Source organism: Ruegeria sp. CDSB113, assembly GCF_059611045.1.
This window is the reverse complement of the sequence record NZ_JBXWOU010000007.1, coordinates 107,474-164,857: the sequence shown is the minus strand read 5'-3', so window position 1 is coordinate 164,857 and position 57,384 is coordinate 107,474. Positions and strand designations below refer to the sequence as shown.

General features: G+C 56.4%; 52 protein-coding genes and 1 tRNA gene (2 of these 53 only partly in view). 39 read left to right on the top strand and 14 right to left on the bottom strand.

What is annotated here, in order from left to right; translation table 11 throughout:
• On the bottom strand, nt 1-600 hold the start of the coding sequence (locus AC2FIS_RS14180; RefSeq protein ID WP_496773990.1) for a GMC family oxidoreductase. 996 nt of this gene lie to the left of the window's left edge; only the first 600 of its 1,596 coding nucleotides appear in the window; the start codon lies at nt 598-600; the stop codon falls past the left edge of the window.
• A 109-nt stretch (nt 601-709) separates the two neighbouring features.
• Here AC2FIS_RS14180 and AC2FIS_RS14175 point away from each other — a divergent pair, with 109 nt between their 5' ends.
• The 4 genes from AC2FIS_RS14175 to AC2FIS_RS14160 all read left to right on the top strand — a co-directional run bounded on the left by AC2FIS_RS14175 (nt 710) and on the right by AC2FIS_RS14160 (nt 4,829).
• The gene (locus AC2FIS_RS14175) at nt 710-1,948 is read left to right on the top strand and encodes a TRAP transporter substrate-binding protein (protein ID WP_113791428.1); all 1,239 of its coding nucleotides are present in this window, start codon (nt 710-712) and stop codon (nt 1,946-1,948) included.
• Between the two features lie 66 nt (nt 1,949-2,014).
• Complete coding sequence (locus AC2FIS_RS14170; protein ID WP_108859803.1) at nt 2,015-2,680, top strand: TRAP transporter small permease; 666 nt, start codon at nt 2,015-2,017, stop codon at nt 2,678-2,680.
• A complete protein-coding gene (locus AC2FIS_RS14165; protein ID WP_058276698.1) occupies nt 2,680-4,038 on the top strand; it encodes a TRAP transporter large permease in 1,359 nt (452 codons plus the stop codon). The genes AC2FIS_RS14170 and AC2FIS_RS14165 overlap by 1 nt, the downstream gene beginning before the upstream one ends.
• 11 nt (nt 4,039-4,049) lie before the next feature.
• Entirely contained in the window at nt 4,050-4,829 is a 780-nt protein-coding gene (locus tag AC2FIS_RS14160; RefSeq protein ID WP_496773988.1) for an IclR family transcriptional regulator, read from the top strand.
• A gap of 423 nt (nt 4,830-5,252) precedes the next feature.
• Here the strand turns inward: AC2FIS_RS14160 and AC2FIS_RS14155 are convergent, their stop codons facing one another.
• Nucleotides 5,253-6,230, bottom strand: coding sequence for a LysR family transcriptional regulator (locus tag AC2FIS_RS14155; RefSeq protein ID WP_496773986.1), 978 nt, complete (start codon nt 6,228-6,230; stop codon nt 5,253-5,255).
• 10 nt (nt 6,231-6,240) lie between these two features.
• Here AC2FIS_RS14155 and AC2FIS_RS14150 point away from each other — a divergent pair, with 10 nt between their 5' ends.
• The 4 genes from AC2FIS_RS14150 to AC2FIS_RS14135 all read left to right on the top strand — a co-directional run bounded on the left by AC2FIS_RS14150 (nt 6,241) and on the right by AC2FIS_RS14135 (nt 8,991).
• Nucleotides 6,241-7,227, top strand: coding sequence for an NAD(P)-dependent oxidoreductase (locus tag AC2FIS_RS14150; protein WP_496756276.1), 987 nt, complete (start codon nt 6,241-6,243; stop codon nt 7,225-7,227).
• A 16-nt stretch (nt 7,228-7,243) separates the two neighbouring features.
• A complete protein-coding gene (locus AC2FIS_RS14145; RefSeq protein WP_496773984.1) occupies nt 7,244-7,606 on the top strand; it encodes a hypothetical protein in 363 nt (120 codons plus the stop codon).
• Nucleotides 7,603-7,851: a hypothetical protein gene (locus AC2FIS_RS14140; RefSeq protein ID WP_496773983.1), complete on the top strand. Its 249-nt coding sequence runs from the start codon at nt 7,603-7,605 to the stop codon at nt 7,849-7,851. Before AC2FIS_RS14145 ends, AC2FIS_RS14140 begins: the two co-directional genes overlap by 4 nt.
• Before the next feature lie 102 nt (nt 7,852-7,953).
• Nucleotides 7,954-8,991 (top strand): sterol desaturase family protein, encoded by a 1,038-nt coding sequence (locus AC2FIS_RS14135; RefSeq protein ID WP_496773981.1) that lies wholly within the window; start codon nt 7,954-7,956, stop codon nt 8,989-8,991.
• A gap of 110 nt (nt 8,992-9,101) precedes the next feature.
• Here the strand turns inward: AC2FIS_RS14135 and AC2FIS_RS14130 are convergent, their stop codons facing one another.
• Both AC2FIS_RS14130 and AC2FIS_RS14125 read right to left on the bottom strand, forming a co-directional pair.
• A complete protein-coding gene (locus AC2FIS_RS14130; RefSeq protein WP_496773980.1) occupies nt 9,102-9,974 on the bottom strand; it encodes an amidohydrolase family protein in 873 nt (290 codons plus the stop codon).
• Nucleotides 9,971-10,984 (bottom strand): nuclear transport factor 2 family protein, encoded by a 1,014-nt coding sequence (locus AC2FIS_RS14125; protein ID WP_496773979.1) that lies wholly within the window; start codon nt 10,982-10,984, stop codon nt 9,971-9,973. Before AC2FIS_RS14125 ends, AC2FIS_RS14130 begins: the two co-directional genes overlap by 4 nt.
• 152 nt (nt 10,985-11,136) lie before the next feature.
• On the opposite strand from AC2FIS_RS14125, the gene AC2FIS_RS14120 reads away from it, so the two are divergent.
• The 15 genes from AC2FIS_RS14120 (at nt 11,137) to AC2FIS_RS14050 (ending at nt 25,835) form a co-directional block, all read left to right on the top strand.
• The gene (locus AC2FIS_RS14120) at nt 11,137-12,210 is read left to right on the top strand and encodes an ABC transporter ATP-binding protein (RefSeq protein ID WP_496773978.1); all 1,074 of its coding nucleotides are present in this window, start codon (nt 11,137-11,139) and stop codon (nt 12,208-12,210) included.
• Nucleotides 12,211-12,258: 48 nt separating this feature from the next.
• On the top strand, nt 12,259-13,470 hold the full coding sequence (locus AC2FIS_RS14115) for an ABC transporter substrate-binding protein (protein WP_496723944.1): 1,212 nt from the start codon (nt 12,259-12,261) through the stop codon (nt 13,468-13,470).
• A 66-nt stretch (nt 13,471-13,536) separates the two neighbouring features.
• Entirely contained in the window at nt 13,537-14,559 is a 1,023-nt protein-coding gene (locus AC2FIS_RS14110) for a carbohydrate ABC transporter permease (RefSeq protein WP_496773977.1), read from the top strand.
• 1 nt (nt 14,560) lies between these two features.
• A complete protein-coding gene (locus tag AC2FIS_RS14105; RefSeq protein ID WP_496773976.1) occupies nt 14,561-15,715 on the top strand; it encodes a carbohydrate ABC transporter permease in 1,155 nt (384 codons plus the stop codon).
• Nucleotides 15,716-15,842: 127 nt separating this feature from the next.
• The gene (locus AC2FIS_RS14100; protein WP_496773975.1) at nt 15,843-16,373 is read left to right on the top strand and encodes an ester cyclase; all 531 of its coding nucleotides are present in this window, start codon (nt 15,843-15,845) and stop codon (nt 16,371-16,373) included.
• 11 nt (nt 16,374-16,384) lie between these two features.
• Complete coding sequence (hisD, locus tag AC2FIS_RS14095; RefSeq protein WP_496773974.1) at nt 16,385-17,716, top strand: histidinol dehydrogenase; 1,332 nt, start codon at nt 16,385-16,387, stop codon at nt 17,714-17,716.
• Nucleotides 17,713-18,765: an ester cyclase gene (locus AC2FIS_RS14090; RefSeq protein WP_496773973.1), complete on the top strand. Its 1,053-nt coding sequence runs from the start codon at nt 17,713-17,715 to the stop codon at nt 18,763-18,765. The genes hisD and AC2FIS_RS14090 overlap by 4 nt, the downstream gene beginning before the upstream one ends.
• Nucleotides 18,765-19,529, top strand: coding sequence for an SDR family NAD(P)-dependent oxidoreductase (locus AC2FIS_RS14085; protein ID WP_282153307.1), 765 nt, complete (start codon nt 18,765-18,767; stop codon nt 19,527-19,529). The genes AC2FIS_RS14090 and AC2FIS_RS14085 overlap by 1 nt, the downstream gene beginning before the upstream one ends.
• Nucleotides 19,529-20,572 (top strand): LacI family DNA-binding transcriptional regulator, encoded by a 1,044-nt coding sequence (locus AC2FIS_RS14080; protein WP_282153308.1) that lies wholly within the window; start codon nt 19,529-19,531, stop codon nt 20,570-20,572. Before AC2FIS_RS14085 ends, AC2FIS_RS14080 begins: the two co-directional genes overlap by 1 nt.
• A complete protein-coding gene (locus tag AC2FIS_RS14075) occupies nt 20,569-21,558 on the top strand; it encodes a nuclear transport factor 2 family protein (protein ID WP_282153309.1) in 990 nt (329 codons plus the stop codon). The genes AC2FIS_RS14080 and AC2FIS_RS14075 overlap by 4 nt, the downstream gene beginning before the upstream one ends.
• 193 nt (nt 21,559-21,751) lie before the next feature.
• A complete protein-coding gene (locus AC2FIS_RS14070; RefSeq protein WP_496773972.1) occupies nt 21,752-22,717 on the top strand; it encodes a cupin domain-containing protein in 966 nt (321 codons plus the stop codon).
• On the top strand, nt 22,714-23,316 hold the full coding sequence (locus AC2FIS_RS14065) for a class I SAM-dependent DNA methyltransferase (RefSeq protein ID WP_496773971.1): 603 nt from the start codon (nt 22,714-22,716) through the stop codon (nt 23,314-23,316). Before AC2FIS_RS14070 ends, AC2FIS_RS14065 begins: the two co-directional genes overlap by 4 nt.
• A gap of 10 nt (nt 23,317-23,326) precedes the next feature.
• Nucleotides 23,327-24,451, top strand: coding sequence for a cobalamin-independent methionine synthase II family protein (locus AC2FIS_RS14060; RefSeq protein WP_496773970.1), 1,125 nt, complete (start codon nt 23,327-23,329; stop codon nt 24,449-24,451).
• Nucleotides 24,448-25,143: an alpha/beta fold hydrolase gene (locus tag AC2FIS_RS14055; protein ID WP_496773968.1), complete on the top strand. Its 696-nt coding sequence runs from the start codon at nt 24,448-24,450 to the stop codon at nt 25,141-25,143. Before AC2FIS_RS14060 ends, AC2FIS_RS14055 begins: the two co-directional genes overlap by 4 nt.
• On the top strand, nt 25,140-25,835 hold the full coding sequence (locus tag AC2FIS_RS14050; protein ID WP_496773966.1) for an RraA family protein: 696 nt from the start codon (nt 25,140-25,142) through the stop codon (nt 25,833-25,835). Before AC2FIS_RS14055 ends, AC2FIS_RS14050 begins: the two co-directional genes overlap by 4 nt.
• Nucleotides 25,836-26,015: 180 nt before the next feature.
• On the opposite strand, the gene AC2FIS_RS14045 is transcribed toward AC2FIS_RS14050, so the two are convergent.
• Nucleotides 26,016-26,885: a LysR family transcriptional regulator gene (locus AC2FIS_RS14045; RefSeq protein WP_496773965.1), complete on the bottom strand. Its 870-nt coding sequence runs from the start codon at nt 26,883-26,885 to the stop codon at nt 26,016-26,018.
• A 119-nt stretch (nt 26,886-27,004) separates the two neighbouring features.
• Between AC2FIS_RS14045 and AC2FIS_RS14040 the strand changes: the two genes are divergently transcribed.
• From AC2FIS_RS14040 to AC2FIS_RS14030, 3 genes are read left to right on the top strand one after another with little or no spacing between them, the layout of a single operon-like run.
• Nucleotides 27,005-27,871 (top strand): HalD/BesD family halogenase, encoded by an 867-nt coding sequence (locus AC2FIS_RS14040; RefSeq protein ID WP_496773964.1) that lies wholly within the window; start codon nt 27,005-27,007, stop codon nt 27,869-27,871.
• An 11-nt stretch (nt 27,872-27,882) separates the two neighbouring features.
• On the top strand, nt 27,883-28,431 hold the full coding sequence (locus AC2FIS_RS14035; protein ID WP_282169715.1) for an isochorismatase family protein: 549 nt from the start codon (nt 27,883-27,885) through the stop codon (nt 28,429-28,431).
• Nucleotides 28,432-28,461: 30 nt separating this feature from the next.
• Nucleotides 28,462-29,373 (top strand): NAD(P)-dependent oxidoreductase, encoded by a 912-nt coding sequence (locus tag AC2FIS_RS14030; RefSeq protein ID WP_496773963.1) that lies wholly within the window; start codon nt 28,462-28,464, stop codon nt 29,371-29,373.
• A 117-nt stretch (nt 29,374-29,490) separates the two neighbouring features.
• Here AC2FIS_RS14030 and AC2FIS_RS14025 read toward each other — a convergent pair whose 3' ends face one another.
• Nucleotides 29,491-29,970 carry an Lrp/AsnC family transcriptional regulator gene (locus AC2FIS_RS14025; protein ID WP_496773962.1) on the bottom strand — a complete coding sequence of 160 codons (480 nt, stop codon included), beginning with the start codon at nt 29,968-29,970 and terminating at the stop codon, nt 29,491-29,493.
• Nucleotides 29,971-30,057: 87 nt separating this feature from the next.
• Between AC2FIS_RS14025 and AC2FIS_RS14020 the strand changes: the two genes are divergently transcribed.
• Entirely contained in the window at nt 30,058-31,068 is a 1,011-nt protein-coding gene (locus AC2FIS_RS14020; protein ID WP_496773960.1) for a pyridoxal-phosphate dependent enzyme, read from the top strand.
• Entirely contained in the window at nt 31,061-32,185 is a 1,125-nt protein-coding gene (locus AC2FIS_RS14015) for a M20 aminoacylase family protein (RefSeq protein ID WP_496773959.1), read from the top strand. Before AC2FIS_RS14020 ends, AC2FIS_RS14015 begins: the two co-directional genes overlap by 8 nt.
• Nucleotides 32,186-32,295: 110 nt before the next feature.
• Here the strand turns inward: AC2FIS_RS14015 and AC2FIS_RS14010 are convergent, their stop codons facing one another.
• Complete coding sequence (locus AC2FIS_RS14010; protein WP_496773957.1) at nt 32,296-32,430, bottom strand: hypothetical protein; 135 nt, start codon at nt 32,428-32,430, stop codon at nt 32,296-32,298.
• 227 nt (nt 32,431-32,657) lie between these two features.
• Between AC2FIS_RS14010 and AC2FIS_RS14005 the strand changes: the two genes are divergently transcribed.
• Nucleotides 32,658-33,134, top strand: coding sequence for a hypothetical protein (locus tag AC2FIS_RS14005; protein ID WP_496773956.1), 477 nt, complete (start codon nt 32,658-32,660; stop codon nt 33,132-33,134).
• On the top strand, nt 33,131-34,066 hold the full coding sequence (locus tag AC2FIS_RS14000) for a polyprenyl synthetase family protein (protein ID WP_496773955.1): 936 nt from the start codon (nt 33,131-33,133) through the stop codon (nt 34,064-34,066). The genes AC2FIS_RS14005 and AC2FIS_RS14000 overlap by 4 nt, the downstream gene beginning before the upstream one ends.
• On the opposite strand, the gene AC2FIS_RS13995 is transcribed toward AC2FIS_RS14000, so the two are convergent.
• From AC2FIS_RS13995 to AC2FIS_RS13985, 3 genes are all read right to left on the bottom strand, one after another.
• Nucleotides 34,067-37,348: an adenylate/guanylate cyclase domain-containing protein gene (locus AC2FIS_RS13995; RefSeq protein ID WP_496773954.1), complete on the bottom strand. Its 3,282-nt coding sequence runs from the start codon at nt 37,346-37,348 to the stop codon at nt 34,067-34,069. It abuts the gene before it with no gap.
• 33 nt (nt 37,349-37,381) lie between these two features.
• Nucleotides 37,382-39,169, bottom strand: a complete 1,788-nt coding sequence (locus AC2FIS_RS13990; RefSeq protein ID WP_496773953.1) for an FAD-dependent oxidoreductase — start codon at nt 39,167-39,169, stop codon at nt 37,382-37,384.
• 475 nt (nt 39,170-39,644) lie between these two features.
• The gene (locus AC2FIS_RS13985; RefSeq protein ID WP_496773951.1) at nt 39,645-40,898 is read right to left on the bottom strand and encodes a hypothetical protein; all 1,254 of its coding nucleotides are present in this window, start codon (nt 40,896-40,898) and stop codon (nt 39,645-39,647) included.
• Nucleotides 40,899-41,521: 623 nt separating this feature from the next.
• On the opposite strand from AC2FIS_RS13985, the gene AC2FIS_RS13980 reads away from it, so the two are divergent.
• From AC2FIS_RS13980 to AC2FIS_RS13955, 6 genes are read left to right on the top strand one after another with little or no spacing between them, the layout of a single operon-like run.
• Complete coding sequence (locus tag AC2FIS_RS13980) at nt 41,522-42,334, top strand: tetratricopeptide repeat protein (RefSeq protein ID WP_496773950.1); 813 nt, start codon at nt 41,522-41,524, stop codon at nt 42,332-42,334.
• A gap of 49 nt (nt 42,335-42,383) precedes the next feature.
• Nucleotides 42,384-42,749: a hypothetical protein gene (locus AC2FIS_RS13975; RefSeq protein WP_496773949.1), complete on the top strand. Its 366-nt coding sequence runs from the start codon at nt 42,384-42,386 to the stop codon at nt 42,747-42,749.
• 26 nt (nt 42,750-42,775) lie between these two features.
• Entirely contained in the window at nt 42,776-43,267 is a 492-nt protein-coding gene (locus AC2FIS_RS13970) for an invasion associated locus B family protein (RefSeq protein ID WP_496773948.1), read from the top strand.
• Nucleotides 43,267-44,991, top strand: a complete 1,725-nt coding sequence (locus AC2FIS_RS13965; RefSeq protein WP_496773947.1) for a ShlB/FhaC/HecB family hemolysin secretion/activation protein — start codon at nt 43,267-43,269, stop codon at nt 44,989-44,991. Before AC2FIS_RS13970 ends, AC2FIS_RS13965 begins: the two co-directional genes overlap by 1 nt.
• 40 nt (nt 44,992-45,031) lie before the next feature.
• On the top strand, nt 45,032-52,300 hold the full coding sequence (locus AC2FIS_RS13960) for a two-partner secretion domain-containing protein (protein WP_496773946.1): 7,269 nt from the start codon (nt 45,032-45,034) through the stop codon (nt 52,298-52,300).
• On the top strand, nt 52,297-52,626 hold the full coding sequence (locus AC2FIS_RS13955; RefSeq protein WP_496773945.1) for a DUF7716 domain-containing protein: 330 nt from the start codon (nt 52,297-52,299) through the stop codon (nt 52,624-52,626). Before AC2FIS_RS13960 ends, AC2FIS_RS13955 begins: the two co-directional genes overlap by 4 nt.
• A gap of 210 nt (nt 52,627-52,836) precedes the next feature.
• On the opposite strand, the gene AC2FIS_RS13950 is transcribed toward AC2FIS_RS13955, so the two are convergent.
• A tRNA-Ala gene (locus AC2FIS_RS13950) sits at nt 52,837-52,912 on the bottom strand.
• Nucleotides 52,913-53,054: 142 nt separating this feature from the next.
• Entirely contained in the window at nt 53,055-53,381 is a 327-nt protein-coding gene (locus AC2FIS_RS13945; RefSeq protein WP_496723415.1) for a TIGR02300 family protein, read from the bottom strand.
• 100 nt (nt 53,382-53,481) lie between these two features.
• On the opposite strand from AC2FIS_RS13945, the gene AC2FIS_RS13940 reads away from it, so the two are divergent.
• From AC2FIS_RS13940 to AC2FIS_RS13930, 3 genes are all read left to right on the top strand, one after another.
• Nucleotides 53,482-54,177, top strand: coding sequence for a M48 family metallopeptidase (locus AC2FIS_RS13940; protein WP_496773943.1), 696 nt, complete (start codon nt 53,482-53,484; stop codon nt 54,175-54,177).
• A 30-nt stretch (nt 54,178-54,207) separates the two neighbouring features.
• Nucleotides 54,208-54,855, top strand: coding sequence for a GntR family transcriptional regulator (locus AC2FIS_RS13935; RefSeq protein ID WP_058279022.1), 648 nt, complete (start codon nt 54,208-54,210; stop codon nt 54,853-54,855).
• A gap of 111 nt (nt 54,856-54,966) precedes the next feature.
• Nucleotides 54,967-56,094: a lytic murein transglycosylase gene (locus AC2FIS_RS13930; protein WP_496773941.1), complete on the top strand. Its 1,128-nt coding sequence runs from the start codon at nt 54,967-54,969 to the stop codon at nt 56,092-56,094.
• 4 nt (nt 56,095-56,098) lie between these two features.
• On the opposite strand, the gene AC2FIS_RS13925 is transcribed toward AC2FIS_RS13930, so the two are convergent.
• On the bottom strand, nt 56,099-57,061 hold the full coding sequence (locus tag AC2FIS_RS13925; RefSeq protein ID WP_108861352.1) for an acetyl-CoA carboxylase carboxyltransferase subunit alpha: 963 nt from the start codon (nt 57,059-57,061) through the stop codon (nt 56,099-56,101).
• Nucleotides 57,062-57,162: 101 nt separating this feature from the next.
• Nucleotides 57,163-57,384, bottom strand: partial view of a hypothetical protein gene (locus AC2FIS_RS13920; RefSeq protein ID WP_496773939.1) — the 3' portion only. 462 nt of this gene lie beyond the right edge of the window; 222 of the gene's 684 nt are visible here — the last part of the coding sequence; its start codon lies off the right edge, out of view — the gene reads right to left on this strand; its stop codon occupies nt 57,163-57,165.

Sequence of the window (57,384 nt, the reverse complement as noted above, 5' to 3'; positions counted from 1 at the left end):
GAGGTATGCAACGGCGGCACTGCAACGACGACCATTTCGAGTGGTCAGCTGAAAGTAGCCAACGCCTTCCTGATCGGCCCCGTTGTAGTCAGGATTAAACGGGTAACCCGCCTCTTGGGCGGCGGCGACCCAGGCGTCACAGATCGGTCGCTGAATGCGCATGTTGGACACCGACAGCGGGCCGCCCGTACCATGAAACGCATCTTCGCCGCGCTCTTGATCCTCGCTGCGTTTGAACAGAGGCAAAACGTCATCCCAGCCCCAGCCGACATTGCCCATCTGACGCCAGCGGTCGTAGTCCTCTTTCTGACCGCGAACATAGAGAAGCCCGTTCAACGAAGATGATCCGCCAAGAACCTTTCCGCGCGGCCAATCAATCGAGCGTCCATTCAAACCTGGGTCTGGTTCAGTGCGGTAACACCAATCCAATGAGGGGTTATGCATGGTTTTGAAGTATCCAACCGGTATGTGAATCCACGGGTTGGTGTCAGGTCCGCCAGCTTCCAACAATGCCACTGTTGTGCTGGGGTCAGCGCTTAGCCGATTGGCAATGACGCAGCCCGAAGAGCCTGCTCCGACGACTGCATAATCCACCTCCATGACGGTCTCCTCCCAAGGTAACTGAAAAAAACACTATGCAAATTGCCGGAACTATACTAGCATTTTTTGATACAAAACGTCTCAATAATTGCGATCAGGGAGGTAAGCAATGGAGATCGGTAAGAAACTAAGCGGTGTCTCACGGCGGGATTTTTTTCGTGTGGCCGGGCGTTATGGCATGAGCTCAACGCTGCTGGCAGCGGGTGGCTTTGGCGGCGCGATGAGTTTGGCCAATTTGGCCCAAGCTGCAGAATCAACTTATGAAAAAAGGTTCTCGAAGGAGCCCAAGCACACGCTGAAATTCGGTGCATCAGGTTTCAATACGCGCAACCTGCTGATCGAACGGGCAGGGGCCATCGAATTCGCCCGAGATTTGGAAGAACGCACTGACGGTGAGATTCGGATCGAGTTCATTGGCGACAACCAGATCTGCGGACAACTGAGCTGTGTAGAGAAGACTCAGCAGGGAATCGTCGACATTTATGCGGCGTCGACCCAAAACTCTGCGGGCGGTGCGCCATATCTGAACGTGCTGGACTATGCCTATATGTTCCCCAGCAGGGCGGCCCAGTATCACTTCTTCTACAGCCCCGAAAGCCAGCGCATTCTGCGAGACCCCCTCGAAAAGCGCCACGGCCTTAAATTCCTGTTCACCCACTGTGAATTGCGCGGCCTGCAAATGGGTTCGACGTTCTCTGACAAGCCTACAGTCACCAAACTAGAAGAACTGTTTGGGACCAAGAACCGTGTGACAGGGACACAGCTAGGCCGGATCGCCATGCAGCTTCTGAACCTGAATCCGGTGCCGGTGGCATGGGAAGAAACGCTGGATGCGCTCAAGACGGGCCTGATTGATGGGGCCGAAACTTGGGCCTCGGCTGTGGCTTATGCCAACATGTCACCTGTGGTGTCGCAATCGGTGAATCTCAAGTTCTTCTGTGGCACTGAACATACGTCGATGTCGGCCAAGGTGTTCGACGGACTTGGTGGTGAACTGCAGGACGCTGTTATGGAATCGTCCTACTTCACGCAGGCCTTGATTCAGGGTGCAAATGAGGCAGCGCTGCTGAATACCGTGGGATTCTCGGAGCCGCAATTGCCTAACACGATCTTCGCAGAAAACGGTGTGCGTCCTGCCTTCCTGGCGGATGATCAGATCAAACTGGCCGAGGAAATGTGTGCGCCGAACTTCAATCCTGAACCATGGGCGCAGTGGCGCGAACGGCTGAATAAATGGGCTGGTGGCATCGACACATACCAGGAAATCTACGACATCGCGCGCGAGATTCCGGCAGACACACTGCCCGAAAATGTTGAGCCCCGCCGTTGGTGGAAGGGCGCGGCCTGATCTAACATTTAGAGCCGGCCCTTCACGGGCCGGTTTCACTAAACACCGACTGGGAGGACGGGGTTCATGTCTTTATGGGCAGATATCGGGGCAATTTTTGGCGCCTTGCTCAGCCGTGATTCATTCGAGATTCAATCCGCATTGGAATCTGACGCTGCCTGGGTTGTCGGCACAATTTTCGCCGCTCTTGGCGGCCTTCTGGTGATGCAGATCTATCGCAAAGTGCCCTTTGTTGAACGCCACTTTGAACGGTCGGTCATGGTGTATTCGTACCTCGCCATTGCGCTGATCATCTTCTGGGGTGTGATCGACCGCTTTGTCTTCAACGATCAGGAACCCTGGTCCACCACCATTCCCCCGCTTCTTTTCATGATAATGGCCTGGTTTGGTGCGTCCTATAATGTCCGCTTGCGCACCCATCTGAGTTTCAGCGAGTTTCGCACCGCGATGCCGCGCGGCGGTCAACTGGCGTGTTTGTTTTTGGATGCCATTTTGTGGTTCATCTTTGCAGTAATCGTCATCGTGACTACAACACGCCTCGTTGCGCTGTCAGCCTCGAACTTTCAGATCGTGCTTGGGACAGACAACATCATGCAATGGTGGTTTCTGTTGGCCGCGCCTGTGTCCTTCTTTTTGATGGTCGGTCGCGTGTTTCAGAATCTTGCTGACGACCTGCACAACTGGAAAACCGGAGAGCCGCTGATCAAGCAGGCCGTGATAGGGGCAGACTGATGACAGACGGAACTTTGGTTACACTAATTTCGCTGGGCGTCACGTTTTTGTTCATGTTGGGCGTACCGGTACTGCTGGTTATCGGATACTGGGTGATCGGATGCTCATTCGTTCTGGGTCTGACACTCGACAATATGGGTGCAGAGCTGCTGAACGTGTTTAACAAAGGCTTCGCCCTGTTGGCGATGCCGCTGTTCATCCTGACCGGGGACCTAATCAACAAGTCGGGGATCGCGCGGCGGCTGAGTGATTTTGCCTATTCCTGTTTAGGCTGGATACGCGGCGGGCTGGCTATGGCATCGCTTGGGGCATGTGGATTGTTTGCGGCGATTTCCGGGTCGAACTCTGCAACAACCGCAACCATCGGTTCAATGCTGCACCCTGAGATGGTCAAAGGCGGCTATGACGAACGCTTTAGCGCGGCCACGGCGGCGGCGGGCGGTACGGTTGGGATCATCATTCCTCCATCCATCATCTTCATCGTCTACGGGTTCTTGATGAACCTGCCCATTTCCGAGCTGTTTGTCGCCGGTATCATACCTGGTGCGCTTATGGTCTTTGGAATGCAATTTGCGTGCTGGATCATCTGTCGGATCAACGGGTGGGGGCACCTGATCCCGCTGCAACTGAACCGGATTCTCAAAACGGCATTTGGTGCATGGCTCGGCTTTTTCGCCATCGGCCTCGTGCTATGGGGCATCTATACAGGCAAATTCTCCCCGACCGAGGCGGCGGGTGTTACCGTTGGTTTCTGTGTCATCGCGGGCTTGGTCAGCTATCCGATCAACCGGATCATGGGCGCGCGGGATAATATCTCGCCCACAGACAAAAGCTTTGCCGAAATGCTGGTTGTCGAAGGATTCACGATCCCTGAGATCCCCTCGATCGTGATCCGCTCGGCCCAGATCACGGGAATCCTTGCGCCGCTGATTGCGATCTCGGTGGTCATGCAGCAAATTCTTTCGCTGCTTGGAGCGCAACAAACGATCGGAGATTTCGTGACTTCGATGGGAGGATATTACGCGGTTCTGTTCACATCGATGGTCATTGTCTTCTTCTCGGGCATGGTGCTGGAAAGTCTGCCGGTGACGATTATCCTTGCGCCGATCCTCGCGCCAATTGCTGCGTCGGTAGGGGTCGATCCGATCCACTTCTCGGTGATCTTCCTTGTGGGTGCGTCGATTGGGTTCATCACGCCGCCTTATGGCCTGAACCTCTATGTTGCGTCCGGTGTGACAGGCGTGCCTTACTTCCGGCTGCTGCGCTACACTGTGCCGTACCTTGTGGCTTTGCTGTCCGTGTGGATTTTGGTCTCTCTGGTGCCTGATCTGGCCTTGATCTTGTTGCCAAACAACTAGAGTTTAGCGGGATGGCAAACGCAGACACGCGAGACAGAGAATCCCAAATCCCGACGAATCTGCGGTTGCTGGTTATTCTTGAAGAGGTTGCAAAGCGCGGGGTCGCAGTCAAACCGTCAGACCTAATTGAAGCATTGGGTCTGGCGAAGCCGACAATTCATCGCCTGCTTCAAACGGCTGAGACTGAAGGGTTCCTTCAACGTGATCTGGATGGGCGGTCTTACGGTCCCGGGCCACGTTTGCGGCAGCTTTCAGTGAACACGGTCTCGTCGGAGCACCTTCGGACAGCCCGCCTTGCAATCCTTCGGGGCATCGCCGATGAAATTGGCGAGACCTGCAACCTCGCCATCCCGGATCGGGAAGGAATGATATATCTGGACCGGGTAGAAACGAAATGGCCCCTGAGGATTCAATTGCCGATTGGCACCCAGGTACCGTTTCATTGCACGGCCAGCGGCAAGATGTACCTGTCTACGCTTCGTGAGAACACGTTGGACGGGTTTCTTTCCGCTCGTAAGCTGAACGCGAACACTAAGAAAACAATAACTGACCCAGAAGCCCTGCGCGCCGAAATCATGAACATCGCGCAAAGAGGGTTTTCAACGGACGACGAAGAATTCATGCCCGGGATGACCGCCGTAGCTGTCCCTGTCCTGGACGAGCACGAAAGGCTTGTGGCTACATTGTCTGTTCACGCGCCAACCCAGCGTCACGAATTGGACAGTTTGATGCAGTTCCTTTCGCTGTTGCAGTTTGGAGCCACCAAAATATCGGGATTGCTGGCGTCATAGATATGGGGTGGGACTTAATCTTTCTGTCGGCCCCAAAGTAAACTGATTGTTGTTCTGTTCATCCCACCTTTGGTTCGACCAATCAGACGTCCACGCCCCCCCCTTTGACCGCCTATTCCCGGCTTGGGGCAGTTACATTGAACGTTCTCAGTATCTCATTCGAGGTCGGCACGGGTTCATGTTCCGTCATTGTGCCCGAAATTGTAGAAGCTGGTTTGTGCGGAGTGATCTGGCGCTTATTCCAGATATTAGCTGCGTCCACTTCGAACTGGGGAAATGCACTACAGGGCGAACTTGCGCTGCGCTGACGTTCGAATGCCGTCCATTGCAGAGGCTTTGCCGTTGAAACTCCTACCAGTATTCCAAAATCTCAGAGCTGAATACGCACGAACAAAACCCGCTCGGACAAAGAAGTTTTCTTGTCTACCGAAAGATGTCTTCCAGCCAAGCTCCAAAACGCTGTTTGGCCACTGCATCCGCTTTTGAGTTTTGTCCCGCAATCAAATAGTGGCTCTGTTCTATTGGAACTGCTTCACCAACTATGGCGACCTTTCTTCCCGTCTCAATGGCGGTTTTGGCAAACCTCTCGATAACGATCGCATTGCCACCACCTGCGGCCACGATGTCCACCGCCGCAATGGTCGTGTCGACCACAAAGGTCGATGCGTACTGGGTTTGTTGAACCCCGGTTGCGGTAAAATACCGTTCCCACATTTGTTGGAATCCCAGAATGTGAATGAGCGGCTGTTGTTGCAGATCTTCGGTGGAAGGGGCTTTTCCCCCAGATATCTTGGTGGCAATACGGACGATCCGTTCAGTGGATATTTTCCGAGCTGGGATATCCGCCCACTCACCACTTCCCACACGCAACTCGACATCGACATTTTCGCGGCCCGCGGATTCAGCCCAAATGTTCGAGACCAGCTTTATGGAAATATCGGGGTGGATCCTCAAAAACTCGGGCAATCTATGAGCGAGAAACAAGGTCGCCGTGGATATTGGCGCGCGCACGACCAGCTCGTGCTTCTGGTTTGACCCGAACAGGCTGATCGTTGACAGATCGATGTCTCTTAGTGCTTGCCGCACTGAAAATGCGTATGCCTGACCAACTTCAGTCAGGCTTAGGTTGCGTGCGGCGCGATAGAACAAGGGGCAACCAAGTTGTGCTTCCAGCGAACGGACATGCAGGCTGAGTGCCGATTGCGTGATACCCAACTCGACCGCAGCGGCAGTAAAGCTCAGATGCCGCGCGGCGCATTCAAAGGACCGAAGCCAGATAGGGTTAGGAGATTGCGGCATTCTTAGCACCAAAAATTTTCGCTGATACCTGCCGGTTTTATTCGTTTTACACAATGCCATCAACGTTTGTACTTTTTGCGAAGTAACATCTTTGCCGATCATCCGGCGGGAAATGAAACAGGGAACCACGCGCATGAAAGTTGGATTTATTGGTCTTGGAAATGTCGGCGGGAAACTCAGCGGTAGTTTGCTGCGGAACGGCATTGATCTAACGGTGCATGACCTCAACCCCGAACTTGTGGATGATTTCGTTTCGCGCGGGGCAACCCGGGGGGAGAGCCCGGCCCAACTGATGCGTGATTGCGATGCTGTTATCACTTGTCTGCCATCGCCCGCTGCCTCGGATGCTGTCATGCAACAGATGCTGTCCGAGGTGAAGCCGGGCAAAATCTGGATGGAGATGTCCACCACCGACGAAGCCGAGGTCAAACGCTTGGGCGCAATGGTGATGGACGCAGGAGGCGCAGCCGTGGATTGCCCGGTATCGGGCGGATGCCACCGTGCGGCGACGGGCAATATCTCGATCTTTGCGGGCTGCGACCGTGCCACATTTGATCGCATCGCGCCTTTCCTGAAAACCATGGGTCGACGCATTCTGCACACTGGTGATCTGGGCTCGGCTTCGGTTTTGAAAGTGGTGACGAACTATCTGGCCACGGCCAATCTCGTCACTTGCTGCGAAGCGCTTGTCACCGCCAAGGCGGCCGGTATGGACCTCAACACGACCTATGAGGCGATGAAGATTAGCTCCGGCACGTCATTCGTACATGAAACCGAAAGCCAGGTGATCCTGAACGGCAGCCGTGACATTTCTTTCACCATGGATCTGGTCAAAAAGGATGCCGGCCTTTTCCAGCAGGTGGCTGACCGTCACAATGTGCCGCTGGAAATCTCGCCTATGTTGGTTCAGATCTTTGAGGACGGCATCGAACGCTATGGCGAGCGTTGTTTTTCGCCCAACATCATCAAACGTTTGGAAGAGGCCACCGGTCTGGACATTCTCGCCCCCGGTTTCCCGCCGGAAATGACGGATGATGAGCCGGAAGAACCCGGTTACGAGGTGATCCCGCAAGGCTCTGAACGCAAAGCCGCTGAATAGGAAAGGGACAGCGGTTTTGAAACGGATCTATACTTTTGGAGGGCACCCGGCGACGCGTAACTTGACGGTGGCGGATATCAAGGCAGGCAAGGGCACGCGTAAATTCGTGCAGACGACCGCCGTGAACCGGACCGAGGCTGCCGCGGCTCAGGCCGCGGGCATTGATCATCTATCAATCGTTGATCACGATTTGGCCGAGGTCCGCGCCGGTGCGCCTGACACATTCACCACTGCTGCGTTGATGGCCAGCGATTACGAGACCCATCAGGACATCCTGCGTGCCGGCATACGTGCCGCTACCGCCGGGGCAGACGCGGTTTACACATTGCGCAGTCTCAAAGCCGTGGCACTGCTGGCCGACGAAGGGCTGCCGATGTGATTTTCCTTTTCCAGGAAGACGCTTGCGGCGATACCCCGAACCCTCCGCGTCATGCCAAAGTCTTTGCGGATATGGCGGATGCCCGTACCAAACTGGAGGCCGAAAGGATGAAGGGTCTGACCGCCTATCGTACCGCAGTTCTGGACGGTAGTTATCCCGACATTGCGACGAGCATCGGCATGAAGCCCGGCGAGCATGAAAAACTACGTGAAGCGCTGGACAAGCGCCGCCCGTTTCACGAGTAGGCCCCACGATGAACTGCCGTCCGTCACGGAAATACCCGTATGAGCCGCCTCCGGCCTCATCCTGATCAAAAAAAGGTACATGTGTTCAGGAAAGGAAGCCCCGTGACGACTGCAGATACGAACGCTCGGAAAACAGCTCATACCTCCGAAGACGCCGCCCCCATGAGCCGCGAATGGCACTGGCACCCGGAACTTCCGGTAAAGCACGCCCCTTATTGGCACTGGCCACCCAAATTCGACGTGATGGGGAAATGGGTCTGGCAGAACTGGCTGCAATTTTCGGATCGTTCGATCTATCTTGCGCTGGCTTTTCTGGTGGCGTTCTGGTTGCAGCCCGTAGGATCCGATCAGGCCATTTTTGCCATTGGCTGGATGTCATGGGTGTTCATTCGCAATTGGGTGTTGCTGTTGGTCGTCGCCGGTGGGCTGCATATGTGGTTCTACGGTGTCGACGGGCAAGGCAAGTTGCTGAAATACGACCCCCGACCCTACATGAAGCGCAAAAATGCGTTGTATAAATTCGGCTATCAGACCTGGGACAACATCTACTACTCGATGGTCTTCGGTGCGACCATCCTGTCGATGTTTGAATGCTTTCTGCGCTGGATGTACGCCAATGACTATATTAGCACGCTCAGCTTTGTCGCGCATCCTGTGTGGTTCATTCTGCTGTTCCCGATATTGGCGCTTTGGCAAAGCTTTCACTTCTATGCCGTTCACCTGTTTCTGCATCAGCCGTTCATTTACAAGCACGTGCACGCCGTGCATCACCGCAACGTCAACACCGGCCCCTGGTCCGGTATGTCGATGCACCCGGTCGAGTCCTTCGGGTATCTCAGTGCTATTCTGATCGTGCTGATCTTACCCAGCCATCCTGTCCACATGATTTTTCTCGGATACTGGCTGATGCTGGGCGCAGCGTCGTCCCATTCGGGATACGAAGCGATTTGGGCACGCGATCGTCAGGCTTTGCTGATAGGTGCATTTTTTCACCAACTTCATCATCGCTATTACGAGTGCAATTACGGCAATGCGGAAATGCCTTGGGACAAGTGGTTCGGGACGTATCATGATGGGTCCGAGGACGCCACAAAGCGTACTCGGAACCGTAAGCGTGAAATGCACGCTAGCGGCAGATAACCAAAGCTCCAAATACTGAAGTTCGTTTGCAATGCGTTGGTCGGATTGGGCTCACTTTCGGGAATTTCCGTCGGGAAGACGTCACTAAAATAGGGCTGAAGAACTTGTCCCTATTCAAAGAGGTAGAAGCGTTTTGCCGTGCCGTGGAACACATCGTCCTGGTTTGATGCCGGGATGAGTTCCTGGTGCTTGGAAACTACTTCTTTGTAAGTTGAACTGAGGCTGTCGACCGGAAAATTCGACCCGAACATGCAACGGTCGGCACCAAACTGTGACAGGCAGGTTGCAACGATTGGTGAGACGCTTTCAGCGCTCCAGTTATGATCAAACATTCCGAGGCCGGAGAGTTTGCAACAGACTTGCGGGAGGTTTGACAACGACATTAACCCGTCCGCCCATCTCTGCAAGCCTTGTGCGGTTCGGTCGTGGGGGGACCCTGCATGGCAAAGAGCAATCCGGGTTTCTGAGGCCTGCGACAACACATCTGCGGTCATTTCCATTAACTCAGGCAGCAGTTGAAGATCGAAGGATAGCCCGCGTGAGCCCAGTTGTTTCAGACCAGCCAAGAACTTTGGATCTTCAAGCAGCGTGTTTGTGCCGGTGATTGCATCCTCGCCCGGAGCGCGGCCGATGATCTGACGAACGCCGCGTACAGACGGCAGGATTTGAAGCCGGTCGAGTTGTTTGTCCAGATCATCAGCGGTCAAATCGCAGAAGGCCACTTGCACCAAGGGCCAGTCCGGGAACTGGTCCGCCACGGATTGCACCCATTGCGCTTCGGCCCAGGGATCGGCCGCGCCTACCTGAATATGTACCGAGGCGCCGAAACGCTCGGCTACGGCGTCTGCGCGAAATTCCGGCAGCAAATAGTTTCGTTGGATGGGGGAGGGGTCGCCAAAGAACCGAGCGACGCCCTTTTCCATGAGCCAGGGATAGGTCACAGCAGACAGGTCCCACAGGTGGTGATGCGCATCTATCCTCATGGCGTTTCGACCTCTGTGGTTCGGGCCAGAATGTCGACGCCTTGCCCATTCCAGAAGTGCAGCAAGTCGATGAAGACCCAGTTTTCCGCCAGTTTGTCACCCGCGCGGCGATAAATATCGATCACCCTGAATTCGCCGGGTTTCCCGGTGGCGGGCATTCCCATGAACCCGCCGGACGGAGTGGCCGTGAAATTGGGCCAGCCAAAGAACCCGCCATAATGCCCCTCGGCCATGCGGCAGATATGATTGGTTTTAGATCGGTCCGAGAAGGCGGCCCGGAACGGTCCTGAGTGCTGCTTGGCATAGCGTTCTATCGTGTAGGTTGCGCCGATCCCTTCGGGTCCCCACCAGATCATGTCTTGGTGCCAGGTTTGGGCCAATTCATCCTCAAGCGACAACCCACTGTCCCATTGGCCGAGATCCGAGATCATCGCGTTGATGACCGCCAGCGTCTTTTCGCCTTCTTCAGCGGGTTGTGCGTTCAGCAGAAGGCCGTCATGGGGTCTTGGTCCGGGTTGCACCAAATGCGCCGCTGTTTGTGGGGGGAACGGATTCTGCCCGGCTTGCACCATCAGGTGCGGTATGTCGAAATACATCGCTGTTTCGACAATCCTGTCACCGGCGACCTTGTAGAACGCGCAATAGCGCAGGAATGCCAGCTTGCCAGTTGGGCGAATCCCCAACCACGGACGGTCGAACAGCCCCATCAAATGCCCCATGGACACGACCCAGACGTCGGCCTCGTCCCGCAGCGAGTTTTGCCCCGCAAACAGGATGTCTACACGGTTCTGCTGGCGGGTCAGGCTGCTCTTTATTGGTTGCCAGAACTGCTGGGCAACCTGTTCGGCGCCATTGATTTCGTTGAATGGATGAAAGCCGCGCCACTTCAGTTCCGGGGCGCAGTATTGGCTCATTACCTTCGGGATTTCTTGTTCTGTCGCGGAATCCAACGCGGTGTGAAACGCAGAGACGAGTTTTTTTTCTGTCTGAAAGGTCACGATATTTGCCATTGTGATCAAAGTTTTACGAGAGGCACGAAGCCGGGATGAGTCGGGTATTTGCGTTAGTTTTGCATACGTATGCAAAAAAGTCTTGCCTGAATTGACGTATGCGAATTACAGTTTTGCAAACGTATGCAAAATGATTCCTTGCAGGGGGCACCATGGCGGAAATTCAATTGCGGAACGTCGGCAAGCGATGGGGCTCATTCGTTGGGGTTCACAATTTCGATCTGACCATTGCTGATCGCGAGTTTCTGGTCCTGCTCGGCCCCTCGGGTTGCGGCAAGACAACGACGATGCGGATGATCGCCGGACTTGAAGACGTGACCGAGGGCGAAATCCTGGTCGATGGCAATGTGATCAACGATCTGGAGCCGAAGGACCGCGACGTTGCGATGGTGTTCCAGAGCTACGCGCTTTATCCCAACATGAACGTCTATGAAAACATCCGCTTTCCGCTGAAGGTGCGCGGCATCGACCCGTCGACCCACGACGAGAAGGTACGCCGCGCCAGCGCGATGGTCGAGCTGGACGATTTTCTACATCGCAAACCCGCCGAGCTCTCAGGTGGTCAGCGACAGCGTGTGGCGCTCGCCCGTGCCATCGTACGCGAGCCGAACGTGTTCCTGATGGACGAGCCGCTGTCGAATCTTGACGCCAAGCTGCGGGTCTCGACCCGGGCGCAGATCAAGAACCTCAGTCACGAGCTGGCGGTGACGACGATTTATGTGACCCATGACCAGATCGAAGCGATGACGCTGGCCGACCGCGTTGTGGTGATGAAACAGGGCGTGGTGCAGCAGGTCGGCAGCCCCACGGAAATCTATGACATGCCGGCAAACACGTTTGTGGCCAGCTTCATTGGTTCACCCGCGATGAATTTGATGGATGGCGACGTTTCAGGCGGAATGTTCCGTGCTGAACACGTCGAAATCCCAGTGGATGCCCCAGACGGTCCTATGACGCTGGGCTTCCGCGCCGAGGATGCCAGCCTTGCCGAAGGGCAGGGCCAGATCACCGCACCGATCTACACGCTGGAATTGCTGGGCGACGCGACCATGATCTCGGTCCGGGTCGGCGGTGCACTGGTTTCGGTCAAAGCGGATAAAGCCTACCGCGCCGAGATTGGCGAGCCGGTTTCGTTCTCGGTGCCGAAAGAAATCTGTCACCTCTTTGAAGCTGAAAGCGGTGCGCGGATTGGGGAACACCCCCACAAACAGCCCAAACGGGCTTAACACCGGTCCGGACGTCGACGACGGACCGATCCTGACAGGGAGAAACGCATGAAACTCAAGACGATCCTTATGGCAGGTGCCATGTCCATCGCCGCCACCGGCGCATGGGCTGAGTGCGCCTTTGAAAATGATGTGCCACTGAAATCGCTTTCCGCCGGGTTTGAAGCCTGGAAAGCGGTGACGGATGCGATGGCCGAATGCGGCAATTTCAGCGCCTCGCTGGATCAGGAATTCCGCGAAAAGCAACCCGAAGCCTTTGCGGCTGATCCCGCACTTTATCAGATCGGCGGTGTGTCGAACGCAACACTGGTGCCTTTGCTGAACGCGGGAACGATCCGCCCGCTGGACGATCTGGTTGAAAAATACGGTCAGGACTTGCTGCCTAATCAGTTGATCAAGGTGGACGGCAAGACCATGGCCATTGCGATGATGGTGAACGCTCAGCACCTGATGTATCGCGATGATGTTCTGGCCGAGCTGGGCATCGAAGAACCCAAAACATATGGCGACGTTCTTTCTGCTGCCGCCAAGATCAAAGAAGCCGGCGTCATGGACTATCCCATCGGTGGGACGTTCAAAACCGGTTGGAACCTCGGCCAGGAATTCATCAACATGTACCTGGGCGAGGGCGGTTCGTTCTTTGGCGACGGCAACATGCCTGCAATCAACAACGAGCAGGGCGTGGCCGCGCTGGAAACACTGAAAGCCATGACGGAATATATGGACCCTGAATATCTGGTCTCAGACTCGACCTATGTTCAGCAGCAGTTCCAGCAGGGCAAGATCGCCATGGCCAACTTGTGGGCCAGCCGTGCCGCTGCGATGAACGACGAAGCTGAAAGCCAGGTTGTTGGCAAGGTGACCATGGCGGCGGCGCCGATGGGTTCGGCAGTGCCCGCAACCACAATCTGGTGGGACGGTATTGTTCTGGCTTCGAACATGAGCGACGAAGAAGCGGATGCTGCCTTCCGCGTCGCACTTGAGGGCATGGACACCGATACAGTCAGTGCGAACAACGATGTCGCAGTATGGCTGAGCACGGCCTATTCGGCAGGTCCTTTGGCTGCAGGTGCTGCAGCGTCCGCTGAAGGGGGCGCCAAGGCGTATCCGGCATCCGGTCCTATGGGCATCATGCACACCTCGTTGGGTAACGGACTGGCCGACTATCTGACCGGTGCCAAAGACGCGCAGACGACTCTGGCCGATATCGAGGCGGACTACGTCACTGCCGCGAAAGAAGCAGGCCTGATCAGCAACTGATCCTCTCATGGGAGGGCTACGGCCCTCCCATCCCTTTCCCCCGAGAACCATTAGAAAGGCAGAGCCATGAACTTCCGGACATTTGCTGCTTTTGTCGGTCCCTCTGTCTTTATGATGCTTCTCTTTATCGCGTTCCCTTTGGTCAGCGTGTTCCAGCAGAGTTTCTATGTCACCCAGCCGATCTATGAGACCGTCGAAAAGGAAACCTGCACCCCTGGCTTCCTGACGCAGACCTGCGTGACCGAGCAGGTGTCACAACCGAAGCTCGACGAGCATGGGGAGATAATTACGCAAACCCAATATGTCGGGCTGCAAAGCTATCGCAATGTTCTGGAACCCGAGCGTGCATGGCGGGCCATTAGTGACGGCAGCTGGCATGTGTTGTCCACGATCAATTTCTGGAAGGCCCTGCGGTTCACGCTGACATTTACTCTGATCACTCTGCCACTGGTGGTCGGTTGCGGGTTAGGGATTGCGATCCTGATCAACAATGCCGCGCGATCGATCCGCGGACCGGTGATTTTTGTCTCACTACTGCCATTCATCATCACGCCGGTGATCGGAGTGTTGTCAATCAATTGGCTGTTCCGCGGCGACGGTATCCTGACTGCGATGATGGAATGGTGGCTGAATCGCGATATCGCCCTGTTTGCCCAAGCCTGGACAATAGAAGTTCTAATGATGATCTACCGCGTCTGGCACGTGGCGCCCTTTGCGGCCATCATCTTCTATGCCGGTCTGCAAACGGTCAACCAGGACAGTTTGGAAAGCGCTGTGATCGATGGCGCAACCCGTTGGCAGCGGCTGAAATACATTGTCATCCCGCATCTGATGCCGCTGATTATCTTTGTATCGATGATTCACCTGATGGACAGCTACCGTGTCTTTGAAGAGATCGTCGGTTTCTCGAGCCAAGGCTACGTGATCTCACTGCAGTGGCTGACATTTGACTACCTGACGCCGGATCAAGCGGGTAACCGATCGATTAGCCGGGCCTCGGCCAACTCGATGCTGACCATGATTGGCGTTGTCATCCTGCTTATCCTTCCGCTGCGCCGCACATGGCGCGATCATAAAGGAGGCCACTGATATGTCCTCGCGCGCGCTTCGCCAACCGCTCAGCCTGCGGCTGACCTCGAACATCTTTCTGGCGCTTTGGTGCCTGATCGCGGCCTTCCCGATCTTCTGGATCGTGGTGATGAGCTTCAAATCGCCGGTCGATGCGTTCGACAGTAACGCGCTGAACGTGATTTTTGGCCCGGCCACGCTGGGCGTCGGCAAGGGTCTGTCGCTTCTGGATATCATTCTGGGCGTTGCGGTGATCTGGGCGACGATAGTCATCGCCACCAAAACCCTACCGTCGATGGTAAAATCCTACTCGAAGCCCGGACAGGAATGGTTCGGCTGGGTCATTGGCGTACTGGTCGTTTTGGTGGGCTTTCTCTTGGTGTTCTTTGTTGTCCTGCCTGCCGTTCTAAGCGTGCTCAACCCATGGTTCGGACCTTTGGGCCGGGACGTGCTGGGACTAACCACTGAACACTACAAGACCGTTTGGATCGACCGGGGTTTTTCGAACAACTTCAAGAATTCGCTGATTGTGACGACAGGCGTTGTGACAGTCTCGCTGACCGTAGGCACGCTGGCGGGCTATGGTCTGGCGCGCTCGGGATCGACACTGGCGTTCTGGATCCTGATCGTGGCGCTGGTGTTCCGCGCGTTACCGCATTCGGTACTGGTGGCAGGTTACCTGCCCGTTTTCATCAATTCCGCCGAATGGCTGGCCCCGATCCTGGGTGAAAACGCACCGACGCTGTATGGCAAGCCCTTCGCGGTGATCGCCGTTCTGGTCGCGATCAATCAGCCATTCACCATCTGGATGCTGCGGTCGTTCTTCCAGAATATCCCGGCTGAATTGGATGAGGCCGCTCGTGTCGATGGGTGCAGCCATTTCCAAGCGTTCCGTCGTGTCATCATGCCGGTGATGTGGCCGGGGGTGATCACCACAGGCCTGTTCAGCTTCCTGCTGGCTTATAATGACTTTCTTGTCACCGCGTTGCTGCTGGACGCGCAGAACCAGACCATGGTTCCTGCCATCGTCGGCATGTTCAACCGCGAGACGACCACCACAGACCAAGTGGTTGCCGTGGCCGCCGCCGTTTCGATCACCGCGCCGCTGATCTTCCTTGTTCTGATCTTCCAGCGCCAGATCGTCAGTGGTCTGACAGCCGGGGCGGTCAAAGGCTGATGAGCAACCACGCCCGCCATAACGCCATGTCGCGCCACCCGGCGCTGAACAGGATGCCGAGGGACTTTCTGAGTATCGGGGCTGCGATCCCCAAACTCTCACTCTGGCAACCTGAAAGGACATAGACATGAAAGGTTCCCGTCCCGAACAAGCGGTCCTGACCCGCGACACGGACATGAGCAAAACCGAAGACACGCGCCGCGTGATCGAAACCATGGTGGATGGTCTGAACGATCACCGCATTGATGACATCGGAGAATTCTTCACCCAAGGCTTCCGCTGGATGGGCAATCAAGGCTGCGGCACCAAAACCGGGCTGAAAGAGTTTCAGGAAAACTGGCAGCGCCCGTTTCAAGCGGCGTTTTCGGACAAAACCTGCATCGATGAGGCCCGTCTTTACATGGGCGAATGGGCAGCAGCCTTCGGCCGTCAGGAAGCAACCCATACGGGTGAGTTTCTGGGCATCGCCCCTACCGGCAAGCGGGTCGAGATCCGCTATATGGATTTTTGGAAAGTCGTTGACGGCAAGATCGCCGACAACTGGGTGAATGTCGATTTCGCACATGTCGCGGCGCAACTGGGCGTCGACCTGTTCAACGGCGAAGGCTGGGAAGCATTTGACCGGGGTGAGAAATGTCCACCCCGGCCCGAAAACTGAGGATTGGAAACATGGCAATCGAGTATCTTAAACGCGGCAAATCCGATGCGGACCGGGCGGAAGATGATGCCAAGACCCGCGCCGTGGTTGAGGCGACGCTGAAAGACATCGAAACCCGCGGTGATGCTGCGGTGCGTGAGTTGAGTGAGAAGTTCGACAACTACTCGCCAGCCTCGTTCCGCCTGAGCCAGCAGGAAATCGATGACTTAATCGGTCAACTGACCGATAGGGAACTGGCCGACATCAAATTCGCCCAGGAACAGGTGCGCAACTTTGCGCAGGCTCAGCGGGACTCAATGCTGGACATCGAGGTTGAAACCCTGCCGGGCGTGATCCTTGGCCATAAGAACATCCCCGTACAATCGGTCGGATGTTACGTCCCCGGCGGCAAGTTCCCGATGGTGGCATCGGCCCATATGTCCGTGGCCACGGCCTCGGTTGCCGGTGTCCCTCGTATAATTGCCTGCACGCCTCCGTTTAAAGGCACACCAAACCCGGCGGTGATTGCCGCCATGCATTTGGGCGGTGCGCATGAGATCTACGTTATGGGTGGCATTCAGGCCATTGGTGCGATGGCTTTGGGCACCGAGACGATTGATCCCGTTCACATGCTGGTTGGTCCCGGCAACGCTTTTGTCGCGGAAGCCAAGCGCCAGCTGTTCGGGCGCGTCGGCATTGATCTCTTTGCAGGTCCCACCGAAACCATGGTGATCGCGGACGAGACCGCAGCAGATGCCGAACTGTGCGCAACCGACCTGCTGGGGCAGGCCGAACACGGATACAACAGCCCCTGCGTGTTGCTGACAAACTCTGAAAAGCTTGCCAAAGAGACACTGTCCGAGGTGGACCGCCTGTTGGGCATCCTGCCGACTGCAGACACCGCGAAAGTGTCATGGGATGAATATGGCGAAGTGATCGTCTGCGACACGTATGACGAGATGCTGCAGGTCGCTGATGATATCGCCTCGGAACATGTGCAGGTGATGACGGATCGCGACGATTGGTTTCTGGAGAATATGACCTGCTATGGCGCGTTGTTCCTTGGTCCGCGCACCAACGTGTCAAACGGGGACAAAGTGATTGGTACGAACCACACCCTGCCAACGAAGAAGGCCGGGCGTTATACCGGTGGGCTTTGGGTTGGGAAATACCTGAAAACGCACAGTTATCAGAAAGTTCTGACCAACGAGGCGGCGACACTAATCGGCGAATACGGCTCGCGTTTGTGCATGTTGGAAGGTTTTGTGGGCCACGCAGAACAGTGCAACGTCCGCGTGCGTCGCTATGGCGGCATCAATGTGCCCTATGGCGAACCCGCGCCTTATCGGGATGCCGCTGAATGAGTGATAGGCATACTCAGCATAAGGCCCTGATCGCTCCGCTCAGGGCTGCGATGTATGATTTTTCCGAGGCCGGTGTTCGCGCGGCACTGGCCGAGGTAACGGCCTCGGACGCTGTTTTCCACCTGTGCCATCCCTTTGGCGACAGCATTGGCAGCGACGCTTTCTATGACTGCGCCTATAAAGACCTGTTGACTGCCTGGCCCGATCTGGAACGGCGGGATTACATCGTCATGGGTGGACCGGATGAACATGGTTTTGACTGGATTGGATGCGGCGGCTACTACACCGGTACATTCACCGGCCCGTGGCTGGACATCCCGCCGACAGGTCACCAGGTCACCATGCGGTTTCATGAGTTTTACCGTTTCGAAAACGGCAAAGTTGCTGAAATGCAAGCCCTTTGGGATATCCCCGAGGTGATGATGCAGGCCAATGCCTGGCCCATGGCCCCCAGTCTTGGCCGCGAATGGCATGTGCCCGGACCGGCCGCGCAGGACGGGTTGGTGCCTGGGCCTTGCAATGAGGCCAAAGGCAAAGAGACCTGCAAGCATATCATCGACATGCTGGAGCACCTCAAGAAACACCCGTCGCAAGGCGGCCCTGAGGTGATGGAGATGGAGCGGTTCTGGCATCCCCGTATGAACTGGTACGGCCCCTCAGGCATCGGCACCGGACGGGGCAATGCAGGCTTCCGCAACTGGCACCAGATTCCGTTTCTGAACGGGATGCCGGATCGCGGGCAGTACGTGGACGACATCACCTATCACTTCTTCGGCGATGGCGAATACGCGGCTGTGACCGGCTGGCCCAATATGATCCAGACCGTCACTGATGACGGCTGGATGGGGATCGCGCCCTCGGGCAAGAAAATCACCATGCGCAGCCTCGATTTCTGGCGGCTGGAAAACGGGCGCATTCGTGAAAACTGGGTGCTGGTCGATCTTCTGGATGCGTATCGCCAGCTAGGCGTTGACGTCTTTGCCCGTCTGCGGGAATTCAACAAGGCCCGAAACATGGGGCGCATTGATATACCGGATGGAATGAGCTGATGACTGAACTGCCACGCACCCCTTCTTTTTCCCTGAGCGGAAAAACCGCCCTTGTGACCGGAGCTTCTTCGGGTATCGGGCAGGGCTGTGCAGTTGCTTTGGCCGAGGCGGGCGCGCATGTCGTCTGTGCTGCCAGAGGCGAAGATCGGTTGAATGCAACTGTCACTGCTCTGCAGGCAGAGGGGTGGTCGGCCGAGGCGTTGGTTCTGGATCAGGGCGATCTGGATGCGCTAAAGCAGCTTTTTGAAACGCGAAGCTTTGATATCGTTGTGAATTCGGCCGGGGTTGCACGGCACAGTGCTGCAATTGAGACAACACCAGAGGATTTCGATGTTGTCACGGGCGTCAATCTGCGTTCGGCTTACTTCCTGTCGGCCTATGCCGCTCGTGCCTTGATCGAGGCTGACAGGCCAGGTTCGATCATCCACATCTCCAGCCAAATGGGCCATGTGGGCGGCGTAGACAGGGCGCTCTATTGTGCAACCAAGCATGGGCTCGAAGGTATGGTCAAATCCATGGCCATCGAATGGGGCAAGCAGGGCATTCGGATCAACACGGTCTGCCCGACTTTCATTCGAACGCCTCTGACCCAATCCACCTTTGACAACCCAGAACGCGCCGCGTGGATCATGGAAAAGATAAAACTGGGTCGCGTGGGCGAGGTCGAAGATATCATGGGTGCGGTACGCTACCTCGCCTCGGATGCCTCAGCGCTGGTTACAGGCACCTCGATGTTGATTGACGGAGGTTGGACAGCAGATTGATGGCTGAGAAAGTAACATCACTCCAGGTCGCGCAACTGGCCGGTGTCAGCCAATCCGCCGTCAGTCGCGTCTTCACGCCCGGTGCCTCGGTCAGCAAGAAGACGGAAGAAAAGGTGCGCAAAGCCGCGACCGAGCTTGGCTATCGCCCCAATGTGTTGGCGCGCGCGATGGTGTCGGGCAAAAGCCGCATCATCGGTTTGGTCGTCGCCTATCTGGACAATTATTTTTATCCCGAAGCGCTCGAGAAGTTGTCGAACGAGTTGCAGGAGCAGGGGTATCACGTCCTGATCTTCATGGCCTCCAGAACCGCCGGAAACATTGACGACGTTATGGAGGAAATTCTTGATTATCAGGTTGATGGCGTGATCCTGGCCTCGGTTGCGATGTCGTCCGATATCGCGACACGGTGCCAACAAGCTGGTGTACCAGTCGTGTTGTTCAACCGTAGTCAGGATATCGACGGGATCACCTCGGTGACCTCTGACAATTATTCCGGCGGTCGCAAGGTCGCTGAATTCTTTATTGCCGCAGGCCACAGTCGCATCGCTTACATTGCGGGTTGGCAGGGTGCTTCAACCCAGCGAGACCGCGAGGCCGGGTTTCGCGCCGCACTCGGTGATGCAGGCCAGGATCTGTACGCCTACGAAATCGGAGAGTTCCTGACCGAGAATGCGCGATTGGCCGCGCGCCGCATGTTTGATGTTGAACCGCAAAAACGACCCGACGCGGTATTCGTCGCCAATGACCATATGGCGCTTGCCGTGATGGACGTCATTCGGTTTGAACTCGGAATGCGTATACCAGAAGACGTTTCTATCGTTGGATACGATGACGTACCGCAGGCCGGATGGCTTGCCTATAACCTCACCACCATTCGTCAACGCGCCAACCTGATGGTTGCGGAAACCGTTGATGCCTTGTTGGACCATATTGAAAACCCGGCAGTTGCCGCAGCCCGCAAGGTCGCGATTGATGGGCCGTTGATCGTGCGCACTTCGGCACGGCTGCCCAAAGGCTGGACCCCGCAAAGGATGAAAACATGAAAGGCTTTGATCTCAAGTTCCGGGATTTTCCCGACTATATCATCGGAATTACCAAAGAGATCTGGGAAGACCGGGGCATCGCAACCCTGCACGAGTATTACAGCGAAGATATCGTCGTTCGCTCACCCGGTTCGGTGGTTTTGGGGAATCAGAATGTGATCGGCGCGACGATGGCGACCCTGGCCGAGTTTCCGGACCGGCAGTTGATGGGTGAAGATGTGATCTGGTCGGGCACGCCGGAAGAAGGCATGCTCAGCTCTCACCGCATCCTATCTACGGCCACGCATCTGGCCGAAGGGGTTTACGGCAAGCCTACGGGTACAAAGCTATGCTATCGAATTCTGGCCGACTGCCACGCCATCGACAACCAGATCAACGACGAATGGTTGATCCGCGATCAGGGCGCGATTGTGCGGCAGATGGGCTGGGACCCAAAGGAATACGCCGCTGATCTGATTGCGCGCGAGGGCGGTAAGGACAGCTGCGTCAAACCTCTGACCCCCGAGATTGACCAGCCTGGCCCCTACAAGGGGCGCGGCAACGATAATGAGTGGGGGCAGCGATATGCTGATATCCTGAACCGCATCATGAATGCCGATATGGGCACAATCGCGACCGAATATGACCGTGCGGTGCAGTCTGAATATGTGGGCGGCGCCACGGGGCATGGCTGGGGTGCCGTCGATCGTTTCTGGATGGGGCTGCGGGCAAGTTTCCCGAATGCTGAATTCAAGATTGAACACCAGATCGGGCGCGACGACCCGGATATGCCGCCGCGATCAGCAATTCGCTGGAGCCTTTGGGGCAAGCATGACGGCTGGGGCATGTTCGGGGCGCCGACGGGGGCACAGGTTTATGTCCTCGGGATCAGCCATGCCGAGTTTGGCGCACTGATTGCGGGGCAGCCGCAGTTGCGCCGTGAATATACTCTGTTCGATGAAACCTCGGTCTGGAAGCAGATACTGTTGCAGAGCGGAGAGGTCTGAGTGGCCCGTCCGGTCGCATATCGTATCCTTGCAGGTGGTCTGCGTGAAGCCGGAGCCCGTCGACGTTTCCATATGTTCCGTCAAAGCCTGCGGGCGCGGCGGCTGAATCTGCGCCCGCCAGGGGAGTGAGCGCCTGTGCCGTCTGAGCACACGAGCTTGCATTCTTGAAAACAATAAAATCGGATCATACGTCATGACCAAATCAGCCATCACTTCCCGCATTGTCCGCTACGGCGAGCTCCAACCCTGTAAAACCGCGTTTATCGATGCCCATACGCCGGGCAGCGATCAGAAAGAGAATTTCACGATCATCGGCGGTGGCGTCTCGGAATCTCCGGATCAGCACGTGCACATCACCGACAAGATCGGCTTCAACATCGGTGCCGCGGGTCAGCCGCCGAAATGCCGGAACTCATTGCACAGCCACACAACGGCCGAGGTTTTCTTTGTTGCCAAAGGACGCTGGCGCTTTTTCTGGGGCCGTTATGGCACCGCTGGTGAGTTCATCGCCGAGGAGGGCGATATTTTCAACATCCCGACCGGCATCTTCCGTGGTTTTGAAAACGTTGGCCAGGACTACGGTATGATCATGGCGATCCTGGGCGGTGACGACGCGGGAGGAGGCGTCACTTGGGCCCCTCAGGTCATCGAAGATGCGCAAGCGCATGGTCTGATGCTGGGCGACAATGGCGTTCTGTACGACACCAAGAAAGGGCAGGAGCTGCCTCATAATGTGCACCCAATGCCCTTGCTGACCGAAGAACAGTTGAAGGGCTACCCTGAGGTTCCGGTTGAGGATGTCGTCGGCAAATATGTTGCGCGGTATTGGGATTTGATGGCGTTGTCGGCCAACAAGCCTGCGCAGGTGATTGGTGAGAGCGGGCTGATCAAGGATAAGCCGGGGTTTGCGGTAGACTTTCTTGGCCGGGGGTCCTCTGTGACCGAACCGATTGCGGCGGATAAACCGGTGGTTCTGATGCCAGCCAGCGGTCACTGGCGTATCTTGATCGACGGGCACGAAACCACAATTTCGACAGGCGACACGGCTTTGGTTCTGCCCGGCGAATCCTATAGCGTTCAGCCATCAATGACCGGGCAGGCGGGCCTGTACCGGATCACTGCAACCGATGAACCGGCAGGAGCGACCTGGACAGGATGAGCGCAGACCCGAACGACACCCAAGCCATATATGAGCGGCAAGCCACAGAGTATGACAAGCGCCGCTCAAAAGCCCTGTTCGAGGCGCGCTGGCTGGCGCGCTTCACGGCCAGCCTCAAACCGGGTGACCACGTACTGGATCTGGGCTGTGGCACAGGCGATCCCATTGCGCGCTGGTTTATGGCCGAAGGGTTTGACGTCACGGGTGTCGATTTTTCCGCAGCCATGCTGAACATCGCCAAAGAACGCTGGCCGGACGGGGATTGGCGGAAAGCTGACATGCGGGATTTTGAGCTGGATCAGCAATTCGATGGGATCATAGCCTGGAACAGCTTTTTTCACCTGACGGCGGATGAGCAGAAGGGCTGCATCACCCGCATGGCACGCCATTTACATAACGGTGGAATGCTGATGCTGACCGTAGGCCCACGCGCCGGGGAAGTCAGCGGCACGGTGGGATCAGAGCTTGTCTACCACGCCTCGTTATCCCCGGCCGGTTATGCAACGTGCCTTGAAGAGAACGGGCTGCAATTGACCGGCTTTTTGGCCGAAGACCCCGAAACTCAAAGCCATACTGTGCTGATGGCACGAAAACTGTAAGGAGGTCTTTATGGCCGTAAAAACAACACATGTTGGGTCTTTGCCCCGAACACAGGACGTCGTGGATCTTATCTTTGCCAGGGAAAACTGTGAACCATATGAAGCAGCCGCGTTTGACGCGTGCATGACCGCCGCAGTCTCTGAAACGGTGCGCAAACAGGTTGAGTCCGGCGTTGATATAGTCAGCGACGGTGAGGCTTCGAAAATTTCTTATGCGACCTATGTCAAGGACCGCTACACCGGGTTTTCCGGTGACAGCCCTCGAAACGCGCCTGCAGATTTGAAGATGTTCCCCGGCTTTCTGCAGCGGTTGGCCAATGACGGCGGCACGCCGCAATACGCCCGACCAATGTGTACCGGCGAGGTGCGATCAAAAGGGCAGGGCGAGTTAGAGAAGGACATCGCCAACCTCAAAGCGGCTATGGCGCGGCATGGGGTCGAGCGCGGTTTCATGAATGCCGCGTCCCCGGGCGTGATCTCGCTGTTTTTGCAGAACGATTTCTACCCCACGCGTGAGGCCTATCTGGCAGCGCTGGCCGATGCCATGAAAGAGGAATACGAGACCATCGTGGCCGCAGGTCTGGATCTGCAACTGGATTGTCCCGATCTGGCCTTGTCGCGCCATATGCTGTTCACAGACCTTTCAGACGACGCGTTCGTCGAAATCGCCGATATGCATGTCGAGGCGCTGAACCACGCGCTTCAGAACGTCCCGCAGGATCGCGTGCGGGTGCATATCTGCTGGGGCAACTATGAGGGTCCGCATTGCTGCGACATTGCGATGGACAAGGTGTTCAACACCCTGATGGCAACCAAATCGCGCTATGTCCTGTTTGAGACTTCGAACCCGCGTCACGCCCACGAGTGGACCGTTTTCCGCGACCGTAAATCCGAGATACCCGAGGACAAGGTCCTGGTCCCCGGGGTGGTCGACACCACCACCAATTTCGTCGAGCATCCCGAACTTGTGGCCCAACGGATCGAACGTTTTACGGGAATCGTCGGCGCGGACCGGGTGATAGCAGGCAGCGATTGCGGCTTTGGCACTTTTGCGGGCTTCGGCGCGGTTGACCCTCAGATCGCCTACGCCAAGTTGGCCGCGCTATCAGAGGGGGCCAAGCTGGCCTCAGCATGATACCCGTGATTTTCTTGCCGGGCATGATGTGTGACGCCCGCCTTTTTGGCCCGCAAATCGACGCACTGTCAGGCAGGATGCCTGTGATGACATTCCCGTTGTCGCGACACGACAGCGTGCAAGCCATGGCAGATGACATTCTGCAAAATGCGCCGGCTGAATTCGCGCTGGCAGGATTGTCGATGGGCGGTATCGTGGCAATGGAAGTATTGCGTCAGGCCACGGAACGTGTTTCGCGCCTGGCTTTGCTCGACACAAATCCACTGGCTGAAAAGCCAGAGGTCAAAGCCCGCCGCGCGCCCCAGACGGCAGCCGTTCGCGACGGCAAGCTGAGGTCGGTGATGCGGGACGAGATGAAGCCCAGTTACCTGTCGGACGGGCCCAACCGGGGGGCTATCCTGGATCTGTGCATGGCAATGGCCACCGACTTGGGCCCTGACGTATTCTTGCGCCAATCGCAGGCTCTGATGGATCGCCCGGACCAAAGCGTGACGCTGACAGCTTACACGGGAAAGGCTTTGGTTCTGTGTGGGCAAGAAGATCGGCTGTGCCCCGTGGAACGCCACCAGTTGATGCACGATCTATTGCCAGACAGCGCGCTGGAGATCATCGAAGGCGCCGGGCACCTGCCGACATTGGAACAACCCCAAAAAACCACAGCGGCCTTGATCCGTTGGTTGGAGGACACATGACGCCATCCCTTTTGTCCCTGCTTCGCGAGGTCGATACCCCCACCGTCTGCAATGCCATTGAGGTGGCGCAAGGCAAGCGCGGGTTTGATGATTTCACGCGCGGAACCATGCTGTGTTCAGCGCCTGAGGAACCTCCGATCGTCGGCTATGCCCGCACGGCCAAAATCGCGGCAGTCAATCCACCGACTGAGCCGCCTGACGTCATCAAGACCCGGCGTATGGCCTATTACAAATACATGGCCGAAGCGCCCAATCTGTGCGTCGCGGTAATCGAAGATATGGATTATCCGGATTGCATCGGAGCCTATTGGGGGGAAATCAATACATCCGTCCACAAGGGTTTTGGTATGTCCGGTGTCGTAACCAATGGCGTCATGCGTGATCTGGGAGATTTACCCAAGGGGTTCCCGGTTGTTGCCGGTTCCGTCGGGCCAAGCCACGGTTTCGTCCACGTCCGCGAGATTGATACACCGGTTTCCGTTTTTGGCCTGACTGTAAATCCTGGCGAACTGGTGCACGCCGACCGTCATGGCGCGTTGGTTGTACCCGGTGATGTCGTCGATCAGCTAGAAGCCGCAATCCAAAAGCTATTGGTGACAGAACGCATCGTCTTGGATGCAGCCAGTCAGCCGGAGTTTGATTTTGACGCTTTTGAGACCGCTTGGGCGGCCTTTGAAAAAGCCAGGGTCTGACTATTGGGGCAGTTACTCCACATGTCGGTTGAGTGGAGAAGAAAAAATCCAAGGTCTTGCTGATTTCAGTTGAGAAGTGATCTGGTATTTTCACCGAGATTTGTCTCGTCCCTGTTCATTCGCCAGCGATCATCTTGTGGTCGGAACAAACTTGGCGGAGGGTTTCTTTGAAGACCGTCGTCAAAAACGGGTTTGTAACCACTCGCAAAAGGCAGTCGAAACATGTGATCCCGCCGTACCTGTTTTGTGTTGCAAGACGTAGTGGGCTTGGCCTGTATCAACGGGGGCACCGACAATTCTGATCTGGCGGCCGCTCGCGATGGCCTGCTGAGCGAACCGGCTGATCATAATAGTGCAGCCGCTTTCCGCGGCCACCAATTCGCAAGCGGCAACCGAGGTATCGACGATAAGGCGCGGGGATACATCTGCATTGGGTAGACCACGGGCCGACAGATACCGCGCCCAATGGTCGTCGAACCCCAGAACGTGGATGGCAGCGTGGGCCATCAGGTCCTCGGGTGTTCTGATCATTGGCGCGGTGCGCACACCGCAAACCGGAACGATGGATTCATCAGAAAGCTTGATCATGCGCGTGTCGGAATGAGTTTGCGGAGCCAGCAGGATATCAACGTCCACGGGATGCCCTTCCCGGCCGCTCTGCCACAGAGAGGTGACAAGTTTGATCCCGATACCGGGATGGGCGGTCTGAAAGGTGGCAAGTTGCGGCGCCAGCCAAATGATCATAGCCGCCGACGCCCGCACAACGATCGTCGTCTCCAAGGCAGGCCCAAACAGCCCGTTTGTGGAAAACGCAATGTGCTCCAATGAATCCCGCACCGATATCAAATAGGCCCGGCCGATTTCCGTCAGTTGCAGGCTTTTCGCCTTGCGAATGAACAGTTTCTGCCCCAGCTGACCTTCCAGCGCCTTCATGTGCTGACTGACAGCCGTTTGTGTCAGCCCCAGCTCTCGACTGGCGGCGGTAAAGCTTAAATGACGTGCGGCGGCTTCGAAAGTGCGAAGCCAGTTCAGGTTGAGATTGCTTTTCATTGCCCATTCATAAGTTTTTTATGTGCATGGAGGCAAATTCTTTCATTTTCCTTCATTTTGGGCGGCGGCTAGACAGAAATAACCGACGACGAAGTCGACCAGACAAAAAGGAGCGATCTATGCCGGAGATCAATCAAGATACAGACACCGACATGGTTTTGAGCCTTGTGGATTTGGCGCGCTATCCCATTGCGGATCTGGAAAGTGCTGAGGGCGCTGCGTTTCTCAAGACCTGTCAGGATCAGATGGAGGAACATGGCTGGTGCAATCTGGATGGGTTTATCCGTCCCGAAGCACTGGCTGCTCTGGCCGATGAATCCAACGCCTTGCTACCCACCGCTGACGTACTGACCATCAAGCGCAACATCTACCAGGGCGCAATTGACCCGTCGCTGCCCAAGGATGATCCGCGTCGTAAGGAATATACGCATGTGGCGACGCAATTGGCGGATGATCAGCTGCCGAATGAAACGCTTATTCAGCGGCTTTATCAGTCGCCGCGTTTGACGGACTTTGTGCGCCGCGTCCAAAAGAAAGAGGTGCTGCATCGCTGCGCCGATGAGTTTCAAGCGCTGAATGTCGTCGCCCTGCATCCAGGGAGCTGGCACGCCTGGCATTATGATACGACGGAATGCACCGTGACGCTGCTGTTGCAGGCCGCTGAAACCGGGGGTGATTTTGCCTTCTTGCCAAACTCGCGCACCGACGAAGCCGAAGACCGCGAGGCGGTGGATCGTTTGCTTGCTGGTGATATGTCCCATGCGCAGAAGTTTGACCGGGGTGCCGGTACTTTTACCCTGTTTCGCGGTGGCTATTCTTTACACGGGGTGACAGAGGTCGAAGGGTCGACCCCCCGTGTCACCGCGATCATGACCTATGACGAACAGGAAGGCCGCGTGATCAGCGACGACATCAACATCCGGATCTATGGTGATCGCGTCAAAAATATCCTCGCGGAACGCGCAGCCTCCACTATCAACGCATAAAGGACCAAGCCATGAAAACTGCTCTACTCGTCATTGATGTGCAAATGGCGCTGGCCCATGAGGATGCCGCCGGTGCCGTGCGATCTTGCCCCGAGGCAGGCGATAATATTGGCCGGCTTCTCAGCCGGTTTCGCGCGCAAGGTGACAAGATTGTCCATGTGCATCACCACGGGCTTGACCCCGACGATCCATTTCATGCGGATGCGCCAGGCGCGGCTGTCCAACCCTTTGCGGCACCGCAAGGGGACGAGCCGGTGATCATCAAATACGTCTCCAGCGCCTTCGCCGGAACTTCGCTTGAGGCCGATCTGCGCGCCGACAATATTGAGCGTGTGGTCATCTGCGGGGCCACGGCCAATCACTGCGCCGAGTCCGCCGCGCGCTCTGCAAGCAGTCTGGGCTTTGAGATGGTCTATGCCTCTGATGCCGTCTGGGCTTATGACGCGACCGGGCCGGACGGGGTGACCCACAGCGCCGAACAGATCCATTCCGTCACGCTTGCCAACCTGCAGGGTGAATTTGGTGAGGTATGTTCGACCGACACCATCCTGAACGCGTAAGCAATAAAACTAACCCCGAGGACAGCGAAGATGCGCATTGGATTTATTGGGCTTGGCACCATGGGCGGCCCTGCGGCCCTGAACCTGATCAAGGGCGGGCATGACCTGACGGTCTGCGACCTTGATCGGAACCGGGCAGTAGAGCACCTGGCGCTTGGGGCGAAGTGGGCAGAGACCCCTGCGGCAGCCGCGCAAGCGGCGGACATCGTGTTCACCATGGTCTTTGGACCAAAGCAAATCGAACAAGTGGTAGGTGGCGACGATGGGCTGCGATCCGCCATATCCGCGGGGCAGGTTTGGGTGGATATGACAACCAACAAACCCGCCTTTGTGCGCGAGCTTGCCGCCACCTTTGCTGAGATCGGAGTGCAATTGATTGATGCGCCAGTCACAGGTGCCGTCGATGGCGCACGCACCGGCAACATGCCCCAATTTGCAGGTGGGGACGAAGCGACCGTCGCGCGAATTCGCCCCGTTATGGAACTGATGGGGCCGCTTTACTATATGGGCCCCAGTGGCACCGGGTCCGTGACGAAACTGGCCAGCAACCAGCTTTGGGCCATCCATGCGACGGCCATGGGTGAAGCACTTGTGATGGCGGTGAAATCCGGTGTCGATCTGTCACGGGCCTGGGACGCGCTTAAGATCGGGGCCAGCGAAAGCTGGTGCATGCATCACGACGCCCCGTCCGTTTTTGCCGGACATTATGATCCGTCCTTCACCCTGGACCTGTGCCAAAAGGATCTGGGCCTGATCGTTGAGGCCTGCGACGACGCCGGCACCGCCGCCCCGGCCACACGTCTGGTGTGCACGCAGTTCGAAGCGGCCCGCGAAAAATACGGGGGCGACAAGGGCGAATTGCATGTGGTGAAGCTTGAAGAAGACAATGCTGGCGTGTCACTTCGCCTTGACGGGGATTGGATCCCGCACTGGGAAAAATAACAAGGGGCCCAATCTAAGCCCTAACCCCAAGGACGCGTGATGCTGGCTAATTAGCGCATCTGCTGCCCACCATTCGAAGGCCCGCTTTGACGCGGTAGCTGACGTAAATGTTGATTCTTACCGTTCCAACCCAACATCCTGAACAGGAACACTCAAACCGACTTTCTTTCTTCCCATGACAACAGATGTGCGAAAGCGACGGACGTTTGAGTTGTCGAAGAACAGTCGTTTCGTGAGCTCCTGAAAATCATCCATATCCTTTGCGGTGCAGACGAGACAGAAGTCGGCGTCTCCGGTGATGTAATAGCACTGCTGTACCATAGGCTCTGATTGCGCCTGACGTGAGAATGCGTCGATCTGATCCTGACGCTCACGCTCCAATTCGACCATGACAATGAAGCTCATCGCGACACCCAGCTTTTTGGGATCAACGATCGCGACTTCCGAAAGTATTGCGCCCGAGGTTCTGAGCGCCTTTAACCGCCGCTGAACAGAGGCCACAGACAAGCCCGTCTCGGACGCAAGCGTTTCTAGGCCCATCTTGGCATCGGTTTGCATCAACTGAAGCATGTTTCGGTCAAACTGATCGAGTTTCATGAGAATTTCCTTTGTGGCGAGAAAATTTCCCGAAAAATAGGAAAAATTGACCATAATAGATTGCCTTTCGCGTGTACAACTTTCTGTATGAAAAATCCAACGATACTCGATGTTGCAAAACCGCTGGCTCTGCTGGCTGCGTGCCCCGCCTATAAACCAAGTCCGTTGGAGACACGCAGTCTTCAGGACAGACCTATTCTGATCAAGGACGAAACCAACAGGATGGGATTGGGTGCTTTCAAAGCGCTTGGGGGCGTTTACGCTGTTGCCAAGCTGATAGAAGCGCGCGTCGGTCGCCCTTTGGAACCAAACGCCTATTTGGACGATTCCGTGAAGGCCATCGCACGCTCGATGACTTTTGTCTGTGCCAGTGCTGGCAATCATGGCATGGCCGTGGCCGCTGGTGCGCGGCTGTTTGGTGCAAAGGCCCGCATTCACCTTGCTGAGACAGTGCCAGAGGACTTCGCAATTCGCCTGCGGGAAAAAGGCGCAGAAGTTGTCCGATCGGGCGACGACTACGAGGCGAGCGTTGCGGCAGCCATAGCCGACGCCGAGGCGTCCGGCGCAATCCACCTCGCCGATGGATCTTGGCCTGGATATACGGGACCTCCGCGGTTGGTAATGGAAGGCTATACCGTCATCGCCGAAGAAATGCGGACAGAGTTGGAAAGCTCTGGGAATTGGCCAAGCCACGTTTACTTGCAAGCAGGCGTAGGTGGGTTGGCTGCGGGGATCGCCTACATGATCCGATCCACCTGGGCGGTTCAGCCAAAGATCATAGTGGTCGAACCTGATGCGGCCCCTTGCCTTGCCGAAAGCGCCCGGGCGGGACAGATCGTAGCGGTTGAGGGCCCCGTGTCCAATATGGGGCGTCTGGATTGCAAAACGCCTTCTATGTTGGCTTTCGAAATTCTGGAACGGTGCGCCGACGACTGGGTTACGGTCACTGACCTGCAGGCCGTGGACGCTGTAAAACATGCGCGCGATCTGGGCTTTTCTACCACGCCGTCTGGCGCAGCGGGGCTTGCAGCCTTGTTGACGGACGAGGCCAAATTGCCATTGATTGTGCTGTCCGAAGGGGCCGTTCCCGATGCTTGATCTCGTTGCGTTTCGCCATGATCTGCATGCGCACCCTGAAACGGGCTTCGACCTTGACCGGACGTCGGATCTGATCGCGGCCGAGTTGGAACGCGCGGGGCTTGAGGTCACCCGGGACGTGGGCCGCACGGGCATTGTGGCCACCTTGCGCCGTGGTCCGGACGAAACCGCAATCGGTTTTCGAGCCGATATGGACGCGCTGCCGATACAAGAGGCCACCAAATTGCCGTACCGCTCGGGAACGGAAGGCAAGTTTCATGGATGTGGCCACGATGGCCACAGCACAATGCTGCTGGGTGCCGCGCTGGAGCTTTCGGCGGACCCGTCTTTTGACCGCACCATTCACTTCATCTTTCAGCCCGACGAAGAGAACGGAAACGGGGCAGCCGCGATGATCGCGGACGGTTTGTTTGAACGTTTCCCGATGGTCGCGATCTTCGGCCTTCACAACATGCCCGGAATGGAGCTTGGTCACTTTGCCACTCAAGCGGGCTCATTCTGCGCGTTCGAGGATAATTTTGAGATCCGCGTTCAGGGTCAGGGCGGGCACGCGTCGATGCCGGAAAAAGGCGTTGATCCGATTGTGACTGGGGCCGCAATTGTGCAGCAGTTGCAATCGATCGTCTCTCGCTCGGTTCCAGCGAGCGAGCATGCAGTGGTTTCCGTAACGGAGTTCCTGACAGACGGCGCGCGCAACATTCTGCCTAGCAACGTAACTCTAAGGGGGGATTGCCGGGGCTTTTCCAGAGATGTGTCCGAGAATATCGAGCGAAGAATGCGCGCCATAGTCGCCGGTGTATGTGCAGCACAAGGCGCAGAGGCGGAGGTTGATTACTCAACTTCCTTCCGGCCATTGGTGAACGATACCAGAGCCACTGACGTGATCGCGGATGCTGCTCGTGATGTTGGTAGCGTTGATGCGGATTACGGTCGGGTAGGATTCTCCGAGGATTTTGCAGAGTTTCTTGCCCACCGCCCCGGGGCCTTCATCTTGATGGGCAACGGAGTGGAAGGGAACAATTCGATGCCGCTACATAACCCGTCGTATGATTTTAACGACGAGGCGATCAGACATGGGATCGCGTTTTGGACCAGCACTGCGCGGCGAGAATATTGACGGCAAGCGATGCCTGAATAAGCCCTAATAGCAGGCAGTTTATCCGTCCAAGTTCCCAACCGAACCTTCGGCCGATCTCATGCGGTGGACGTTTTCTTTGCTGGGCCACTTCATTTGGTGACCACCGCCAGGGTCGCATCGAGACCCAGATACATTACGGGGAGCAGTTGGCGCAAAGCCTCATGGTCACGAACTTCGCCCCGGTAGATCGCGGCAAATCTGTTTCGTACCGCTGTCCGCGCCATGTGAACGACAACCCGCTGGGCGGGTGCTTTTGTCTTATGCCGACGGCAGATCCCAAAGGTTAAAAGATGGTTAACATATCTCGGTACTTGATTGCGCGGCGATCTTCTTGTTTTACTGAAAATCAAATCAACCCATGCCCAAACGCGGTGTGAATATACAGTGACAATCGGTAGCAAAACTCTGAATCTACAGAACTTTATGACGATGCGGGCAATGGAGTAGCAAGATGGATCAAGACGACGGATCATCACGCAATGAGTTTGGGAACCCCGGCTCGATTGACGATATGGTGGCGATGTATCTGGAGGCGCTTGAGGGTGTTCTGGGCTCGTTGCGGGACTACAGCGAAAAGGGTGCGCGGGTCGAACCCGACGTGATGTTTCTACTTGCGCAGGCGCAAGCCCGGTGGCTCAGTTCAGCTTTGCGGTATTGGCAGCAGATTGCGACCATCGTCTCGACCCAAGGGACAGACGCGATCGAAGCAACCATACCCAACGCGGATGGCCCGTCATTGGAGGCCAGACAGCTGATCGTGCTGGACAAGGCCCGTGCCGTGTTGCGCGAGATATCGGATCTGTCGCTGAGTGAGGCAAAACTGTTGCAACGTGATCTAATGGAAATCGAGGCCGAGCTTCGCAAATCGGTCGGCCCGGAGGGTGACGACCGGGAAGGCCCCCATCGCTATGCAAAATCCAAACCATGAATAACGAAGGTGCCCGCGCCGATTGGGTGATACCGGAACTGGGATTTGAAACTGAAACTGAGCGGTTGCGCACAGCCATCGGCGCGTGGGTTGAATCCACGCCGGAAGAGATGCGCCCGCAGTTGGAAGAACAATTTCTGGCCGGCTCAAAGTATTTTCGCCCATTGACCATCTTTGCCTGTCAGACGGCTGTCGGCAGCGAGGAGATCACGGATGAGACCATCCAGTCGGCCGTAACGCTTGAGCTGTTTCATAACATGACGCTGGTTGTGGACGACATTCTGGACCAGTCTGACGAACGGCGCGGTAAACCGACCATGCACACGGCCTTTGGGCAACTTGCGGCGCTGATGACGTCCGGGTTTATGGTTGCGGAAGGCTATCGGATGATGGCGACGGAGCCGCAGGTGGTCGAGTTGTTGTCCGAGCTGATGTCCCGGCTTGGCGCGGCCGAGATCGCGCAGTGGAACAGTCGCACGATGCCGCGCGGAGTCGAGGATTGGCGCAAGCTGGCACAGGAAGACACCGGTTCGATGTTTGAGGTGGCTGCTTGTCTTGGCGACCGTAGCGAGGGGTTGCGCCATTTCGGTGGTCTGTTGGGCACCCTGTATCACGCATGTGATGACGTGTCCGACGTGCGTGGAACCGAAGCCCTGGGTGGCGGCGGTGAAGAGGATATCCGCGACGGGATTCTAACCCTGCCGGCCGCAATAGCTGTACGCGAACCTGCAATTGCCGAGATGTTCTGCGATCCGAACCCGGGCAATTACGACGCGCTGGCCGAGGCCTTTCGCGCCGCTTTGCCAGAAGCCGAGGCCGAGTTGGACCGGATCGCCGCCAGCGCTATAGCTGAGGCCAATCGATTTGCCCGGAACCCGAAGAAGTTGATCACGCTTGTGGATCGCACACGGGCTTTGGGCGAAGCGCGCTGATCACAAATAGGTGCGCGCTGCCTTCAGATACTGGCTGTCGAACCCTTCCTCGAACTGCGCCATCAGCGGTTCGATAAGCGTGCGTTGTTCGTCTTTGGTGGGCAGCAAAGACGCCAACCCAAGCGCGGCGCGCAGTTGCCATGCCAAAGCTGACCGGTTTTGCGCTGCGTCGTAAGCAGCGCGATAGTGCTGCTCGGCGCTGCTGGTGTCGCCACGCTTCTGCGCCAGTTCCCCTTTGACCAGACTCAGGTCAAGTACGTGGTTTAGTTCGCCGCCAACTTGCAGTGGTTGGTCAAGATCGTCCAGAACACGGGCGGCGTCCTCGATCCGATCCTGCGCCAGCAACAGGCGCGCGTGATTGGCTTCAAAGCAGACGCGGTGGTAATGGACACCGGCATTCTTGCAGGCAGCAACAGCCGTGGCCGTGATCTTTTCGGCCTCTTCCAGTTGACCGAGTTTTGCCATGGCCCGAGCGCGCCAGAACGATGCCCAGACACCCAGGAATCTATAACCATATTCTCCGGCAACAACGCTGCATTCTTCGGTCAGGTCCATGACCTGTTCCCAGTCCCCATTCCAGTCGTGAATGCGGATCACACCGTTCGACAGGGCATATACAAGCGAGTAGGGGTCTGGCAGCGACCGGGTGTAATTCAGGATGTCATTACCAACCTTCACCGCTTGATCCGGGCGGCCCAGAGACCAAAGCGCCGCTGCCCGGAAGCATTCTGAGATTACTTTGGGTTCTGCTGCCGACAGGCGTGGCCCGGGCTGGTCCCAAATGCCTTCATCGTAAAGCTGAAGTACCCGTTCGCCATAACGCACCGACTCGGCGTAGTCGCCACGGTTGAAATTCGACCATGCCTGCATCGAGGCGGAATAGACTTCATAACGGGTGTTGCCACTGCGCGTAGCCTCGTCTGCGAGCGCCGCAAAGGTCTCGTGCCCCGAGCTTACGTCGCCACGCATGGTTTCAAATGCCCCGATGCCGTAAAGAACCGCAACGCGCAGGTCGGGGTCGTCAACATCCAGAAACAGCTCGCGGGAACGCTCAAAAGCGGTCTGCGCCTGTGGCGAGGCATAGCTGGTCGCCGCAAAGTGCACGACGCCGATGGTTGACTGCAATTGCAACTCTAACTTGGCGCGATCAGTCAGGTCGTCGACCTCGCCGACATATTCCAATCCGTTGCTAAGCTGGGCCAGTGCTTCCTTCATCGAGGCCCGGCTCCAGGCAGATTTGCCAGCTGTCAGCCAATAGGGAACTGACCGGTCGCCCAGACCGGCAGCAACAAAATGGTTTGCCACTTGTTCCGGTCCGGACTTGCAGCGTTCGGGGAATTTTTCTTCCAGTGTTTCGGCAATCTTGCCATGCAACTGTTGCCGCCGCCGCCGCAATATGGACCGGTACGCGGCTTCCTGAATTAAGGCATGGCGGAACATCAGGCTTTGACCGGTTTGGTCCGGGTATGCGAGGTCTGCGTCACCCAGTTGCGAAAGCGAGTCAGAGAGCTCGGGCAGTGGAGTTCCGGTCACCTGAGACAGCAGGTCGACATCGAATTCCCGACCGATCACAGCCCCGATCTGGGCGTATTCGCGGGCGGCCCCTAGCTTGTCGAGACGCGCCATCAAACTGTCTTGCAGGGTTTCAGGCACCAGATCCGCACTGTTTCGGAATTCCATCGCAGAGCGGGTCAGCTCTTCGGCAAATAGCGGCACGCCGTCCGATCGTTCCAGCAGTTGCTGGCGCTGTTCAGGGGAAAACGTATCCGACCCCGTCATGCTATCCAAAAGCTCTTCGACTTCTGCGGGTTTGAGGCGCGCCAGTTCGCAGGTGACCAGGTGATCTGCCTGCCAGTCATGGGTGAATTCCGGTCTGCAGGTCACAAGCAATAGGATCTGGTGATCGGCAAGTTTGGCGGCGAAATTGGTCAGCAAATCCAGTGATGTGGGATCGATCCAGTGCAGGTCTTCGAAATGCACCAGAAGAGGTGCCCGTTTGGATTGAACGATGACTTGCTCGATCAGCATGTCGATCGTACGGGTCTTTTGCAGCTCGGGCGACAGGTTCAGCGGTGGATACCTGTCACAGGGTAGAGAAAACAACGATGCCATTAAGGCGCGCGCTTCGTTCAGATTGTCTTCCGCGACGACCAGTTTTTCCAGCTTGTCTAGCCGGGCGTCACTATCATCCTCTTCAGTGAACCCAAGCACGGTCTCGATCTGACGGCGGATGGGATACAGGGCGGTGTTCTCGAAGTAGGGCGCGGATTGCAGGTGAAGGACGGTGGCGCCTTCGCCCTTGGCCTGATCCACCACCTCATATGTTAGGCGGCTTTTGCCAATGCCGGCCTCACCAGAGACAAGGCAGACACGCCCCTTGCCTGATTTGGCATCCTCCCAGGCTGACATCAGGTGCGTCCGCTCGGGCGTGCGACCGACCAGTGGTGTAAGTTGCCGCCGTGCCGAGGTGACAGTGAACCGATCCTGACGCTGTGCCGTGGATATGACACGCCAAGCCACCTGACCGGGCTCAAACCCCTTCAGGTGGATGTTCTCAAGCGCCTCATAGACGAACATATCCCCCAGCAGCGAGTGCGTCCTTTTGCCGATAACAATTTGTCCCGGCTTAGCCAGTCCCTGCAATCTGGCCGCAAGGTTGGGTGTATCGCCAGCCACGGCAGAGGTCGAGTTCACTCCGATCTGGTCAAGATCGCCGGCCACCACCAATCCGGTTGCAATGCCGATACGGACCTGCAGGCGGTCACCAGCTGCAGTATCCAGCCCGGCGACGGCCTCGACAATCTCCAAAGCCGCGCGGCATGCGCGTTCAGCCGCGTCCTCTTGGGCGACCGGATAGCCAAAATAGACCACAACGCCATCACCAAGGTATTGGGCCACGTGCCCCCTGGCATCTTTGACCAACTGCGAAACGGTATCCTGATACAACGCCATAAGATCGCGATAGTCTTCGGGATCAAGCCGCGCCGACAGGGCGGTCGAGCCAACCAGATCGCAAAACATGATGGTAAGGTGCCGCCGTTCGGCGCTTTCCTCTCCCGTCATAGCTCCGCTAGGTCTGGGCTGTGCCGCGTCCGGTTTCAGTGCCGTGATCGCCTTGCTGATCTTGAGACGATGACCCAACACCGTGACACCCATTTCTCTGAGATGGTCACCGGTCACATCTTCAAGGATGTCCAGATCGATACCGTTCTCATCAAACAGTTCGGTGTATTGTGGCAGGCCAATTTCGTTCAGCCATGCCGCAATCGATTTAGTTGTCATCAGTCGTCTCTTATTCGTGCGAGGTATTCTTGTTTACTTTTTACGGGGCTTGCCGTCTTCTGTATAGTTCCAGAACATGGGCCCCAGGCCCAAAGTCTTTTCGTTCCACTTACTTGCAGGCAGCCAATCCGTAAACAGCGAACCAAGGTCCTCGGGGTTCGGTGTGAATTTTGTCTTCGGAAACTTGAAGTCTTTCGGTGGCCATAGCTTATTAATCCCCAGCGCCTTGTCCGCAAGCGTCCAGGCTTTTGCACTGGCGGCATAAGGTGCCCAGGCGATCTTGAGCGTCTGAAACATCTGGCTGGGATAGAAATCAGGTGTGATCACTTCGACGGGTTTACCCGCATCGCCTTTGTCCGGTTCTCTCTGCGCGGCCTGACGGACGCCTTCGGCTGCGATCAGCCCTGTCGCACAGGCTCCTTCGACGGTCGAAACATCTGCGAAATTTCTGACGTAAGTCCCGGCAAGAAACAGGTTCTGGAACTTAGTCTCGACCTCGGGGCGATGTTCCCAACTGCCAGTGAGGTTGGCAAAAAGCTCTTCGCCAGTATTTGTATCGACCGAGGTTTGGTACAGGTCGATATCGGCAACGCTTATCTTTAATTTTGCGGTGATTTCGCGAAGGATATAGTCGATTGCGGTTTTGGGTTTTTTGAGATCCAGAATGAGGTTCTGATCTTTGTCCCGGCGTTCGGGTTGGACCGACAGCAGTGATTTGAAATCCGATACCGTTACATAAAGAAATGTGTTTTTGAGGCCCCATGTCGCCGAGTAGTTGAGGAACGTCATCTCATAGGGCGTATCCATGAAGACCACCACTTCCGTAGGGATGCCGGGTAGTTTCCGCTTGAGATAAAGCTCCACCGACGCCATCGGCTCGGCTTCCAGATACCGCAACTGGCCCAGGGCAGGGTCGGCATTGTACAGATCATCGGTCACCATTGATGCCATCCCACCAGGTGTAATGCTGATGATCACATTCTCATCGCTTACATCTGCGACGATGTCTTTCTTTGCGACCTTCCAATCTGGATTAACCGATGGCGACTTGGTCACCTTGTCAAACACCAGGCGCTCGATCCGTTCGCCGTCGGCGCTGGGGTGAACTTCGCGAAGGCGGTGACGGTATTTGAGTTCGAACCGGTCACCAAATTGCTTGAGCTTGGCATGGAAGGGATCAATCAGGGTGTCCTTCTTGGACCCATCAAACAGCCAAAGCTGCGGAACCGGAACGCGGTTGCCATATTTAAGGAAGGTTTTGTAGCTGCGCGCTGAGGCTTGCCAACTGTCGATGGCCCAGACGGTCTGCCAGATCTTCTCATGAAGTTGGGCGACCTCATCGGTGCAATAGGGCCGTCCACGCAGCCACCCGTTGAACGACATTCGGTCAAGCTTGTCATCTTCACTGTCCGGGATCGAAAGCAGATCAACCATCGAATACATGAAGAGGAATAACTCAGCAGGCGGCGCCGCGCCACCGGTGAGATTGCGATAGAAATCCTGAATACCGCCCGGGTTTACCATTTCCGGCATGTTGTCGAGATCACCGTCATAGAGGAACTTGAAGGCTTCGCGTGGCGTGAAGTTCTCTTCAATCCCCAGGTCTTCTGCGACCGACCAGAAGTTGTAATACCAATTGCACAGCATGTGATAGCTGTGCTCGCGCGGATAATCGCCGTGGTCGTGCTCCTTATGGGATCGCAACATTCCACCAATGAAATTGTCCTGCTCATACAGCGTGACGTGGTATCCACGCTCCAACAAACGAAGAGCCGCGGTGAGCCCGGCAATCCCGGCCCCGACGATAGTTACCTTATGCATGCTCACTCCCCCGGTTTTCTGCGTCACAAGCCTGCAATAGCAGACCGGCGCCGTCAAAACTTGTCTAAGGTTACGCTGCTTCAGGCATCAAAGGAAACTATTTCAGAGTGTTGCGGGAAAATGATCTGCATGACGAATGGTGCAATGGGTCATGTCGCTGCCGTGAAGATACGGTTCTGTGACTAGGGTAGGGGCCTGGCCTGAATCAGAAATGCTGCGCGATGCACGAATGGCAGTATTTCGCGCTTCCTGCGCGCAGCAAGAAATTGCAGTGACCGCCAAGGGCTCATTCCCGCCCTTCTCTGTACGTTGAACTAAGTTCCGACTCGGCCACGCAGGGAATTCCGGCTGCCAAGAAGGAAGAGCTGTAGTTGGCGTATAACTGTTAGTGGAAGACTCAGCATAGTTCTTCCACTCAACGTCCAAAAAAATGGGCTGGAGGCGTTCCAGCCCGCTAGAATTTGGTCAACTGAAGTTAGTGCTGAACGCCGGTTAGGGTCGCCAAACTGTAATTTTCCACAGTGCGGAATTTTCGTACCCAACGTCGAGCGTAAGCTGGCGTTTCTTGGAGCTTGCCAATTTTGATCAGATTTTCAATCGTTTCAGTATTGCAGCCGAGCTTTTTGCCCGCCCGAAGCAATGTAGTTCTGCCAGCTTCGAGTTTCGTGAAGACCGCCTGCACCATCTTCGGACAAACCAAATGATCGGATAGCAACGTTTTCCCTTTCTTTGGGTTTGTGACGGGAAGGTCATGCTTGATCACGTTCGCCAGCACTTGCCACGTCGCGCACTTGGCACGTTTGGCGGTATCTTGAAACGAAACCCATCTCTCGATGCCCTCGGTGTAAATGTAGGGTTGCCAATTTGTGGTGACCGACTTTGCAAAACGCCAAATTTCCTCACTGTGATAGGCTGGGACGGCCCTCTGATGCTGAAAATGGCGGCCAATCAAGCCATACTTGGTGAGGTCATCCAGAACCGCGCGGGTCACTCCCAATTTCGTAGCAGTTCGTTTGGCACCATAGACACGCCGTAACTCAAAGGCGACCTCTGCAGCAACGCTCTCTGGAATCTGGCGGACAAGCTCGAAATGACCGCTGATGTTCCTACGCACATAGCCACGTTTCAAAAGTGCGTGCCCTGTTTGTGCTAGATTGAGCCGTTTTTCTTTGGCAACGGTTTGCAGGCTGTGAAGCCGACGCTTGGGGTTTTCGACGCCAAGGACCTGCAAGCCTTTCGTGATTGGGTACGTTTCGAAAATGAAGTCCCGCACTAGGTTTCGGATTGGGTTGAATGCACAGCCGTCGTCTCGGTGCCGGAGCCAGTTAAAGAAAACACCAAACCACGAGCGATACATGGAGTTATCGTTTGGTCGCCTGTTTTCCAATTCTTCGAGCTTTTCTACCATCGTCTCAGGTCCGCGTTTCAGGTAACCGTAGCCGATGTGACCAGCTTTCAACCAATCTTCGGGCGTTGCATCCTGCCACCGGAAGTCCGAGCCTTTCAGAAGCAATAACTCAAAATACTCTGCAGTCTGGGTGGCAACGTGAAAAGGTGGTTGGTCAATCCAACGGTCTGCTTTGTCGCCTCGAATCCTCTCTCGAATGTATGTTTCTAGCCGTAAATCACCTGTGGAAACGAGCTGCGGCTCAGTCGGTTTGTATCCAATCCCAAGGTGAGCGATGTCGAAGTGGTCTTTGTTCGAAGGTGCCGGCGGGAGATCAACCATATTCGTGGGCAATTGCTTGATAGGCTCGAAGAACTGACCAAAGACAAGACTTTGTTGGAAGGAATAGGGCCCATTTTGCGGCGGGCAGACTAGATCGGAGAGGTCGATCCTGATTTTGACATGAAAGCTTACTTGGACGAGATGTGGGACGAAGTTTGAAAGCTGGCAAGTTGGTCCCAAGAATTTATGCTTCCTTATGAAAAACTATATCTTCCAGCCAAGTCATTCTCCGAGCGACATGCGCTACAGGCATCCAGTAGGCGTTTTTGTCCCGTTGGAAACTCGAGCGCGAACTTCTACTGTATTTCTGCTGGTCGATAACCGCATCATACTGCCGAAGTAACATTTTCGGAAACCGATTCGTCGTTTAGAAGCTCTGAAGCTGGATCACCTGTCTCCCGGGTCAGTTCGGTAACGTTAAAAAGCTCAGACATTTTGTTTTCATGGATGCAAATGTGGCGGCAAACTGGCCATGCACCTCTCCAATCGACGCGACTTGCCATATTGCAGCCACAGACCAAAGGCGCATAACTTTTTAGTGAAGTCCGATCTAATTTTCCCCCTTAACGTGTGCTGTGACTTTTGTTAGCGAGAAGATAGCAAAATAAACAAAAGGTTACGGAATGCCTATTTTGAAGACCGCTTTTGGTGGAGCAGTTTCCGCATCTATTGCGTGTGCTGCATTTGCTGACGTTCCCGCGGGCGTAGCTGCCCTTGAAGCTGGTAATGTTTCAAGCGCGGTCGAAGAATTTCAGGCCGGATTTGACGACGGTGACGCGGATGGCGCGTTCTACATCGGGCGCTTGTTTGAGATGGGTTTGGGCACCGAACAAGACATGCGCCGCGCTGTCGAGCTCTATAGCGCTGCCGCTGACCAGGGGAGCGCTTTGGCTCAGAACAGGCTTGGCTTGATGTACCTGAATGGCGAATTGGTTCTTCAGGATTATCGGCGCGCCGCGGAATTGATTTGTGCGGCAGCTGAGTCAGGAGAGGCCAACAGCGTATTCAACTGCGGGTTGCTGTTTGCAGATGGGCAAGGCGTTGATCAGGATACGGTCAGAGCGGTGACCTATTGGCAGCAAGCCGCAGAGCAAAATCACGTGGCAGCGATCAACTATCTAGGCCAGGCCTATCGCGATGGCGCAGGTGTTGACCAGGATTCCGAGGCCGCCTTTGAGAATTTCTCGCGCACCGGAGGAGCTGGCAACCCTTTGGGGCTCTTAGAGCTAGCCAAAGCCTATCAATCTGGAAACGGCGTGGATCAGGATCTCGTCAAAGCGCATGGCTATGCCAACCTGGCCTCCGCACGGGGCATGGACGAGGCTCGCGTTCTGCGAGCTGCACTGAACGCACAGCTGAATCGCGAAGATCTGGCGGCAGCACAGAGTTTTGCTCGCGAATGGGAAGCAATGCCGCTGGATCAGGCTGCGCAGTAGCGCGCTTTCAGGCTTTGAGTTCTTGTCGGTTCAGATTGGTTTAGCTGTTATGAAACCCCCCCTTTTTTTCACGATTTCTGTTCTGTGTCTCCTGATCGGTTGCACAAATACTTCGACTGAGCGCCTGAAAGAGATCTACGGCGTCTCTCCGTCGAGCGACGGCGGCTATACGGTCTCCATAGAAGTGCGCGCAAACCATGCCGATCAGCAGGATAAGTTCAGCCAGAACGCATTCAACGAGATTTGTGCGGGACTCGCGACCATCACCACCCGAACCGTGTCGGAACCATTCAACAAGCAGACCACATACACACAGAAGACGTGGAATGCTGCTGCCCGGCAATTGGTCCAGACGGCGAGCTTCCCCGTAAACACGCCGCATGTTCGCATAACCTACAGGTTTGAATGCGCATGAGGAGCGGATCTCTATACCGGCTGGCCATGAGTATAGGTCTCGCCCTCTTCCAGTCGACGGCTTTGGCACAAGTGGCTGAGCCGCAGTCTACGAAAGAGGTGTTTTCGGACTGGCGCGTTCTATGCCAACCCGCAGCTGAGAGTACGTTCTGCCAGATGGTGCAAAGCGTCGCGGCTGAGGAGAACGGCCCACCTGTATTCCTGATGAGTGTATTCGAGGCAGAAGGCGCAGGTCAGAGCTACGCGGTTATGACGGTTCCGGTTGGTGTCTACTTGGCTCCGGGGGTTGAGCTGCATGTGGACAACCGCCAACCCTTCAAGGTTCTGTACGAAGTCTGCGACCAGCTTGGCTGCCACGCTGGATTTCAGATTAACGGGAATGTCCTGTCGGCCTTCCGCAAGGGGCTGGAGGTAAAGGCCCGGGTTTGGACGGCGCGCGACAAGGCTGTTGATTTCCCGGTTTCCCTTCAGGGCTTCACCGCTGCCTATAGGAATCTCAGTGCAGAGGGCGGAAACTGATGAGTCTACGGTCTCTTATCCTGCCCGCGACAACCGCTGTTGGATTGTCATTAATATCAGCGCCGAGCGCCTTGGCACAAGGCATCTTGCCGGACGAATTGCGGAGCATCGGCAACGATATCCAACAACAACAAGCCCAGCAAACGGAAGAACAGGAACGTCGTCGCCGGGAATTTGAAGAACGCGAAGACGCGGCACAGGATCAAACCGCTGGAGCTGAACTCTATGTTCCTCCTCCGGGTGGTCCCTGTTTCGAAATTCGCAGCATAGACCTCGAAGGGTTTGAGGCTTTCAAGCGTAAGCCTGAAGGATACCGAGATCTGATCGGCACCTGTGCGACCGCAGCTGACATCGCCCAGACACTGAACCTGATCAACACGTTCTATCAGGAGCTGGGTTTCATCACGACTCGTGCCTATGTGCCACAACAGGATGTGGCAGATGGGTCACTGGCAATCAGTATCGTACCGGGCCGCATCGAAGGCTATGTTTATGGAACCGGTAAACTAGCGGATGCACGTCTGAATACTGCTTTTCCGACTGAACGTGGTGATCTGCTAAACCTGCGGGATCTGGAGCAAGGGCTCGAGAATATCAACGCACCACGGTCAGCAAGTGGGCAGTTCCAGCTGGTGCCCGGAGAGACGCCGGGAGGATCCTTCATACAGGTCGATGTACAGGACCGCCGTCCCTGGTATCTGGATTTCCAGTTCGACAATTCCGGCTTTGAATCTACCGGTCGGGTCAAAGGCACCAGCACCTTTGGTCTCGACAACGGGTTAAACCTCAATGACCAGTTGAGGATTGGGATCACCACTACGCCGTTTGAGGATCGCGGGGAGCGCTACTCGGATTCTGTTTCTGTCAACTGGGGCCTGCCGGTGGGCAACTGGCTGTTCAATGCGGACCTCGGAGCCAGCGACTATCGGTTCATCACCGAAGGCATCAATCAATCCTTCGTCACAGAGGGGCGCAGCCAATACCTGATCCTATTGGCTGAGCGCCTGTTGGTGCGGAACCAGACCTCAAAGGTTTACGCCTACGGGGATCTGAAGCTGAACAGAACCAAAACCTCGATCAATGGTATCGACATCACCAGCCAACGACAGCGTCTGACAGTGGCCTCGCTGGGTCTTCGAGGCGAAAAGACGCTAGGACAGGGTCGGCTGTTCTGGAACATTGGCGTGAAAGCAGGCTTGGATGCTTTGGGGGCTGATATCCCAGAGCGCAGTGTGATCGATCAGGAGTTTCGCTTGGTGAAACTCCGCGCAGATTTTTCTGTTCCAATTGGAAAAAGCGGGCTCACCTACCGGAGTACACTCGCTGGTCAGTACTCTGACGATGTGTTGCCGGGGATCGACCAGTTCGGCATCGGTGGGTGGAGTACAGTTCGGGGATTTCATGACGAGAGCCTTTTTGGCGACACCGGGGTTTATTTGCGCAACACTGTCGAATGGAGTGCGTACAAAGCGCCAAAGCTCGAAGTGCGCATGAACGCGGGTCTGGATTTTGGGTATGTCAAACCGTCGGCCTTGCGCCGTTGGTCCCAGGATCATTTGGCCGGGATCAGCCTGGGTGCCGATGTCATCATGAACAATCAGGTCACATTGCAAATGCAGGTGGCGCATGCGCTGAGCCGGCCAGAGGACTCTCTGTTCAATACCAACCCTGCATTCCGTTCCGACAAGACCGTTGGGTATGTCAGCCTGAGGTTGTCGTTCTGATGAAGTTATTCGCCGTACATAGTTTTGGGAGTTTGTAACCATGCGTAGACGTGTTTTTGAGAAAGTCATTTCTTCGACTCTCGCGCTGGCTCTCACGATACAACCAGCTCTGCTTCATGCGCAGAACATTCAGCCTGTGAACCCGAATACAAGTCCGCGCCCACATGTGGACCAGTCGCTGATCGGCACCACCGTCATCAACATCTCGACACCAAATGGTGCGGGCGTCAGTCACGATGTCTACACCAACTTTCAGGCTAATGACCTGATCCTGAACAACTCAACCACGCTCACGGATACACAGCTTGGCGGTGTCATTGAAGGCAATGGCAACCTGACACCGGGGCAAGAGGCCGATCTTTGGATTGGGGAGGTTGTCGGAGGCAATCAGACCCAGTTGAACGGTATTCTGGAAGTGGCAGGGCCACAAATGGATGTGGTGGTCGCCAACGAGTTTGGCATAATGTGTGATGGCTGTGGCTTCATCAATACTGGCCGCGCAACGCTGACGACAGGCAAGCCGCAGTTTGCTGGCAATGGCGCGTTGACGGGCTTCGATGTGCGTCGCGGTACGGTCACAATCGGCACCGGAGGTTTGAACGCTGAGAATCGAATAGGTTTGACCGACACTAGCCGCGTGGACGTGATTGCGCGAGCGGCTGCGATCTACGGGAAGATGCGCGCGGATCAGCTCAACATTGTCGCCGGTGCCAATCAGGTCGACTATAACTGGTCCTACGACCCGGAAACCGGAGCAGTGACCGGGGTCACTGAGCAGGCCGGAGAAGGTGCAGCCCCGGCACTGGCCGTGGATGTTGCAGCCCTTGGCGGCATGTACGCCAATGCGATCCGTTTGATTGCCACCGAGAACGGCGTGGGTGTGCGTCTGAACGGGGACATGGCGTCCTCGACCAATATTGCGCTGCGCGCGGATGGGCAACTGACGCTGGGTGCGCCGCCGAATGGCCAAACGCCCCAGGTTCGTGCTGGTGGACGCGTCCAAGTCCGTAACCAGGGACCAATCGTTCTGGAAGGTGCGATTACCTCCGAGAGTGGTGATCTGATCGATATCAGAACCAGCAATGGCGACCTGATCTTCAACGGTCAGGCGGCGGGTGGTTCGATCCGTCTGGAAAGCGCGGGGATGCTGAACATCTCCGGCGCAATTGTCGCGCGTGAGGCCTTTGCGGCTGCATCAACTGGCAACTCGGTGGTACTGGACAGCGGTTCAGAGGTCTTTGCACGGTCCATTGATGTTGATGCGCTGATGCAACTGGCCTTCGATGGAAAGGCTGCTGCCCTTGAGGCGGCTTCGCTGACGGCCGGAGCCGAGGTTGCAACAGGTGCCAGTTCTGAACTGGTTGCGGAATCTGTGGCGCTCACCGGGGGTGACGCTCGGATTGAAGGTCAGGCGCAAGCACTTGAAAACCTGACCATTGAGGCGACAGGTGGGAGTGTCCACCACTCGGGCACGTCCCGTGGGCAAACTGTCACAATAACCGGCAATGAAGTTCAAGCAGGCGACGGATCGCAGATCGCCGCAGTGGGTGATTTGAGCGTTACTGCCAGACAACAGGCAAATATCAGCGGAGAACTTGTCGCCGGAGAGGAGCTGACGCTCAAATCCGCCGGGGCTGGGGTCGCTGTTGAAACGGGTGCCGAGATCCTGGCTGGATCCCTGGATATTGAGGCACAGACGCGTCTTGCCTTTGATGGCAAGGCTGCCGCCCTTGAGACGGCGTCGCTGACAGCCGGAGCCGAGCTTGCCGCGGGAGCGGATTCGGCGCTCCTGGCCGACAACGTAGTGCTAACCGGGGGAACCGCGCAGTTATCTGGTGAACTTCGAGCCGTTGATGGGTTGACGATTGAGGCAACGGATGGCGCGGTTGAGCATAGTGGTGTGTCTCGTGGGCAGAACGTTTCAATAACTGGCGACACCATTGAGACTGGCGATATGTCGCAGATCGCTGCGGTGGATGACCTGACTGTGACGGCAGCGGATCAGGTCCAAATTGATGGCGAGTTGGCCGCAGGGGCGGAGCTTGCATTCACATCGACAGGAGCGTCGGTCACAATCGAGGATGGTACTGAACTGGTGGCGGACACGCTCGACGTAGACGCCCAGGCACAAATTGCTCTCAACGGGCGGGCTGCGGTTCAGAATCAGGTCGCTCTCACGGCCGGAGCCGGACTTGCAACCGGAGACACATCCGAGCTTGTGGCCGGATCAATCACTCTCTCCGGCGCAACCGCACTGATCGCCGGGCAAGCCGAGGCACAGGATAGTGCTTCCATCGAAGCACGTGATGGCACACTGGAACATTTGGGCAGATCCCGCGGGCAGTCCGTCACCCTGTCCGGCGACCGTGTGCAAACCGGAGACAGCTCGCAAATTGCAGCCATTGCAGATGTGCAGGTAACAGCAACGGATCGGGCGGTAATTGATGGCACCATGATTGTAGGTCAACAGGCCGATCTTTCCGTGACATCCGGAGACCTTGATCTTCAAGGGCAGATAAACGCCCGCAACACCAATATTACAGTCTCCGGACAGACCAGCCTTGGCGCAGAGGCGCTGGCGGTGGGGCAGTCTGTGCTGGAATTGCAGTCGGGCGCGCTGGCCGGTGGCCTAGACGCGTGGGTTTTCAATCAGCTGCGCGCGGGCGATGGTCTTTCGGTCACGTTGGAAACCGGTGGGCTTACTGTCGCCGTATCAGAACGCGTTGAGTTCGATGGAGATCTTTTGCTTGATCTCGGTGGAGACCTGGAGAACCGAGGCGCGATCAAGGCGAGTGGAAATCTTCAACTGCGCAGTAGGTCTGATTTGAACAACCGCGGTGGTTTGTTGAAATCCGGCGAGACAATGCAACTAGTAGCCCGTGATGGTACGGTGCTGAACCAGTCCGGGCGTATTGAAGCAGATGGTGGTCTGGGCATCGAGGCCGAAACTTTCGTCAACCGTTACGATGGATTGCTGATTGAGCCTTCACTGCCCGGTGTTGAAGTTTTCGCAGGCACTCCGGACAACAAGACACTTACCGAAAATCTCTTCATTGATCCGGCTGATCTGAAACTATCCAGCTGTAGTCAAAGCCGCCAGAACAACTCTGGTGCAGTGTTAGGGGGAAGTTGTGCGACGATCTTCGATTTCAACGGAGTCAGATCAAACACCGGCGGCGTGACGTGGAGCTCCGGCAGCACAGTCACAACATCCGGCCCCGAGCCGGAACTCCTTTCTGGTGCTGGTATTGTCATCCAAGCGGACACGGTCATCAACGATGCAGGGCTTATCTCTGCGGTAGCTGGGATGGAAATTGAAAGTGACCGCTTTGAGAACAGGGCCTATGAGGACGACAAAGTTACTCATACAGCCACGTACACACGCCAGGAAACGGTCGAGGAGAACTTAGGCGGAGACAATGGCTGCGGGTGCCTGACACGCAGGACGGAGACTGTTGTTTATTCTCCGGTGGATCGGGCAGAGGCGGATGGCGCAAACGCAGCAACAGGTACGATTCTGGCGGGTGGAGCCGTCAACATCAGCAGCGCGACAGCGGTTACGAATGGCGATATCCGATCCGGAGCCACAAGTGTCATTTCTCCTAGAGAAAACTCCAACGTAAGCAAGGCGCCTCTACCCGATCTGATCGTCCCGGCCGCATCCCTGGCACCAGTGCAACCGGATGTTCTGGACCTGCCTGCACTGGCTCCGGTTCAACCGGATGTGGTGAACCTGCCATCTCTCGACGCGGTGCAGCCCGAACTTCAAACACTGGCAAGCCTGGATGTGTTGATTGGCGAGGGTCGCACTAATTTCGGAACAACGCCGGTTTCCCACGAGGACCTGCTCTCTTCCGACTATTTCCTGGATCGTTTGCAGATTCAGAATGAGCTGTTCCAGAACATCAACCGGCCCACCGAATGGAACGGATATCAAAGCGACGGCGTAAGCTTTGACGGTGGCAACGCTGTCCAAACACCCGGCTCAGAGTTCATCGGGTTTGGCGACCGGTTCGGCCTGTCCGAAAGCGGAGTGTTGGCATCGTTGGATAAGGCCAATGCATCTGAAAGTGGTGATCTGAAGATTACTGCCGGCAGCATCACGGGTTCTGGTGGGTTGCTGATTGCAGAAGGCGGCTCCCTGTCCCTGACGTCGTTCGGCAACATTGATTTTGAAGACACCGAACTTGGTGGCGACCTGGTCAATATCATCACAGGCGGAGATTTCTCCGGTAAAGCTCTGGTGATCAGATCGGCTTCTGACACATCAATTTTTGCTGCTGGAAGCGTCACCATCGAAGGTCTGGCGCAAACAGAAGAATATTACACCAACACAAGCGTCACCAAGATCAACGAGAATCTTGCCTCGCGCTTTGACGTGGGTGGTGACCTGTCGATCATCTCCTCTGCTGACATGACACTGGCCGGTGTTCAGGCGCAGGTCACAGGGGACACGCGGTTGACGGCGGGTGGCAGCCTCTACCTGCTCGCCGAGCAATCTGGCGTGCAATACAGTGAGGGCGATGCGAAGAACGGGACGGATCGCCTGACCCTGACTGCCCAGGTTACGCAACTGTCTACAGGTGCGGACTTCATCGCCAACGCGGGCGGAGACGCGGTACTGGTCGGTACACAGATTGATGCAGGCGGAAAAGCACATCTGGCAGCGGCCGGCGATGTAGTTCTGGCTGCGGCGCAAGACATAGCTAAATCTGAAACCCGTAAAACCAGTAGAGGGTTCCTGTCGAAGAAGAAGGAGACGCGATCTACGCTTGCCGTCACCAATCGGGGCGTCGGGATCACAGCAGGTGGCGACATCGAAGTTATCGCCGAGACAGGTGACCTGACCACGGCCGGGACGGAATTCGCCAGCGCCTCCGGTGACATCAACCTCACTGCGACCGAGGGCAACATACTCGTCGGGACCTACACCGATGTGTTTGAAGAGACGCATACCAAAGAGAAGAGTTACCTTGGTGGGCTGCTGAGCAAATCCAGCCAGTTGCACACGGTCGATCACATCAACACCGGCACAGATGCGTTGGCAGCGCTCGATCTCAGCATCGTGTCCGGCTCAGACACCACTTTGGTCGGCGCAACGCTGTCAGCTGGCCAGAACCTGAACATCACAACCGGGGGTGATTTCTCGGTACGGGCCGCAATCGACAGCCACCGCTCAGAGTTCTTCGAGACCGACATGGGTCTGGTCACCATGACCACGATCACCGAGACCAGCTTTACGGAAGCGGCCGTTCTGACCGAATTGCTCGCCGGACAAGGCATGAACTTCGACATCGGTGGCGATGCTGAGTTGGTGGTGTATCAAACCGCAGGTGTTGATGCGCCCAACCCGCAAGATCTCCACCCTGAGGAGCTTCTGGCCATCGACGGGTTGGAACTGATCAGCCAGGAACTGGCGGATGAGTATTTCTATGAAGAGAAAACTCAGCTCTCGCCCGCGTTCAAAGCGTTGGTGTCAATTGTGGTGGCGGCGTATGTTGCACCGGCACTTGTCGGTGAATTGCTTCCACAACTAGCAACAGCGGCAAGCGCACAAAGTGCCACGGCACTTACGACGGGTCTTTACAACGGCACGACTGCCTTCACCTCAACGGCACTTGTCGAAACGCTGGATGGCGTCGTCGCCGGAGATCTCGATCTGGACGCGATCCTGGAAGCCGCCGCGTTCTCCGGTGTATCTGCTGGTCTGACCTCGGGCATCAACCTGAACATCCCTGAAAGCAGCTCCCTAAATGATGCGTTGATCAGTGGTCTTGGTAATCCGCAAGGTCCACAACTCACTGTGGCAGGTATTCTGGAAGGAGCCTTGGACGGCTCAATTTCCTCCGGTCTGAGTTCAGCCGTCTATGGAACTGACTTCGCTGATGGTTTCTCAGCAAGCCTTGTACAGACAGTCACCAACCTGGCGCTGGCAGATGCTCAGTTTGAGATCGGTGGGTTGTTCACCGACGAAAACGGTATCCCCATCAACGGTGGGGAAGGCTCGGCCGGCCATATGTTGTTGCATGCTTTGGCAGGATGTGCCGCAGCCGAAGCGTCCGGTGCGGACTGTAAATCAGGAGCGGCAGCCGGAATTGCGGCCAGTGTCTATTCCGGTATCGCCGGGAATAGTTCCCTCAGCATTGAAGAACAGAATCGATTGGCTTCTGTCGTTGGCGCCGTTGCCGGATATCTGGTTTCAGGCGGAGAAGCGGATAACGTCAGTACAGGATCATTCGTTGGTCAATCTGCAATCCTCAACAACTACCTGAAGCATACAGATCTGGCGAATTTGCAAGCCGCTCTTGAAGCATGCCATGCTCAGGATGGCGGATGCTCAAAGGCAGATCAGCTCGATATTGCAGCTCATTTTGCCAATGTTGGTCTTCAGAATGACCGAGAGCTTGCAAACACGTGCTTTACCAACGAGTGCCTTGAGCGCTTCATGGCCGAAGCCGCCAAATATAACGAAGTGCTTACGGCGCTGCGCGATGAAAGCCCAATTGCTGCTGACCAACTGGCTGTTTCGGGTGCGCTGTTTGTATCTGGTCCTGCGCAGCAGCAACTCTATCAGAACATAGACTTCCTGAACGGCTATGAGGACTACCAAGAAACCCGCTGCGGAGGCGTGTCCGATGGTGCTTGCGCCGAAGCCTATACTGAGGCTTACGCTGACTACCTAGACGATGTCGAAACAGTTGAGGCGACGAAGCAGTTTTTAGCGGTGGTAACCGGTGCTGTGGCGCTCGGCCCCTCTGTCTGTGCGGCTACTCCTAGAACGTGCGTTGCGCTAGGTGTTTCTGACGTGATTGAATGCGCCTCTGGCAACATCACATCGTGCTCTCCTGGGCCAAACCTTCAGGGTACTGGTATAAAGGTAAATGGCAGCGCACCAAATAGAACATCAATCGAGACATCCAGCGGTGCGATTGTTCGCCCAGCGGATAGTCCGAACTATTCTGTAGCCACTGAGGTAAGGTTGCCTTCAAACGCGTATCCAGGGGTTTCACGTAGGCGTCATAATCAGATTTCCAACCAGGCTCTGCACGAATCTTTTGAAGCAGACGCTACATTTGCTGCTCGAATGGAAAGCTTGTATCCGGGTATTGTTGATGGTGTTAGGCCCGGGCCAAGGGGAGCTTTCCCAGATGGTCGACCTACACCTGATGTTACATGGCACCATGGGACGGAACCAGGTCAGATGCAGCTAATTCCAAGAGATCATCATATTGCGCCCGGCCCGGTGCAGGATGCGTTGCATCCTGGCCCAAATCGAGGTGGCGGTTTTGCAGATTGGGGAACAGAATGATTGAGACTACTTTAGGAGAAATCTTAAGCGATATTGATTATTTCCCATGGAGAAACTGGGTTTTCGTGCGGGATGTAATATGCGTCTCTTCTGCGTCGTCTTGCTTGGTGGTTGACACCACCGATGCAGAAACCGGTTCTGATGGGTTTACTCCACTTGAAGTTGAAAAACGAGAGATGGCAGAATTCTTGTCGATCCAGGATTTGAAGGACGTCATTGAAGTCTTGGAGCGTTCAAACCGGGATGCACCGATAGAGTTGAAATGTGCTGCCGCAGCATACTACTTTGAGCATGACGCGTTCATGCCACCTAGTAACGCCGTATGACGTTTCTGCGTCATATCATCTGCCTCGTAGCCGCACTGCTGTTCTCTGTACTGAGCGCAGTAGCCATTCCAATGGCTCCAACAGCAACACACCAAGCTGAGATTTTCCAATACCAAAAAGCGGCAGTAGCTGAACACATCGATTGAGCCACGAAGTGGAAGAAACGCGCGAATTAATGGAAGAACTATGGTGAATTTTTCAGTTAGGTTTTGGTGGAGCCTAGGGGAGTCGAACCCCTGACCTCTTGCATGCCATGCAAGCGCTCTCCCAACTGAGCTAAGGCCCCTTCCAGGTACCGCCGTAGCGGTGGACGGACGTTTATGAGACGACGGCAATGAGTGCAAGTCCAAAAATGGATTATGCGGAAAAGTTTCTGCCTCACATCCGGGGGTAGTCAGAGGCGGCGCAAGGGCCGCCCCGGACCGGTTTTAGCTGTCGTCTTCCGCTGGCATATCGGTGATCTCTTCCAGCGAGACTTCTTCGCTGCTGTCGTCATCATCGTCCAGCAGATCATCGTCCAGTTCGACGTCGACACTGTCGTCATCGTCCAGAACCAGTTCTTCTTCCGACGCATTTTCGCGTGCTTTTGCCGATGCGGCATCTTCCGCATCTGCTGCGATCATCCGGCTCTTGCCGGTTTCAAGCTCCACGATCTCGCCGGTGTAGGGGCTGATGATCGGGTTCTTGTTCAGGTCGTAAAACCGCTTACCGGTGGTCGGGCAAACGCGCTTTACACCCCATTCTTCCTTGGGCATTTCAGATCCCCTTGATATCAGGTGAGTCGTAGTAATGATTCAGGTCACGTGCCACATGCAGCGGGCACTGTCAAAGCCTTTGAGCAGGAGAAACAGGCACATGGGGGATCACGCATTGCCCGGAAAACCGCCGGTGCCGCTAACGCTGCGCAAATCGGCTAGGGCGCGGCGTATCAGCTTGCGGATTTCTCAATTGGATGGGCGGGTTACACTGACCTACCCTAAAGGTGTGGCTGAAGCCGAGGCGCTGAATTTCGCCAAGGTCAAGGAAGACTGGATCCGTCAGCATCTTGAGGACCGACCCAACCCATCAGCCGTAGGATTCGGGCAATCTATCCCCATAGAAGGCAAAGATAGGCGAATCGTACCCGCAGAGGGTCGACGTGTCCTGCTGCGGGACGCAGAGGTTGCAGTCCCCAAAGGGGCCGAAGCCCGGCGATTGGCAAGGTTCTTAAAGGAACTGGCGCGGGATCGCCTGACCGAGGCCTGCGACGATTATGCGACAATGCTGGGCCGACCTTACTCCAGCCTGACCTTGCGCGATACGCGGTCCCGTTGGGGATCGTGCAGTTCGGCTGGTGGTCTGATGTTTTCGTGGCGCCTGATCCTCGCGCCATCCGACATCCTGCATTATGTCGCCGCGCATGAGGTCGCGCATCTGGCCGAAATGAACCATTCGCCCGCGTTCTGGTCGCAGGTCGAGCGCCTGTTTGGTGACTGCAAAGCCCAAAGGCGCTGGCTGCGCGACAACGGGGCGCAGCTTCACCAGTACAGATTTGATAGCACTACGAGTTGACCGCGCGGCGATTTGTGATCACATGGGGTTATGTTAAGCGCTCGCCCAACCGACACCCAACCTGCAGCTCATGATCTGGTCTATCGAGCCCTGCGCTCGCGTATCATGCACGGTGACATAGCGCCCGGGCAGGCGTTGACCCTGCGCGGGATCGGCAAGGAATTTGATGTCTCGATGACGCCTGCGCGCGAAGCGGTGCGGCGACTGGTGGCCGAAGGGGCGTTGTTTCTGTCTTCCTCGGGTCGGGTGTCCACGCCCGAGCTGACCAATGACCGTATCGAAGAGTTGGCGGCTCTGCGTGCACTGCTCGAGGTCGAACTGGCCAGCCGTGCATTGCCCCGTGCACATATGGCCCTGATCGACCGCTTGCAGAGCATCAACATGACCGTCGCGGAAATGGTCACGAAACGGGATGCTGTCGGTTACATACGGTCGAACCTGGAATTCCATCGTACGTTGTATCTGCGTGCTCAGGCTCCGGCGATGCTGGCCATTGTGGAAACGGTCTGGCTTCAGTTGGGACCGACGATGCGGGCGCTTTACGGGCGGTTGCGGCGGACAGAACCGCCGCATTATCACAAGCTGATCATCGCCGCGTTGAAGGCGGGGGATGAGCCCGGATTGAGGCTGGCTGTACGTTCGGATGTGACCCAAGGGTTGCGGATGCTGGTCAGTTAAGCGGCTTGTCGCCGAAGTGATCGGGTTGGCTTTTCCAAGCACCGCAGAACTAGCTTGCGCACTTGGTCTGCGATACTCTGACCCAAATCACAACAAGAGCAGATTTCAGACATGATCAATCGACGCCTATTTTCAGTTGGACTTGGGTCAACGTTTTTGGCCGCCTGTTCCGGTGGCACGCCAACCAGCGCCCCGGCAACGCGGATGCGGGCCGTCCCCAACGCAGGCTATGACGCCTGGGTTGCCGGCTTTAAGTCCCGCGCGGCCTCGCAAGGTATTTCTCAGACCACCATCAACCGGGCCTTTCAGGGGGCGGGGTACCTGCCGGGCGTGATCGAGCGAGATCGCAATCAGGTCGAATTCAAACGCTCGCTTGAGGATTATCTGGCGATTGCAGCTTCTGATGAAAGGATCGCAACCGGCAAGCAGATGCTGGTGCGCCATGCCGGAACCCTGTCAGAGATCGAGGCAAAATACGGCGTCGACAAAGAGGTTATCGTTGCCGTCTGGGGCCTGGAAAGCCGGTATGGATCTCGCCGGGGAGATGTGCCGGTGGTGTCGGCAGTGTCGACCCTGGCTTATGACGGGCGTCGCGGCGCGTTCTTTGAAAAGCAGCTGATCGCTGCCCTTAAGATCATTCAAGAGGGTGACACGACGCCCGCGAACATGACCGGCAGCTGGGCCGGGGCAATGGGGCACACACAGTTCATCCCGACGTCTTACTTGGCTTATGCGGTGGATTTCACCGGTGATGGCCGTCGGGACATCTGGTCCGAGGATCCCACGGATTCTTTGGCCTCGACCGCCGCCTATCTGGCGCGGGCTGGCTGGGTGCGCGGGCAGCCATGGGGTGGCGAAGCTGGCACTGTTTCGGGAACACCGGTCGCGGTGTTACAGCCGCAAACGCCGGGGCCGCGCATTGCGGTGTTCCGCAATTTCCAGGTGATCAAGCGCTATAATAACTCGGACAGCTACGCGATCGGCGTTGGACATTTGTCTGACCGGATCGCTGGTGGTGCGCCGTTTCAGGCCTCGTTCGGGCCCGATGCGACCGGGTTGACGCTTGAGGATCGCAAAGAGCTGCAGCGCCGTCTGACATCTGCAGGATATGACACGCAGGGCGCGGATGGGGTTATCGGCAACAACACGAAATCCGCTATCAGCGCATATCAACGCGCCAGTGGTTTCGCCGTAACCGGGGAGCCTTCAGCGGCTTTGTTGCGCCAGCTCGGCGGCTGACGGTTTATGCCGCCAACCCTTTAGACCCGATATCCAGGAACTTTTGGCGGCGGTCCTTGATCAGGGCTGCTGCATCCTTGCCATCCAGCTCTTTCAGCATGGCAGCAATGGCGCCACGTACAGAGTCGACCGTTGCGGCGCGGTCGCGATGTGCGCCGCCTTTGGGTTCGGTGATGATGTGATCACAGACGCCCAGCTTTTGCAGGTCTTGTGCGGTCAAGCGCAGGGCTTCGGCGGCCTCACGCATTTTCTCCGAATCTTTCCACAGGATCGACGCGCAGCCTTCGGGCGAGATCACCGAATAAACCGAATGCTCCAGCATCGCGACGCGGTTTGCCGTGGCAAATGCCACCGCACCGCCGGAACCACCTTCGCCGATGATCACAGACACCAAAGGCACGCCGATCTTCAGGCACATCTCGGTCGACCGTGCGATGGCCTCGGACTGACCGCGTTCTTCGGCACCTTTGCCCGGATATGCGCCGGCCGTGTCGATCAGGGTGATGACGGGCAAACCGAAACGTCCGGCCATTTCCATCAGGCGCACGGCCTTGCGATACCCCTCGGGTCGGGCCATGCCGAAATTTCGTTCAATCCGCGATTTGGTATCCGAGCCTTTTTCGTGTCCGATCACCATGACAGGCTGATCATCGAAACGGGCCAGACCACCAATCACAGCCAGATCGTCGGCAAAGTTGCGATCACCTGCCAGCGGCGTGAATTCGGTAAACAACTCTGCCACGTAATCCTGGCAATGGGGGCGTTCGGGGTGACGCGCGACCTGACATTTCCGCCACGGAGTGAGGTCACCGTAAAGCTCGTCCAGCAGCTTGGCAGCCTTGGCGTCCAGCGCAGCGGCTTCTTCGGCCACGTCCATCTCTTCGTTGGCACGGGCCAGCGCGCGCAGTTCCTCGGCCTTGCCTTCGATCTCGGCCAGGGGTTTTTCGAAATCCAGATACTGGGTCATGACGCCTCTCAACGCGGAAGTTCCATGCTATATGAACTTGCTGTCAGAGGAATGCAACACAAGGTAAAGCGGGCCCAGATCAAGGACTGCGTCGGTATGGGTCACTTCACAGGTACGTAGCTGGACGGTAGGCCGTTTTCGTCAGCGTTCACCATGTAGTACTGGTTCTCGCCGCTGTCCCAGACCAGAAATGCGTCCGCGCCTTCGGGTTTGGTCTGTTCGCCCCATGGGGCCTGAATGGTCAGAGCATCGTTTTTTGCATATCCCAGATCAGACAGGCGCAGCATATCAACCGGTGTTGTCTTGAGCGCGCCGACAATGCC

Excerpts from the sequence above, each read along its gene's own strand:
- AC2FIS_RS14175 (WP_113791428.1), top strand. The coding sequence starts at position 710 with ATGGAGATCGGTAAGAAACTAAGCGGTGTCTCACGGCGGGATTTTTTT.
- AC2FIS_RS14170 (WP_108859803.1), top strand. The coding sequence starts at position 2,015 with ATGTCTTTATGGGCAGATATCGGGGCAATTTTTGGCGCCTTGCTCAGC.
- AC2FIS_RS14165 (WP_058276698.1), top strand. The coding sequence starts at position 2,680 with ATGACAGACGGAACTTTGGTTACACTAATTTCGCTGGGCGTCACGTTT.
- AC2FIS_RS14160 (WP_496773988.1), top strand. The coding sequence starts at position 4,050 with ATGGCAAACGCAGACACGCGAGACAGAGAATCCCAAATCCCGACGAAT.
- AC2FIS_RS14155 (WP_496773986.1), bottom strand. The coding sequence starts at position 6,230 with ATGATCGGCAAAGATGTTACTTCGCAAAAAGTACAAACGTTGATGGCA.
- AC2FIS_RS14150 (WP_496756276.1), top strand. The coding sequence starts at position 6,241 with ATGAAACAGGGAACCACGCGCATGAAAGTTGGATTTATTGGTCTTGGA.
- AC2FIS_RS14130 (WP_496773980.1), bottom strand. The coding sequence starts at position 9,974 with ATGAGGATAGATGCGCATCACCACCTGTGGGACCTGTCTGCTGTGACC.
- AC2FIS_RS14125 (WP_496773979.1), bottom strand. The coding sequence starts at position 10,984 with ATGGCAAATATCGTGACCTTTCAGACAGAAAAAAAACTCGTCTCTGCG.
- AC2FIS_RS14120 (WP_496773978.1), top strand. The coding sequence starts at position 11,137 with ATGGCGGAAATTCAATTGCGGAACGTCGGCAAGCGATGGGGCTCATTC.
- AC2FIS_RS14115 (WP_496723944.1), top strand. The coding sequence starts at position 12,259 with ATGAAACTCAAGACGATCCTTATGGCAGGTGCCATGTCCATCGCCGCC.
- AC2FIS_RS14110 (WP_496773977.1), top strand. The coding sequence starts at position 13,537 with ATGAACTTCCGGACATTTGCTGCTTTTGTCGGTCCCTCTGTCTTTATG.
- AC2FIS_RS14105 (WP_496773976.1), top strand. The coding sequence starts at position 14,561 with ATGTCCTCGCGCGCGCTTCGCCAACCGCTCAGCCTGCGGCTGACCTCG.
- AC2FIS_RS14100 (WP_496773975.1), top strand. The coding sequence starts at position 15,843 with ATGAAAGGTTCCCGTCCCGAACAAGCGGTCCTGACCCGCGACACGGAC.
- hisD (WP_496773974.1), top strand. The coding sequence starts at position 16,385 with ATGGCAATCGAGTATCTTAAACGCGGCAAATCCGATGCGGACCGGGCG.
- AC2FIS_RS14090 (WP_496773973.1), top strand. The coding sequence starts at position 17,713 with ATGAGTGATAGGCATACTCAGCATAAGGCCCTGATCGCTCCGCTCAGG.
- AC2FIS_RS14085 (WP_282153307.1), top strand. The coding sequence starts at position 18,765 with ATGACTGAACTGCCACGCACCCCTTCTTTTTCCCTGAGCGGAAAAACC.
- AC2FIS_RS14080 (WP_282153308.1), top strand. The coding sequence starts at position 19,529 with ATGGCTGAGAAAGTAACATCACTCCAGGTCGCGCAACTGGCCGGTGTC.
- AC2FIS_RS14075 (WP_282153309.1), top strand. The coding sequence starts at position 20,569 with ATGAAAGGCTTTGATCTCAAGTTCCGGGATTTTCCCGACTATATCATC.
- AC2FIS_RS14070 (WP_496773972.1), top strand. The coding sequence starts at position 21,752 with ATGACCAAATCAGCCATCACTTCCCGCATTGTCCGCTACGGCGAGCTC.
- AC2FIS_RS14065 (WP_496773971.1), top strand. The coding sequence starts at position 22,714 with ATGAGCGCAGACCCGAACGACACCCAAGCCATATATGAGCGGCAAGCC.
- AC2FIS_RS14060 (WP_496773970.1), top strand. The coding sequence starts at position 23,327 with ATGGCCGTAAAAACAACACATGTTGGGTCTTTGCCCCGAACACAGGAC.
- AC2FIS_RS14055 (WP_496773968.1), top strand. The coding sequence starts at position 24,448 with ATGATACCCGTGATTTTCTTGCCGGGCATGATGTGTGACGCCCGCCTT.
- AC2FIS_RS14050 (WP_496773966.1), top strand. The coding sequence starts at position 25,140 with ATGACGCCATCCCTTTTGTCCCTGCTTCGCGAGGTCGATACCCCCACC.
- AC2FIS_RS14045 (WP_496773965.1), bottom strand. The coding sequence starts at position 26,885 with ATGAAAAGCAATCTCAACCTGAACTGGCTTCGCACTTTCGAAGCCGCC.
- AC2FIS_RS14040 (WP_496773964.1), top strand. The coding sequence starts at position 27,005 with ATGCCGGAGATCAATCAAGATACAGACACCGACATGGTTTTGAGCCTT.
- AC2FIS_RS14035 (WP_282169715.1), top strand. The coding sequence starts at position 27,883 with ATGAAAACTGCTCTACTCGTCATTGATGTGCAAATGGCGCTGGCCCAT.
- AC2FIS_RS14030 (WP_496773963.1), top strand. The coding sequence starts at position 28,462 with ATGCGCATTGGATTTATTGGGCTTGGCACCATGGGCGGCCCTGCGGCC.
- AC2FIS_RS14025 (WP_496773962.1), bottom strand. The coding sequence starts at position 29,970 with ATGAAACTCGATCAGTTTGACCGAAACATGCTTCAGTTGATGCAAACC.
- AC2FIS_RS14020 (WP_496773960.1), top strand. The coding sequence starts at position 30,058 with ATGAAAAATCCAACGATACTCGATGTTGCAAAACCGCTGGCTCTGCTG.
- AC2FIS_RS14015 (WP_496773959.1), top strand. The coding sequence starts at position 31,061 with ATGCTTGATCTCGTTGCGTTTCGCCATGATCTGCATGCGCACCCTGAA.
- AC2FIS_RS14010 (WP_496773957.1), bottom strand. The coding sequence starts at position 32,430 with ATGGCGCGGACAGCGGTACGAAACAGATTTGCCGCGATCTACCGGGGC.
- AC2FIS_RS14005 (WP_496773956.1), top strand. The coding sequence starts at position 32,658 with ATGGATCAAGACGACGGATCATCACGCAATGAGTTTGGGAACCCCGGC.
- AC2FIS_RS14000 (WP_496773955.1), top strand. The coding sequence starts at position 33,131 with ATGAATAACGAAGGTGCCCGCGCCGATTGGGTGATACCGGAACTGGGA.
- AC2FIS_RS13995 (WP_496773954.1), bottom strand. The coding sequence starts at position 37,348 with ATGACAACTAAATCGATTGCGGCATGGCTGAACGAAATTGGCCTGCCA.
- AC2FIS_RS13990 (WP_496773953.1), bottom strand. The coding sequence starts at position 39,169 with ATGCATAAGGTAACTATCGTCGGGGCCGGGATTGCCGGGCTCACCGCG.
- AC2FIS_RS13985 (WP_496773951.1), bottom strand. The coding sequence starts at position 40,898 with ATGGTTGATCTCCCGCCGGCACCTTCGAACAAAGACCACTTCGACATC.
- AC2FIS_RS13980 (WP_496773950.1), top strand. The coding sequence starts at position 41,522 with ATGCCTATTTTGAAGACCGCTTTTGGTGGAGCAGTTTCCGCATCTATT.
- AC2FIS_RS13975 (WP_496773949.1), top strand. The coding sequence starts at position 42,384 with ATGAAACCCCCCCTTTTTTTCACGATTTCTGTTCTGTGTCTCCTGATC.
- AC2FIS_RS13970 (WP_496773948.1), top strand. The coding sequence starts at position 42,776 with ATGAGTATAGGTCTCGCCCTCTTCCAGTCGACGGCTTTGGCACAAGTG.
- AC2FIS_RS13965 (WP_496773947.1), top strand. The coding sequence starts at position 43,267 with ATGAGTCTACGGTCTCTTATCCTGCCCGCGACAACCGCTGTTGGATTG.
- AC2FIS_RS13960 (WP_496773946.1), top strand. The coding sequence starts at position 45,032 with ATGCGTAGACGTGTTTTTGAGAAAGTCATTTCTTCGACTCTCGCGCTG.
- AC2FIS_RS13955 (WP_496773945.1), top strand. The coding sequence starts at position 52,297 with ATGATTGAGACTACTTTAGGAGAAATCTTAAGCGATATTGATTATTTC.
- AC2FIS_RS13945 (WP_496723415.1), bottom strand. The coding sequence starts at position 53,381 with ATGCCCAAGGAAGAATGGGGTGTAAAGCGCGTTTGCCCGACCACCGGT.
- AC2FIS_RS13940 (WP_496773943.1), top strand. The coding sequence starts at position 53,482 with ATGGGGGATCACGCATTGCCCGGAAAACCGCCGGTGCCGCTAACGCTG.
- AC2FIS_RS13935 (WP_058279022.1), top strand. The coding sequence starts at position 54,208 with ATGTTAAGCGCTCGCCCAACCGACACCCAACCTGCAGCTCATGATCTG.
- AC2FIS_RS13930 (WP_496773941.1), top strand. The coding sequence starts at position 54,967 with ATGATCAATCGACGCCTATTTTCAGTTGGACTTGGGTCAACGTTTTTG.
- AC2FIS_RS13925 (WP_108861352.1), bottom strand. The coding sequence starts at position 57,061 with ATGACCCAGTATCTGGATTTCGAAAAACCCCTGGCCGAGATCGAAGGC.